The sequence below is a fragment of the Paenibacillus sp. FSL H8-0548 genome, from assembly GCF_038630985.1.
Taxonomy (GTDB): domain Bacteria; phylum Bacillota; class Bacilli; order Paenibacillales; family Paenibacillaceae; genus Pristimantibacillus.
In genome coordinates this window covers 5,676,884-5,734,554 of sequence record NZ_CP152049.1, presented here as the reverse complement: position 1 = coordinate 5,734,554, position 57,671 = coordinate 5,676,884, and the positions used below count along the sequence as shown (strand labels likewise).

Below are 57,671 nucleotides of genomic sequence, written 5' to 3'. Positions count from 1 at the left end.
AACAGTCAATGGTCGGTCGTTCTTGTGTTAGCAGCAGGGCTGTCCATGCCCGTATTTCTGCTCACCACATTTTTCGAGAAGCTGCCCAAGGATTTATATGAATCAGCCAAAATAGACGGTGCAAATGAATGGACGACCTTCTATCGCATTATGTTTCCGCTGGCAAGCCCGGTAACCTTCAGCGTATGTATTATTATGTCGGTTCAAATCTGGAACCAGTTTTTTGTGCCGATTATATTTCTGCAAAGCGAGTCGAATAAAACTATTCCACTCATGATCGTGAAATTTACGAATAACATGATGTTTAACTTTGATTTAGCGATGAGCGGCTCTGTTATGGCTACCGTGCCGTTATTAATTCTTTTCTTTTTCTTCTCTGGCAAAGTCATGGACGGGGTAGCTTCGGGCGGGATTAAGGGCTAATCGGTTAATCCACACTAATGGAATAATGGAGGAATACGGAGCATGCGTACATTAAATGTTCAACGACTGCGAGTAGAATATTTGGATCGACCCTTAGGGATTGATATTCGTGAACCGCGACTCGGTTGGATGATTCATGCAGAGGACAGACGCGGCATAGCGCAAACGGCTTACCAAATTGTTGCAGCCAGCTCGATTGACCAGCTCAGTCAAGATCAAGGCGATCTTTGGGATACGGGAATCATAGCTTCGGATGAATCTCAGCATATTGTATATGCGGGAGTGGCGCATGGCTCGGGGCAGCAAGTTTACTGGAAGGTGCGCGTATGGGATGAAGCAGGTGCAGCCAGTCCTTGGAGCGAGATTTCAAGCTGGTCTATGGGGCTGTTAAGCCGTGACGAATGGGAAGGCTGCTGGATTGGATTGAAAAGCGGGCTGCGCCCTACGAGGGAAAAGCCTAATCCTGTCGTTTATTTGAGACGCGAGCTTGAAGCGGGGAGCCGTATTCGTCGAGCTACCATCTATTCGACGGCACTAGGCGTGTATCGTCTTTACGTGAATGGGGCTAAGGCAGGGAAGGAGCTCTTCGCTCCGGAATGGACAGACTATCATGTGCGAACGCAGTATCAGACGTATGATGTCACCAACTTGCTGCAGGAAGGCACGAATACCTTGTCCGTTATGCTCGGTCATGGCTGGTATACGGGTTATCTAGGCATGTATGGCTTCCAGAAGTATGGCATGGAGCCATCATTTTTCCTGCAGTGCAATATGGAGTATGAGGATGGTACGATCCAAACATTAAGCAGCGATGAGAGCTGGATCGCCTCCTTTGGCCCAATTACAGCTTCTGATCTGCAAATGGGCGAGATATATGATGCTAGGCTGGAAATGCCAGGCTGGCAAGGAGCAAATTTCAATGCCGATGGCTGGAAGCCGGTTCACAGAATGTACGACTACAGAGGCAGCCTCGTCTCACAATTAGTACCTCCTGTAGCTGTAACGCGCGAACAGCCTATTGCCGCTGTTAGACTATTGGAGAGCGGGAAGACGCTTGTCGATGTTGGACAAAACCTAACGGGCTGGCTGCGCTTCTCTGTGCAGGCAGAGACTGGAACTGAAATTACGCTTCGGTATGCGGAGGCTTTGGATGCAGAGGGGAATCTGTATACCGAAAATCTGAGATTAGCTCTGCAGACGGATGTGTTTATTTGCGGCGGCTCTGAGCTGGAAACATTCGAGACCGTATTTACCTGCCATGGCTTTCAATACGTGGAGATCAGTGGATTAGCCTCTCCGCTGTTAGCTGAAGATATGACCTGCGTTGTCGTTCATTCTGCTCTGCCAGAGACAGGATTGCTTGAAACGTCAGATCCGCTCGTAAATAAGCTTGTAGAAAATATTCGCTGGTCGCAGCGGAACAACTATATGAGTGTTCCGACGGATTGCCCGCAGCGTGATGAACGCCATGGCTGGACCGGTGATGCGCAAATTTTTGCTAGAACAGCTGCATACAATATGGATATTTCATCGTTTATGTCGAAGTGGATGACTGATTTGTCCGATGGCCAGCAGCCTACAGGCGCGTTTAGCGATTTTGCACCGTTCGTCTTCGGACCGAAAACGGCATACAATAATGACTTTACGTATACTCACATTGCTTCTGCAGGGTGGGCAGATGCACCGCTCATTATCGGCTGGATGCTCTATGAAATTTATGGTGATAAAGAAGTATTGCGTAAGCATTATAGTGCGATGAAGCGATGGATGGACTATAACGAGCGCTTGTATCCGCGAGGCATTCGTAGAGATGCTCCTCAATATGGAGATTGGCTGTCTGTTCATGAGCGGCCTGTTGAAGAACTGAAGGCTGAATTCGGATGGCTGGTTGCAGATAACTCAACCACGCCATACGATGTTTTCTCGACAACATATTGGGCTTATGATACGAAGCTTATGACTAATATTGCACAGGTGCTAGGTGAAGCAGAGGATGAAGCATACTATGGAGAACTTCATCGCTCTGTAAGCGAAGCGTTCGTAACGGAATTTGTAGGACAGGATGGAAGGATTAAAGGAGACACGCAGACGGTATATGCAATGGCCCTGGATTTTGATCTTCTGCAAGATCCGGCAATCCGTCAGGCAGCACTGGCAAGACTAGTTGAAAAGGTAGAATCGAAAGGCAAGATGGCGACGACTGGCTTCCACGGCACCCGTTCACTAATGCGAGTGCTCTCCGATAATGGGTATGAAGAGCTTGCATTCGATCTCTTATTGCGTAAGGAATATCCTTCCTGGTTATATTCCGTCCTCCAAGGAGCATCCACGATTTGGGAGCGTTGGGACGGCTGGACGGTGGAGAAGGGCTTTCAGCGAGCAGGCATGAACTCGTTATGCCACTATGCCTTCGGCTCAGTTGGTGAGTGGATGTATGAGCATTTGGGAGGCATTAGTCTCGATCCATCCTCGAAGGGCTATCGGGTAGCGCGTATTCGTCCGCGTCCATTAGGCGGGTTTAACTTTGCCAAATCGGAGTACGACACCTTGTACGGAACGATTCGGACGGAGTGGAGTGTTGAAGGCAATCAGTTCAAGCTGAAGGTTGAAGTACCGGCAAATGCCAAGGCGTATGTCCATGTACCTGCTGTGCCTGGCTCACAAGTATTTGAAGGGGATCAGCAGGTCTCCGAGGTCGAAGGGATTATAGCAAAAGGAAACGGCACTGGAAATACAGAAGTATTTCTTGTCGGCTCAGGCTGCTACAGCTTCCGTTCGCAGTTGATATAAATAGAGAAAAAGCGTGAATCAGATTACTGATCACGCTTTTTTGTCTTTCATTTGCTTCCGATATTGACCGGGGGGAAGACCGGTAACCGCCTTGAATTGTTGATTGAAGAAGCTTAAGTCCTCGAATCCAACCTCTTGAGCGATTTGCGATACCTTGTCGGTTGTTTCCGCAAGCTTATCTTGGGCTGCTTTAATTCGAATGTCATTACGGAATTCAATGAACGTGTGGCCCTTATATTCTTTGAATTTCACAGAGAAGGTCGTTTGACTCATTCCACACATTCGGCTGACCTGCAGGAGGGTAAGCGGCTGATCGAAATGCTGTGCAATAAAATCAGCAATCCGACGTATTCGAAGCTCATCAGAATCAGCGGAAAGGAGCGGCTCATTGGTCATATGCTCATAGCAGCGGCTTAGGAAAACGAATATTTCAATTAAATGTGTTTTACATAGAATACGATAGCCAAGCTTTTTTTCTTTATATTCCAAGATCAAACGATTAATCTGGGATTTCATTTCTATCTGCTCGCCGCTCTGAAGCTTGAGATGAGCCTGAAATCGAACCGTATTTCGAAGGAATGGCTCCACATAATAAAAATCAACGAAGGGAGTAACGCCTCCGAGCAGCTCCCACTCTGCCTTTAATAATGAGGGCTGAAACAAAATATTATATACGAGCAATTGACTGTTCGGAGGACAGCGATAGCTATGGATTTGATCGGGTTCAATAATAAAGACATCACCTTCAGCAATGGGATACTCATTGCCATTGTAGCTATGAACCCCCCGTCCTTCGGCAATGTAGGCCATTTCCACAAAATCATGCAAATGCGGTTCAATGGTTTCTGATGATTGAAAACGGTAGGCGGCGGCATGGAAAGGGAAATCATGGCTTTCTAGAAATTGAACAGCTTCTAACCGCAGCATGGACACGCCTCCTTTTGTTTCATTGTACAGCAATTTTTGTACGATATAAGTTGAACTAAATATTTGCGTTTTGGTCGCTGCGCGAGCAGATTGTTCTTACGATCGCGGTTGCAGCCAGATTCTTTGATTTTATAAGACATTTAAAGGTAAGAATAAGGCTGCAAAGGCGAACACTTCGTTTCTCCAGAACGATCTTCTCGCATCGCTAAATCTTCATTTTCTAAGTTCATCTTATATAGAATAAATAGCTAATCCCATTTAAGCAACAAAAAAAAGAGGAGACTGATCCATTAAGGACCAAGTCTCCTGCATAGGGGGTATAATGGGGGATTTAAGGAAATAAGATTAGTGCTTTGCAAGGAGCGGGAATGCTCCGCCAACGATCGGGTCATCTTTTTCTAAACCTTGACCGTCAGTGACCAGATGCGCTTTTCCGTTAAACGTGGTTCCGTCAGGCATGAAGATAATGGCAAGCACTCGGCGAGGCTTATCTGTTTTGTTCGCGTGAGCGTAGTGAAACGTCAACCCATTGTGAAAGGTACAGCTTCCTGCTTTCAGAGGCACTTTGACAGGTCTTGCAGTCGCAACCTCGGTTCCCTTCACGTACTCATAAATATCCTGTGGATCAGCTAGATCAATAGGATTCAGTTTACCCACGCGGTGTGATCCTGGTACGAACATCATACAGCCATTATCCTCATCCACATCATCAAGAGGAATCCATACCGACAATGCGCCTGTTTCATTCATCGGCCAGTAAGGGAAATCTTGATGCCAAGGCGTTTCCTTCGAATCGTTCGGCATTTTCCATAGCCCGTGATCGTGGAACAGCCTGATGCCTTCTGCACCGCTAAGCTCAAGAGCGAGCTGAGCCAGCTTCTTATGGGCAGAATAACGAGCTACACCAAGATGATCTTTCCACACATTGACCTTTTGATTAAGGACGCGGTAGTAGCTGCTTCCTTTTTGTGAAGTTGTCGTAGAGCGGCTGTCCTCAGCAGACATAGCTTCAGTCAAATATTCGGTTAGCTCACGAACCTCCTCAGCAGTCAGTACATTATCGACTTGGACAAAACCATTCTCTGTGTAGAATTCTTTTTTGAATTGCGGCAATAAAGCCATATCGATCTTCCTCTCAAGTTAGGTGATGGTTTGTTTCTGATAGTTCTAATTTACCAAAATGTAAGCGTTATTTTCTTGGCTTATTTTACGAAAAATGTTGTGGATCTTACATAATAAGAATAGATGGCGAAAATCATCTCTTGTACGATTAAAAGGAGTTGGATATACTTTTTATATCCAATAAAGCTATGGCCCGAGATCGGAGTGATTTGAAATGAAAAGCAAACCCGTTCTTCCGTTATACGCTCAGATTCGCCAATATATTGTGGAACAAATTATAGAGGGAGCATGGCAGCCTCATCAACAAATTCCTCCTGAACGAGAGCTGGCTGAGCAATTTTCGGTCAGCAGAATTACAGCCAAAAATGCAGTGTTACAGCTCGTAAACGAAGGGATATTATATCGTCATCGTGGGAGAGGGACCTTTGTCTCAAGCCATTCCAGTGAATTAACGATTCAGCGAGCGACACGTGTGAAGCCTACTGAACTGGGGAAGAGTAGAAAATTCGTGAAATTAATAGGGTTCGTCATTCCGTGGGTGGAACGTCAATACGCGACCTATCTTTTAGGCGGACTAGAGTCATTTTTGAGTCAGAGGGGCTATCATCTTGTGTTTCGCCGGATATCTTCACCTGAAGAAGAAAGAGCGGCTGTGCAATCGCTATTGGAGCTGCCTGTTGATGGGATAGTCATTGCGACAAGCAGAGGAGAATATTTCGATGACGGATTGGTCCAGCTCGTTATTAATCGATTTCCGCTCGTATTTATCGAGAAAACCATGCGTGATCTTAAAGTGAATGGCGTTTTTTGCGATACGGAGAAGGCGGGCAAGCTTATGGCGGGCTATCTAATTGAGAAAGCAGTGAAGGAAATTGGACTTATTTCATATCCGGCATCGTTTAGCTCTGGCGTGAAGGAGCGGCGCTATGGATTTCAATCTGAATTGCTTCGTGGAGGAATGGCTCCATTATCAGATGAACGGATCTTGACACTCCCAGGGGAGCTGCTCGGAGTCGCAGGTCAAATGGGCGGTATCATGAAGGTGCCCGAAGCGATATATGATTTTCTAGACAAATATCCAGAGCTGCAAGCCATTGCAGTGGCAGATGCGTGGCTTGGACGATTGGTCGGACAAGCTTGTTATGAACGAGGTTTGAAAGAAATGATTATTGTTGGATTTGATGAACCCTCCTACCCTCCCAATATTGTGGGTCCAGCTGCCTATATTGATCAATCGCCTTTTCGGATGGGTCAGACGGCAGCAGAATTAATTATAGGCGCGATTGAAGGCGGAATGAGTGAAAAGCAGGTCATGATTGAACCACGATTAGTTGAGCTATAGAGAGACAATCGATATCTGAAATTCACTCGGAAAATAAAAGATGATTCCTCGTATTGAACGAGGGATCATCTTTTTTTATACATTGGATATATTGGTTATATTGACATGTTGCATATACGTATTAAGCTTAATGTAAGCGGTTAAATGAAGGAGGAGTATCAGGCATGAATCGTAAATTAATCGATTTGTCGATGGATATTTACCACGGGGCGCCAACCTTCGCATTGGATCCCAAATGCGCGGTTATCGTTCACCATACGGTAGACTCAATGGGCTATAACATGACGCAATTATCAATGAGTACTCATCAAGGAACACATTTAGATGCGCCGTTTCATTTTCTAGATGAGGGCAAGACCGTGGACGAGCTTGATCTTCATCGGTGCATTGGAGAAGCGATGCTGGTAGATTTAACTCATAAGAAGGCAGGGGAGCCGATCATCATCTCTGATTTTGGGGCCTATAAAGATCGGATAGGCGAAGGAACCAGGCTCATCTTTCGGACAGATTGGTATAAGCAATACCCGCATAAACACTATTTCACTGATTTTCCATATATGACGCTTGAATTGGCGCAGTGGTTAGCGGATCGCAAGATCGCCATGATTGGGATGGATATTCCTACCCCAAATCCTACAGACTTTGATCCTGTTCATAAAATATTGCTTGGTGCAGAAATCGTCATTGTTGAAGCCTTAGCAAATCTTGGCGATATCGGTCAGGAGCAATTTTTCTTTATGGCGGCACCGCTCAAAATTTTGGGGCGCGATGGTTCGCCAGTAAGAGCCATAGCCATGGTGGAGTAGAGAGGAGTACGGAACAGAATGGATAAACCGATGAAGGTTGTTGTTACGGATTATGGTTTCCCTGATTTAGAGCATGAACGGCAGATTCTTGAACCTATCGGAGCAAAGCTGCACGCTTTTCAGTGCCGCAATGAATTGGAGGTCGCTGACCATTGTAAGGATGCGGATGCGGTTTTAACGCAATGGGCGCCCGTGACAGCTGCTGCAATAGAACAAATGGAGAAGTGTAAAGTGATTGTACGCTATGGAATCGGAGTAGATAATGTTGATCTGGAGGCAGCACGCAACAAAGGTATTCCTGTGGTGAATGTACCGGATTATGCTATAGCGGAAGTAGCCGATCACACATTCGGACTGCTGCTCTCATCTGTACGGAAAATTCCGCAAGTGGTTAATAAGGTACGAAGAGGCGAGTGGGAGATTGCGCCATGCCGTCCAATTGAAGGGCTGCAAGGGAAGCGGCTAGGACTTGCTGGCTTCGGTAATATTGCGCGTGCGGTAGCAAGAAGAGCTCAAATTTTTGGCATGGAGATATGTGCTTATGATCCTTATTTGAGTAAAGAACAAATAAGTGAGTTTGGGGCAACGAAGGTGGAATGGAAAGAACTATTGCAGCAGAGCGACCTGCTTTCCGTACATCTTCCCTTAACGGAACAGACTAGACATATTTTTGGCGAGGAGGCTTTTGGCATGATGAAGTCTTCTGCCCACTTCATTAATACTTCACGTGGCGGAGTCGTCGATACGCTTGCTTTGGAACAAGCGCTGGTGAAAGGTGAAATTGCGGCTGCGGCGCTGGATGTATTAGAAGTGGAGCCTATTGATGCTAATCATCCTTTACTTCAGCTGGAGCAATGCTTGGTGACTAGTCATTGTGCTTGGTATTCAGAAAGCTCGCTTATTAAACTTCAAGCCTATGCAGCAGAGGAAGTGAAGCGAGTGCTGGAGGGGAATTCGCCCAAACATATCGTGAATGGGGTGAAGGGATGAAATCAATCGTGTACGAAGGACCAGAGATTCTCTCGATCCATGAAGTGGAAATCCCTCTTCCAGAAGCAGATGAGGTCGTTATTAAGGTGAAAGCAGTGGGCATTTGCGGCAGTGAGCTGGAAGGATATTTGGGTCACAGCAGCATACGCGTTCCTCCGCTAGTTATGGGTCATGAATTCGCGGGAGAAATTACGGCGCAAGGCTCTAATGTTAAAGAAATAAGTTTGAATAGTAAGGTGGTTGTTAATCCGCTGCTGTCCTGCGGAGAATGTACTCGTTGCCGGGAGGGACGGCCGAATATATGTTTGCAGCGCAGAATTGTAGGGATCCATCTTCCCGGCGGCTTTGCAGAGTATGTCGCTGTGCCAGCTTCTAGTGTAACCACATTACCAGTGACAATAGATTTGGCTTTAGCTTCACTTGCTGAACCATTGGCAGTTTGTATTCATGCTTTAAAGCTGGGGATGACCATGCTCTCGGATATTATGATTTATGGTGCAGGTCCAATTGGTCTTCTAACTCTTCAGGCAGCTCGAAACATGGGAGCTCGGAAAATTCTAGTCGTTGATCGTCAACCGGTAAGGCTTGCCTATGCCGAGCAATTAGGCGCAACCGTTAGTACACCGGAGCAGCTCGATTCGGTTTTTGATAAGGTTTTTCCATCAGGAGTAGATACAATCGTAGATTGTGTTGGCGTTGGTCAGACAAGGGAGCAAGCGATCCTCCGTATTAATCCAGGCGGCAAAGTGATTCTAATCGGACTAGGGCAGGATGTTTCGACACTAACGATGAATCATGTGGTTAGGCAAGAGATAACATTAATGGGTTCCTACACGTATAGTAATCAGGATTTTGCTCAGGCGGTGGAGCTTCTTGTATCCGGCCAAATTATCCATGAAGGATGGACGGCCTCTCGCAAGTTGGAGGAGGGACCAGAGGCTTTCGCAAAATTAGCGGCAGGAACAGAATTAGCTGGGAAAATTATTCTTCATCCTTAGTGAGGCTAGAGGGGGAATTATATGCGCGGTTTAAAGGGGAAAATTGCACTTGTAACTGGCGGAGCGCAAGGCTTAGGTGAAGCAATCGTCAGAAGGCTGAGTGAAGAAGGCTGTACCGTATGGCTGGGCGATCGGAATGAAGCAGGCAGGGAAGTGGCAAGCCAGATTACGAGCGTGACGGGAAATCCAGTAAAGTATGTCCAAATCGATATATCTAAGAAGCAACAGGTTGAAGCGTTGGCACAGCAAATGACGGATGCGGGAGATGGCCTTCATATTCTTGTGAACAATGCTGCATCATTTGTTTTCAAAGGAGTAGAGGCAGAATGTGAGGATTGGGATACAATCCTTGACGTTAATTTAAAGGGTACGTCCTTATTGACTGGAGCGATGGTTCCATTATTAAAGCAGGCTCAAGGAGCTTCTATTATTAATCTGTCCTCTGTGAGCGGCTTCGTAGGTCAAGCCCAATTCGCAACCTATAATGCGACAAAGTTTGCTCTGAGAGGATTAACGAAATGTTGGGCTGTGGATTTGGCTTCGCATGGGATTAGGGTGAATGCATTATGCCCGGGCTATATACGAACTGAAGCTTTTGAACAATCGTGCCGTCTGCTTGGAAAAGATATTGATGAGGAAGATCGCAGAGTGTCTGCCCTTCATATTCTTGGCAGGCAAGGGGTGCCAAGCGAGGTAGCTTCTGCAGCAGCATTTCTAGCTTCTGATGATGCTTCATTTATTACAGGCAGTGATTTGTTAGTTGACGGCGGCTTTACGGCCATCTAAATAGGGATTAAGGGAGAGAAGAACAGTGAAGCTACTTGTTTTTGTTGAAGATGGAGTCGAAAAGATAGGTGTGCATACAGAAGCGGGCATCCTTGATCTTGCAGCAGCGGCCAGAGCAAACGACGTGACGGTTCCGAGTACTATTCATGAGGTAATTGAAGGTGGACAGAAGGCTTTAGCCATCATTTCTAAGCTTATGGATGAAGCAGCGAACGGCGGTGAAGATGAAAAGGCATTATTTTACCTGGAGGAAACAGCACTGACGCTAGGCCCCTGTGTAACCAGACCAGAGAAAATCATCTGTATCGGTTTGAACTATCGGAAGCACGCCGAAGAAACAAATGCGGCCATACCTGCTTCTCCAGTGGTGTTCAGTAAATTTGCGAATGCATTGACGGGGCATCAGTCTGAAGTGCCGATACCAAAAGGAGCATCGGCGGTTGATTATGAAGTAGAACTAGCCATCGTTATCGGAAGCACCACACGCGATGTGGAGAAGGAGGCAGCACTGGAGCACGTATTTGGCTATTGCTGTGCGAACGACCTGTCTGAAAGAGAGTGGCAAATGCGTAGCTCTCAGTGGATACTGGGTAAAGCATGTGATGGCTTTGCGCCAATGGGGCCATATTTGGTTACTGCTGATGAGATCAGTGATCCCAATGAGCTTAATCTTCGGTGCACGGTAAATGGTGAAATTAGACAAAATTCCAATACATCAGATATGATTTTCCGGTGTGATGAGATTGTAAGCTACTTGTCCAAGCATATGACGCTGCAGCCCGGAGATGTAATCTTAACGGGAACACCTGAAGGGGTGGTGCTGGGACTGCCTGAGGCAGAGCGTGTATATTTGAAATCAGGTGATCACATCGTCATCGAAATCGAAAAGCTAGGCAGATTGGAAAATACGATGGTATAAGAGGCTACACAGAAAAGTTGCTGCTCGCGTGAAAGTCATATCCAACAGAAAAACTTGTTGTCACTTGTAATACGGTTCAGCGTAATGTATCTAAACAGAAAGTACAGTTTGACCATAAAATATACATCAGCATATAAAAAAGAAACCACTCCGATGGAGTGGTCTTCTATTTATTAGCCAAAATTGTAAATTCCCATGGAATGTTTTCATTTTCCCAACCACGATGCTCATCAAAATTCATTAAATTAAAACCTGATGTAATAACGGAATTTATTATTTCGCTAAGGGTGTAAAGTCTAATCGAAACATCTGGAAAGTCTTGTTGCTCATGTTCATCGAAATAATGTTTATATGCTAAATCCCCATTATGTAATTCTTCGTCAAAGTAACTTTGTTGGATTTGATATTGGATTTTAGAATTAGAAACGATACACCTTCTTAACGGATGAAAGTCACTTAGAACCATCACCCCATCTTCTTTAAGTAATGAAAAAAGAATAGACATCAATTTTTCAATGTCATTGAAGTAGTGTAGTATCCCACCTTCTAAGTAAAGCATATCAAAATAACCACTATACTTTTCTAAGTTTATATCATAAATATCAGTAACAACATAATGTATAGATACATTGGCGGAATCCGCCAGTTCTAGGGCATACTTTCTATTTTCTTCCGATATATCGAATACGGTTACATTTGCGCCTAACAGTGCTAATGGGACTGCTTTTCTTCCATTTGAACCACAAAGATTAGCAATCTTTTTTCCTTCAATCTGTTCGAAATAATGCTTATGTTTTTTTAGCTGTGCTTTGGGATTATCTAATATTTGTTTTGCTTTATCCTCAGGTGAACCATCTCGTCTGTTCCAAAATTCATATGCTCGATGTTCCCAAGCTAACTTATTTTTAGCACTTTGTTCATTCATACTTGTCAAATCTCCCTTCTATTGAAATATCACTCCTAGTCGGTCGACGGAAGTGCCTACAGCTTATCTGAAAACAATAAATACTAAAATGATGTAGACCATCCCTTATGTCCAGCCGAGCCTTGCGGAAGACGATTACTTGCCCGCTTTGGCCGATACGGAAAAATAACTCATCTCAACGGTTGAGACAGTTTTTCGTTTCGGTTCTCCCATCGATTTCACTGACACGTCGACCTGACTTTCATCCGAGCAGTCCCGTCGGTATTTCCCCTCCTCCAACTTCATGTCAATAAAATCGACGACCTGCTGCAACGAGGCTATTTGGCTGATGATATCTTCCCGGTGGCTCCTTAAGTGTTCCACCAGTTCGGGATATTCCGCGGGATCGGTATCGGCGGAAACCGCCAAAAACGGCCGGATTTCCTCTAGCGGCATTCCCGTTTTCTTCAGGCAAGATATCAGCTGAATCGTATTGATGTTCTCCTGCCGATAGATGCGATGCCCGTTATCCTTCCGGTCAGCACGGGGCAACAGCGCGATTTTTTCGTAATAACGGATCGTATCCTCGGAAATTCCGGTTTGCACAGCGGCTTGCTTTATCGTAAAAGTTTGCTCTTCCTTCATCCTGTTCCCTCCCGGAAATTGCTTTTTGTGCATTATACATCGTGGTACTGGCTTCAAGTCAAGTCACTTATTCTTACAAGTAGAACTTTTTTTTCGACCCTTGACTTGGAGTCGACTCCAAGTTATAGAATATGCGCTATCAGGTATATATACCGATATTAGGAGGAGATGTACTATGAACAAGAACCAACGTGAAAATATAGCATTGATTACGGGCGCAAGCGCCGGGATTGGGTTGGAGTTAACCCGCAAATTGCTGTCGGAGGACTGGCAGGTGGTTGCTTTGAACCGTTCCGACTTTCCGACGGATGATATGAAGATCCAAGAAGCCGTCAAGAGTGGATGGCTTCGAATTTATAAAACGGCTGATCTTGCCGATTATGTCAGCCTGAGAGGGGCTTTGGAACAGATAAAAGAAAAGGAACAGCGGATCGATATTTTGTTCAACAACGCCGGCGGGTCCTTTTCTGAGCTAAGCTATTCGAAACAAGGACGCGAAAAGCATTATGAGCTATTGACGGTCGTTCCATATATCATTCTGATGGAATTGAAGGAACTCATCATAAGCGGTCGCTTAAAAACGGTGATCAATACCTCATCTTCAGCGCTAAAATTTACGAAAGAGTTTAATATCGAAATTTTAGAGCACCCCAAAACGTTCCGCAAGCTGCTTGGTCCTTACGCCACTTCAAAGCTAGCGCTTTCGCTGTGGACGCAGGCCATCGCGTCGCAACTTGCCAAGGACGACATCAAGATTCGCAGTGTTGACCCGGGTGGCAATAATACGCTAAGAAAAGGAAAAAAATCCGGACTGCCCATATTGGTTAATCTGTTGATGAAGTTGTTTTTCTCACCTCCTACCCATGGCGCTGCTAAGCTGTATGAGGGTGCTCTTGGGGAACACGGTAATGAGACCGGCGTATTTTTATTGAAAGGTCAGGTTACGGAAATAAAGTTTAAAGATCAAGCGCAGAACGTTTTGGAGAGGATTCATATGATTTACGAGCACGAATTTTTACAGCGTAATTTTTAACCTTACGGCTCTGTATTGCATAATAACGTTAATCCATCTCCAAAGTGAAGAACGCTTGCAACGACCCCGCTAAATAAAAAGCCGCTAGCAGCGGCTATCCCTTCTTATGATACTTCTTGCCCCACTCGCCCATACTCTCCAGTATGGGAATAAAGTTTTGCCCAGCACTCGTCAGGGAATATTCCACTTTCGGCGGAACCTCCCGATAAACTTTTCGATGCACCATTTGATCCCTTTCCAGCTCCCTCAGTTGACTGGTCAGGATGCCTTTTGAAATTCCCGGCACCAGCCGCTGCAGTTCACCGAATCGCCGTGTCTCTCTTAAATGCCACAGAATAATGATCTTCCATTTACCGGCGATGATGTTTTGCGTATCCGTTACAGGGCAAACCTCAATTTGTTCGACTGGAATTTCACCCTGAAATGATGATCTTGCCACATCTAGCCCTCTCCCTTCCTATGGTCATATTTATAAGACTATATCACAAAATAATGACTACTACCAAAAGTAGAACCCATACTATAGTATATGACTATAATCAATATCAATCACATCCAATGGAGGAATAGACAATGAACATCGGGATTATTGGCGCAAATGGGAAAACTGGAAGCCTTATAATGGAGGAAGCTTTGAATAGAGGACATGCCGTCACCGCAATAGTAAGAAATGCTTCAAAAATTACCGAACTCAACGTCCGAATGATTGAAAAAGATGCTTTTGCTCTTACGGCATCCGATCTTAAAGACTTTGACGTTGTGGTAAGCACTTATAAAGCGCCGTTTGGGGAAGAACATCTGTACATTGAATCGGGGAAAGTCTTGATCCAGGCGCTTACAGAAGCCTCCGATACAAAATTATTCATTGTGGGAGGTGCCGGCAGCCTCTTTGTGGATGAAGAAAGTACTACAAAGCTGATGGACACAGCGGATTTCCCTGCTGCCATTTTTCCGACGGCCGTCAATGCGGCGAAGCAGCTTGAGGAATTGCAGCATACCCACTCAATCACATGGACTTATCTCAGTCCTGCTGCTTATTTTGACCCGGACGGAAAAAGAACAGGTTCTTACAAAACAGGAAAAGATCATCTTGTTTCAAACAGCAGCGGTCAAAGCTACATCAGCTACGCCGACCTTGCCATTGCGGTGCTAGATGAAATCGAACAGCCGCGTCATATCAATGAACGCTTTACCCTTGCCGGGGAAGCCGAATAAAGTAAGCTAGGCCGGCATTGCTTGAAAACATCAGCCTAACAATAAGTGCTAAGATAGCGGTAGTCCATGTATTTGTTTTTTAATATTTGTGGGGTGGAAGGATACTAATGAAAAATAGCGATGCAGGGATAGTTCCCTGATCGCTATTTTTTCGTTATTTATTTGATTCCGCCATCCATTGAATTGCACGATCTCGTCCCCAGCTGCAGACATCCCACAGATCAGCAAGCGGTTGGCGAGTATAGGGGAGCGTGTGCATATAGCCAGGAGGTCCATACTCTGGTGTGAAGGTGAATCGCTCTGCACCAGCTTGAAGACGATGCTTATAGATTTGGCTCCACCATGCTTCATGTACCCGAACATCTTCAGCATATTCAGGAGCTCTTGGGTCCGGTACTTGAGGCCCGTGAACGAAGCCCACTCTGCCATGCACATGAAGCGTGCGAGATAACGCTAGATCCACATCGTCTGCATAAAGAGAAAGATGAGACTCTGTCACACATACCCAGTGGCTAAAGTCGGCGCTTAGCTGAATTTCAGGAAATGCCCGCAGTATTTTGGCTGTAGTCCACGGGGTGAACATACAGCGGCTGCGGTGCGTTTCATGAGCAACGGGTACACCGATAATGCTTTCAGATTTCAAAGCTTGTTCGAACATTAGTTGCTGCTCCGACCACTCCATGCTGTCTCGGCCAGTATGGCAGTTTACAAAGAGAGGCCCGTATTCAGCTGCGCGTGAGAGCCGCTCATGGAATGAGGCTGCATGTTCAGCAGCCTCATTGCCGCCTGCAGTAATCATTTGTGCGATGTAGTGCAGATTATACTGTTCGACAAGTGCGCGAAACTCACTAGGAGATACAGCTTCCGGCACTGGACCTTCAATAGCGTTATATCCAGCCTGTGCAATTTTTTCGATTTTTTCCTGTAATGAGCCCGTCATACCCCATATTGCTTTACCAATAATAATGTCCATTTTGGAGTTCCTCCGTAGTATGATTTATGTCGTAATCATTAGCATTCAGCATCCGTCATCTCATTAGTGTAAATTCGTTTGTATTCATCTGGCCTAATTTTTTTGGAAGATTTGCAAGCATAATGCAGCTGCAAGGCACGGCGTCTCTTTCCAGATCCATTCGGCGGTGTCCCATGGTGAAGCATGCCGTGGAAAAATAATGCGCCTCCAGACGGAAGCGGGACGGCAACATCACGTTCAACCTGTACATTTGTATCGCATATTTGCCAGTCGCGTACAGCATAATGAGGCACGCCGCCATCCATGTGGGATCTTGGGATGACATGCATACATCCATTATCAAGAGCAGCCTCGTCTAATGCAATCCATACTCCAATTACAGGCTTATCGTACGAAAGAGGGCCGTAGGCCATATCCTGATGCCAGGGCTTTTCGCCTCCGACATGAGGAGGCTTCAACAAGGCCATATCTTGAACAAGTACGGGCTCCTCGCCTAATATTTCGGTTATTTTCTCGATTAGTTTTGGATGATAGGCAATCTGTGTCAGGGCATCATCATGATCCACATAGTCATATACTTTGCGTACGGCCAGTTCTCTTTCTTCTGGTGTCAAACATTGATCACGTGGCTTCGAAAATTGAATTTTTGCTTTCGTTTGATCTGAATGAATGATGTTCATAAGCGAATTAATAGATTTTTGTACTTCATCAGAGGATAGAACCTCATTCACAGCCAAAAAGCCTAACGATTTATACGTGTGGATTGCCCCATTGTCAATATGATCCAGTGTATCAAGCGTAGTGGCGAGCTGATCAAATTTGTACAGTTTAGAAAGGTCTAAATTTGTACTCATCTACTAAACACTCCTTTTAAATGAACTTGTTATGATATAATAAATTATAAGATAACCATTCAGATTGTAGAATGTTAGCAGATGCTCAATATTTGTACTGAAATACGAAATCTATTTGAATAGGATGAATGACTATGGAAGACACGGATTACTTGAATCTTCTTTCCCAGCTTCATCATTGTGCTTTAGCTAGAAGCTATCATTCAGGCAAGGCAAAGTGTGAGAAGGACTGGAGCTGGCGGCCGCAGGCGTTAATCGATTATGATCTTTGGTATGTTGCAGCAGGCAAAGGTGAGGTTTGGCTTAATGACGAGCATCATACGATTGCAGCGGGCTCATGCTTTTTGCTGCGTCCCGGAGATCGGGTAGCTGCTGATCAAGATCCGGATCATCGTCTCACCGTCATTTTCATTCATTTTCAGTCATCCCGCTCTAAGCTGGATAAAGAGGCTTCATTAGAACAAGGGCCCCTGCATCTCTTTCCCTCTGCATTCGTCATTCAAGATACGGTCTGGATGGAGACTTTGCTTAATCGACTGCTTGTACTTGATGACGCTTCTCCAAATGAGCTTGAGCATACTGAGTTCGCTGCTGTTTTGCGAGCGGCTTTATGTGTGATGCTGAAGACATATGAAGAGACGCATCAGCAGACTAGCAAGCATCATGCGATCATTCGCCGGTTGATACGACATATTAAAGAGAATCCCTCTTCTTCGTTTACGCACGAGCAGTTGGCTGATTATGCTGGACTTTCTTCACGTTATTTGAACACACTCTTTAAGAAGCAGACGGGTGTTTCTTTAAAAACCTTCATGGCCCGTACACGAATTGAACGTGCTTGTCATTTGCTTTCAGAATGCAGGATGAACGTAACTCAAATTGCTGATACGCTCGGTTATTCAGATATTTATTTCTTTAGCAAGCAATTCAAGCATTTTGTAGGTGAGTCGCCTCTACAATATCGCAGTCGTGTAGAGGCGACTCATATGCATACGTTCAACTCAGCTTCATCCCGCTAATTTTGCCCTAGTATCGTTCGTATTCCAGATCCATCGTTGCGAATCCACAAAACTCAGGAAAGTTGTTGAGTGCGCCATTAATTTCTTCTTGGGAATAGCCCATTTTTTGCAGATGAAGCTCCTTTGCTCTTTCTGCAACAGATACAGCGGTGACAAAATCATTAATATTTTCAAATAACTTTGCACCCCATTTTTTTCCGAAGTTAACGTGCAGTCTCTCGTCGGCAATATCATACTCGGATTGAAGTGCAGACAGATCATCTCCGAAATGCTTGAAGGCATCGATTGATTTTCTTTTCTTAATGAAAGAGCAAGGTTCCATGACCATGGTTAAGGTCGAGTAGAATTCTGGGAAGGTCCGCTCTAAGTTATCTGGCGTGAGCGCATTGGACGGATGCCATGGGAAGTCTTCGGTTTGGTAGCCCATTTGCTTCAGACGGCGAACCCCCATTTGGCTATGTCTGGCTTCATCCCAGGTATGACGAGCGATATCATAGTAGAAGTCCATCGGCATTTTTTGAACACCGTAGTATAAATAAGTTAGACTTTCAGTTGCAGACATTTCGCTGGCATTAATGTATACCATATGCTTCACGCTGTCATAGGTTGGGGAATTCGGATCGAACATGGCGCTTTTGTATTTGCTGAGGTCAACGTGTGGGTATCTGACGTCATGAGCAGGTGTCGCAGGCACAGGTCCTTGCGGCGGATATTTCAAGCGGTCTGTCCATTCCTCCACTGGCTGATTAGAAAATAGTGTTCCCCAGAGACGATCGATATAACGAGACCAGCTTTCAAAGCGCACACGGTTCTCCGGGCTTTCGGAATAAGCAAATCTAACGTGAGCATCTCCCCAAGAACAGAGCTGTTTATTATCCATTTCGATAAAACGCAGTACATCGAGTGTTGGCCAATCTAAAATAGGATCAAGAGAATCAGCTAACCGAGCATAATGAGCATATAGTTTCGTCACCATACTGCGATATGCAGCTGCGAACTCGGGAAATGCTGGTGCTAGCGCAGCATTGACGAATACATTCGATATATGTTCAGGTGTCCATGAACGATCACTAATGGCTCCTCCCGGTAGCTCTGCAATACGTACTTCAAGCCGCTTCATATGCTCGGTGTGGAGATAACCCATCCGAACAAGCTCACCCTTCCAATCCCAGCTCGGTGCGCCTGATGTCCACCCTATGCTCATACGAGATAGTTCAAATTCAATCCAAAAGCACTCTTTTAATAGAGTGGCTGTATCGACAGGACGCAGGAGTGTACCGGTAGGATTGTTTTCATTATCTAAAAATCGGAGATCATTGACGTCCACGATAATCTTCTTATCTGCTGACACTAAAATCACCTCTTCTAATCTTCTTACTTTTACTTTAAAGCAAGAAGAATGAAAACGCTTGCTGTAAATTCTCCGTTTGTTGGAGAATTGTCTAAAGCGTCTTAGATTAGAGGTGATGAGATTGTTCTTAGGAACGTGATTGTGTGCGGAAGGAGCTAGGTGTAATGCCTGTAATCTCTTTAAAACAGCGGCTAAAATGTGCCATCTCTCTGAATCCTACAATGATGGAAATAGCTGTAATTGACTCATTGCTATCGCTAAGCAATGATTTGGCTTGATTGATTCTTTGAAGCATTTGATATTGATGTGGAGAAAAATCGGTGTGTTGTTTAAAGAGCTTGTGCAAATAAGAACGGGATAAATGAAAATGTGCTGCTAATTCGGTCGTAGATATCGGGTCTGCGAGATGATTAGAAATATAGTCCGCTACCTTATTCATCAACTGTTGATGATGAATCGAAAGGGGGGGATGCAGAGCGAATTGTTGTTGTGCTTTTCTGCCGAGTATTACAAATAGCTCAATAAGCCGCGCTTTAACAATGAGCTCGAAATAGGGCTTTTTTTGTTCCAGCTCTTTCTCTAATGTACGCAGCAGGTGTAGGACAGTCTCGGCTTCCTCGCGAATACCGAGTAGAAGCTGTATGGATTCAACTTGATCGTTAGGGAACCAAGCAGTGATGGTGTCATCAATCATAGGAGCTTGCTCAGCTAACGAGGCGAGAAAGCTCTCTTCTATAGACAAAATAACGCGCAAATATTCAGAGGTTTGTGTGGTTTGAATGCGATGATAAGCTTGTGGACGAATAATAGTTAGCTTGCCGGGAACAAACTCATACTCGTTGTTCTCTATCCTTGCCACGCCTACAGAGGATAAGGAAAAGTGAAACTCATAGCCATCATGAGCATGCATGGAGTCCATAACTTCAATTTCTCTTTTGGTTTGACAGAAGACAGGAAAGTCGTTTAACGATCGATTGAATGCAAAGTCTATAAACCGGTTAAGATCGTTGTTCATCATAAGTACTCTCCCTCTTGAATGCTCTTAATTCCATCCTAATTACATTAGATGGGGGTGTCAATTCGCAGCATTAAAAACAATGACCAAGGAGTTCTGCTATAAGAAGGTTGCTGAGCGCTTACGATGAGGAGTATGATCAATTTAATGAGATTCTGTTTATGTGGAGAGGGGTATGAAATGAAAAAAATTAGGGTAACGAATACAGATCTGGAGTGCTCGGCAATCGTTCTTGGCAGCGTGGATATCGGTTCGAAGCTTGATGAAAAAGAATCATTTCGTTTGATGGACGATTATCTAGATGGCGGCGGGAATATGATTGATACGGCAGAGGTGTATGGTAATTGGGTACCTGCTATTGAAAAGAGTATTAGTGAAGCCATCATTGGAAAATGGATGAAAGCAAGGAAAAATAGCTCGAACTTGATCGTCACTACGAAAGGCGCCCATCCGGATATTAATGAAATGCAGAGGATGAGAGTGAGTCCGCAGCATATTAAGACTGATTTGGAGGGCAGCATGAAACGGCTGCAAGTAGAAGCGATTGACTTATACTGGCTGCATCGGGATGATCCGAGTCGTCCCGTTGGAGAACTCATTGAGGCATTAAATGAACATGTGAAAGCCGGGAAAATCCGTTATTTTGGTTGTTCAAATTGGCAGACAGAGCGAATTATTGAGGCGCAATCGTATGCCAAAGAACATTCACTGCAAGCTTTTTCAGCCAGTCAAGTATGTTGGAGCCTTGCTCTAATTGAACCTGCAAATGTGACAGATCCCAGTCTTGTATTTATGGACGATATCATGCACAGCTATCATAGGGAATCTCGGTTATCATTATTTAGCTATTCTTCGCAGGCAAGAGGACTTTTTACAAAATTAGATAAAGGACTAAAGGATGAAGAAATTCCAGCTCTTTATCAAGTTCCTGAGAATAGGCTTCGATACGAGAAAATCAAAAAGCTGTCTGCAGAGCTGTCAGTTTCAATTAATCAAATTGTATTGTCCTATTTGCTTTCGCAGTCGTTTCCCTCCTTCTCGGTTATTGGGACTCGCACAATAGAACAATTGCAGGATAGTATGGGAGCTGCGCAAATCAGCTTAACAGCTGAACAGCTGGAATATTTGGAGAGCTGAGAGAAGACATGCAGCGCTGTCTCTTGTACTGATCTCTATATAAAAAATAAACGGTAGTTGACGAGTCGTCGGCTACCGTTTGTTTTGGTGGGCTGTACACTTGTAGCTCGCCATCTCATGTCCACCATCATTATAATTTCTTTTTTATACTTACAAACTATTATGTAGATACTTTCTTTAAACATTAATTAAAATTATAATATTATGGTGTGATGAAAATGTGTTTTGGAAAAAACGAGAAAATTGGAGAGTGATACGTATGACATCATTTGAAGAACTAGTAAAAGAAAGACGTTCAGCTAGCAATTTTCTACCCGATCATCCGATTTCAAAAAAAGAATTAGATGAAATTTTTACATTAGTTAAATTTGGACCGACGGCATTTAATTTGCAGCATCCAAACTATATAGTTGTTACAAATCCTGATGTAAAAGAGAAGTTGAAAGTAGCCGCCAACAATCAGCATAAAGTTTCTTCTTCCTCAGCCGTTATTATTGTAACTGGTAATAAATTAGCCTATCAAGATGCAGCGAAAATATATGAAGGACTGTTAATGCTGGGAATTGTCAATAAACAAGAATACGATGCTCAAGTTGAGGACACGACTTTATTTTATAAAAAAAACGGAGAAGGTTTTCAGCGCGATGAAGCTATTCGAAACGGATCGCTTTCAGCTATGATGTTCATGCTAGCAGCTAAGGATAAGGGCTGGGATACTTGCCCAATGATCGGATTCGATAACGAGGCCGTTAAGGGGATTCTAGAAATAGATGATCAATATGAAGTGGTAATGATGATTACGTTAGGCAAAGAAAAAGTATCAAGCAGAAAACCGAGAGGATATCGTAAGCCAGTTAGTGAATTTATTTCCTATGTTGAATAAGGCGTTCATGATATGAACTGAACATAGAAGGAGATGAGCAGAGTGAAGATTGGTATTTTAGATCAAGGACCCATTACGACCTCGCATACAGCAGTACAGGCGCTGAAGTTTGTAGAAGAATTAGCCATACTGGCAGATGAGCTTGGATATTCACGTATGTGGATGGCAGAGCATCATAATACCCCTTTCTTTGTAAGCACAGCTCCAGAAATTTTAGCAACACATTTAGCTGCAAAAACGAAGCAAATACGCATTGGTACCGGTGGCATCATGATGATGCACTATTCACCAATGAAGCTCGCTGAGGTGTTTAAAACACTTGCTGGATTGAATCCTGGACGCATTGATTTTGGTGTTGGACGAGCTCCAGGCGGCGACCCTACAGCAACTCGTGCTTTAGCAGAAGGGCGTTCACAATATAATTCTGATCTATATGCTAAATTAGCAACGACGCTGAAGCTGATGAGTGAACGAAAACCAGATGATGAATTGTACAGATCGATTATTGCTTCACCCACGCATATTCAATTGCCGGAAGCATTTTTACTTGGCTCTACGGGCAACAGTGCAAGAGAAGCAGGCCAGCTAGGTGTAGGGTATTCGTATGCTCATTTCTTCTCGGGTGAGATGAGCAAGGAAACCTTTGACGCGTATAAAAGTTACTTTGAACCCTCCTATTTCATGGAGAAGCCGCTTATAAATGTGACGTATTCAACTACCGTTGCTGAAACGGAGGATGAGGCAGAATTTTATGCTAAGCCATTAGATATTTGGAGATTAAATTTCTCAAGAGGACAGATTGGACAGATTATGTCGCCGGAGCAGGCTGCCGAGATTTCATTCACCGAAATGGAAAAGGCGATCGTGAAGCAGCAGCGCAATATTCATTTGGTGGGAACAGCTAAGAAGGTTGCTGAGCGATTGCTGGCAGATCAGGAGTATTATCAATTTGATGAGGTAATGTTTAATCTCAATCAGCATGGACAAGAGTCTCGACTGCAATGTGTGCGTTTATTAGCAAGAGAGCTGTTGTAGCTTAATTATCGAAGGTATGACCGCAGGTGGCTTTAAAGGATAACGAAGCTCATGACCATAAAACTTTTTACGACGGAAAAGTGATCTCATGACACTTAAAGCTAAAATGACACTCGAAAAAGATTTTGTGGATATTTATACGTTTGAGGATGCGCTGTTTGTCTGAAGTATGCTTATTACGCTCTTGAAGCATGATGACCGGGCCAAAATCGCTTGCCTAGCCCAGCTTGTAAATGTTATTGCGTCGATCATGACGGAAAATGGCGGCGGATCATGGACACAATCGATCTATTATCCGTATATGCACGTTTCTGTTTATGGCAGAGGAATTAACGGTATTTGCGATTAATCGAAGCTTGGAGCAAACGCTAAGTCTGGAATGTGATATTAGAAGCTTCCCGGATTACGCGATAATTGAGCATATTGTACTGGAAAATGAAGATTTAAAAGCTAAAAACTCGATGACTAAGCAAAATGTGAAGCCGCATAATGATGGGCAATCGTCATTGAAGGACAGCTTGCTGGAGGCTCGCCTAACTAAGCATTCATGGCATGTAATTCGGTTAGCGAAACGGAAGGAAGATTAGTGTCCAAGCCTGTATTTCATAGAAGAGGTGCTTTGCAAGAGCAATTCGCTTGCGAGGCATCTCTTCTTTTTGTTGTAATTTATGGATATACTGATTGTTTTTAGAAATAATAAGGCTGCAAAGACGAACAATTCGTTTCTCCAGAGCGATCTTCTCGCTTCGTAAATCTTCATTTTTTTAAGTTCAAGTTATATCGTGGTCCATTAGTTATATAGTTTTTAATAACTCACCTATCCTGCACTTTAGCAGGATAGAAGTTAGTTTTTCGTGCTCCTACTTGTCTATGTTGCACACGAGCAATATAGACAGCCTTTAAAGGATCGTTTTGAGCAGAAACGGCTAATCTTAATGCTAATGTGCAGGATAGGCCATTCGGTGAGGGCATAAAACGTAAAGTTAATGCGAAAGTACAGGATAGCCTATGTAAGGAGCTACGCATTCTTCGAAAACCACGTTAGAGGATGCATAGCTATACGTGTCAGCTAGCTATAAGCTATTCACATGCTAAGTATCGAATCATAATATTCTTTTTACTTTTATTATATTTATGTGAACTATGTTTACATCACCTGCTGTTGCACTGTAAAATGAACCATCAACTGAAAAAAAGGTGACGGCTATGAAATTACGAATAGGCTTCCGAACTTTAAAGACAGCAGTCGGAGTTAGTGTTGCAATTATGCTAGCACAATTTCTACAATTGGAAAACTTTACGGCAGCCGGGGTGTTGACGCTGCTCTGTATTCAAAAATCACGCAGGCAGTCTTCAAAAGCAGTCATCAGCCGTTTTATTGCTTGTCTGGCATGTATGTTTTTGGCTAGCGGCTTATTTTGGCTTATTGGCTATTATCCTTATTCGTTTCTAATTTTGTTATTGTTTTTTATTCCTCTTTGTGTACGTTTTGGAATTCAAGAGGGCATCGCGAGCAGCGTCGTTATTGTGATGCATGTGTATAATCATGGGAAGATAGAGGCTTCTTTTTTCTGGAATGAATTTTTAGTGATCATCATCGGTCTCGGGGTGGCGCTGCTGGTGAATTGGTATATGCCGAGTATCGACAAAGAACTTATTCGCTGCAAAGAAAAAGTAGATGGGCTTATTAGTGTGATATTAAATGAGATCGCGGCTTATTTAAAGGATGGTTATACGCTGTGGGATGGAGCGGAACTGCTGGAATTATCGGCCGCGCTGCAGAAGGCGAAGGGGCTTGTCGCCTTGGATGCGGAAAACAACATGACTCGGAAGGAAAGCTCCTTCTCTTCCTACTTTGATAAGAAGCGGAATCAGTACGATTTGCTGGAGCGAATGCTTCCTGCTATATCTCGGATATCTGTTCAGATGGACCAAAGTATTCGAATTGGTTCTTTCATTAAAGAGCTAAGCTCAAATTTGGATAACAAGGGTCAAACAGCAGAATATCGTGAGACCCTTCGCCATATCAGAGAATATCATAAGCTTCTTCCTTTGCCCGCAACGAGAGAGGAATTCGAAAACAGGGCGAGCCTGTATACGATGGCAAATGAGCTGGAGCTGTTTATTAATACGATTTAAGAGTGCTAACACCACTTAGCCACAGGTATCAACTACTATAATTTCGATCATCATTAGGCCGCTCAGGGTGCATCCCTGAGTGGTTTTTTTATTATATAGGAAACTATGCATTTTCGGAACCTGTTGATAACGATGCTGCGAAAGCAGTCGGAGAGGGGATAACGAAAGCTAACGGAAACCAGAGACGCTAAAGTGCGATTTTTGGTTAGCGTCACATTTTAACGGAAGTGGGAGACGCTATTACGCAGAAATGAAGCGAAATCGGGCATGTAGGGTACAAATAGAGGCCTGTGTTTCCGTTACAATCATGAAACGACATATATAGGCGATTTAGCGTCTCTGGTTTCCGTTAGAGGTCCGAGCTGACGCGTCTGCGATGTGCAATCACCTGTAAGGGTGATTTTGTTCCGTTGCAGGACATTCCCGCTAATGATTATGGTAACCCGTTGAATTATTAGTAATAGATTTCATAGGAATCCCCCCCTTTAGAATAGTTTTGTCCCGTTATGCTCCCAACACGTATCTATTATGATTAAACCAATCGTTTACATAGCAAATGCTAATGTGAAATTTGACTACACGAAGAACAAGGCCGCCGAATAACTAAAAAAGTTACGAAGGAGGTGATTGATTGTAAAGTGTGTCTATGGAAATATTTTTTCGACCAAAATTGTATGCGCTTCATAAAGAATTTATTTGTGAAAATGAACACTGTTCGAACTCAATAAAGAACGAATAGGAACTTTACTATGGGAGGAACCGCCATCATGGGACGGAAATTATTTTTGCTCAGCTTATCATTATTAATATGTTTTGTATGTTTGCCTCCTTTCAATGCGTATGCCGATGGGGGGCCTTCCTTTGCTTTGACCTCAACTAAAAATGAAGTAACGCTAGGCAGTGAAATTCAAATTACCGTTGCTGGAAATAATCTAACAGATGTTTATGGATATGAGATCAGTCTCGATTTTGATCAGGCTATGCTGGAATATAAAGGGGTTAAAGGAGGCCTTTCAGATGGGTTTTCAATCACTCCTCTAATTGAAGGCAATCATCTGCGATTCGCAAGTACTAAGCTGCACAAAGTAGCGGGCGAGAGTGGTGCTTTAAATCTAGCTACGATAACGTTCAAAGCGATCAAAACAGGAAGCGCTGCACTCCAGCTGAATAACATTCAGCTTGTGGACAGCCAATTAGCTGGTAATAAATATACACCAAGTATGAAAGCAACTGTAACGATTAGTACTGAAAGCTCAGGCGGTTCTAACCCTGGAGGTACGGGGACGGTTGTTAATCCTCCTGATCAATCAGTTCAAGGAATCATTACGCTGGACGCGAAGCTGGATTCTACAACGAAAACGGCAACTGCAGTCGTAAATCAAGCCTTATTGGATAAGGCAATTGAACAAGTGGCTTCCAATGAAAAAGGAGTAAAGAAAATACAAGTCAGGATCAAGGAAGTGCCAGGTGCAACAGCCTATGAATTGGAATTGCCGACAGCAGCTTTCGCGGGTAATGGGGATAACGTTCAAGTTGAAGTAATTTCACCGCTTGGGACGGTACTCATTTCGAATAAAATGTTTAAGGCCGGTGAAATAGCTGGTGGCAGCGTTCGATTAAGAATTGCAAAAGCCGATATGAGCGGGCTGGACAAAGCGATACAGAACCAAATTGGGGATCATCCTATTTTGGATATAAGCCTTTATACGGGTGATAAAAAAATCTCTTGGAGTAATCCGCTTGCCCCAGTGACGGTTAGCATACCTTATGCGCCAAATGCAGAGGAATTAAAAAACACTGAGCATATCGTTATATGGTATGTATCCGAAGAGGGTCAAGTAATTCCTGTTCCAAACGGCAGGTATGATGCGAAAACGGGTACAGTCGTTTTTACAACTACTCACCTTAGCAAGTATGCAGTAGCCTATATCCAAAAAACGTTTGACGATATTGCTTCTTTAGATTGGGCCAAAAAAAAAATTGAGGTGCTGGCATCCAAAGGGATTATAAACGGTATCTCGGACAAGCTATTTGCCCCGCGTAAGTCCGTTACACGCGCCGACTTTTTAGTGTTGTTAATGCGGACGTTGGAGCTCGACGCAAGTCAAGGAATGGGAAATCAATTCGCGGACGTAAAAGAGAGCGATTATTACAGTGATGCGTTGAGAATTGCCAGGGGACTCGGCATCGCAGAAGGCAAAGGCAATAATTTATTTATGCCTCATGAGTCAATCACAAGAGAAGACATGATGGTGTTAACCGAGCGTACGCTTCGGATCGCCAAACAGCTTTCAATGGATTCTAATCAAGAACAGTTAAGTAAGTTTAATGATCGTGCCAAAATAGCTGATTATGCAGTTGAAAGTGTGGCTGCTTTGGTTCAGCTAGGACTGGTTCAAGGCGATGGAAACGCAATTCAGCCTAAAGGGACGACGAATAGAGCTCAAGCAGCTGTTTTGATGTATAACATTTATAACTATTTGCATGAGTAATAGAAAATTCGCTTTCTATGATCCCAAGTAAGCGGTGCGCTAGAAAGCTGTATTTGGAGGAATGAGGAAACCCTTATCACATCTGCCAAGGCATAAGCCTTGAGGCGAAATTACTATGAGGAGTGATTGATTTGAAATCGGTATCATATTATTCGAAAAAAATTGCATTAGCATTTCTTGTTGTATCTATGAGCTTGTCACTCGCTGTCGGCGCTGCCAGCGCTGATACAGCACAGCCGGATACATTGCCTTGGATGAACACCTCACTTACGCCCGAGGTACGTTCTGACCTGCTTATCGACGCGATGAGCCTCGATCAGAAGATTCAGCAGATTGCCATGAAGCCGGTGGCAAACACCAACATCCCCGGCTGCGGTTTTTCCTCGCAGGGGCGCCACGTTGAAGGGATCCCTGAGCTTGCCATCCCCACTCTCCGGATGACCAACGGTCCCTTTGGCGGTGGTGACTGCGCTGTGGCACCGACTTCAACGGGTCTGACCAGTGCTCTGACTGTCGCCTCATCGTTCGACCCGGCCGTCTCATGGGCGTGGGGCGACATCATCGGGGAGGAAACCCGTGCTAGCGCGCACAACGTGTTGCTCACTCCAGGCATCAACCTGGGCCGGGTTGCGAACGCCGGACGCAATTTTGAGTACTTTGGTGAAGATCCTTACCTCGCGGGAGTTATGGCTGTCGCCCAGGTCAACGCCGTGCAGGCACACGGGGTACAGTCCGTCGCCAAGCACTTTGCGGCCAACGAGCAGGAGACCAGCCGCCAGACCATGGACACCATCGTCGACGACCGAACCATGCATGAGCTATACCTGCTGCCGTTCGAAATGACGATTCAAGAAGCCAACCTCGCATCAGTCATGTGTTCCTACCCGCACTTGAACGGCGTGTACGCCTGCGAAAGCTCTGAGCTGCTGAACGATTGGCTGCGCGATGACCTGGGATTCAAGGGCTATGTCATGTCCGACCGTGGGGCAACACACAGCACGGCACCGGCTATCAAGGCTGGCCTCGACCTCGAGTTCGCCAGCCCCCGCTGGTTTACCCCTGAGCTGATCAACGCAGCTTTGGATACGGGTGTGCTGACTGTCGCCGATATCGACAAGCAGCTCGACCGGAGGTTCACCGTGATGTTCGAGCTGGGGCAGTTCGACGACCCTATCAACAGCCTGAGCCCAATCGACTTCGAGACCAACGGGCGGCGGATCCAGGAAATCGGGGAACAGGGCAGCGTCCTATTGAAGAATGACCACAGCACACTGCCGTTGAAGGCTGCCTCACTCAAATCGGTCGCACTCATCGGGACCCCGACGTTCGCCGGCGCGGCGAAGTTCAACTCGCAGGGACCCTCGAATGCGATCGTCGTGACCGCGCCCTATACCGTGACGCCCGAGCAGGGCCTGAACAACGCGCTCCAGGCGCTGGGCTCCGACGCCACGGTCACGTATAACAACGCCAGCAACATCGCGGAGGCCGCGGCGCTGGCTGCGCAGTCTGATGTTGCCGTGGTAATGGTCGGCGATATCTCCCGTGAGGGAGTCGACCGCTCTTCACTCGCGCTGCCGGTTACGGACGGAGTGAACCAGGATGCACTGGTGGCGGCCGTGGCTGCAGCCAACCCGAACACCGTCGTCGTCCTCAAGAACGGCGGCCCGGTGCTGCTTCCGTGGCTCGACAAGGTGCCGGCGGTTCTTGAGGCCTGGTATCCAGGGCAGGAGGACGGCAACATTGTCGCCAATCTGCTGCTGGGGATCGTCAATCCCTCCGGCAAGCTACCAATCTCGTTCCCGACCCAGGAGCGGGAAGCCGCAACCGCCACGCCTGCGCAGTGGCCGGGGATTGACCCCGACGGAGCAGGTCCCCTGCCGTTGACAGCGACGTACAGCGAAGGTCTTGAAATGGGCTACCGCTGGTACGACGCCCAAGGCATCGACCCGGTGTTTGCTTTCGGTTATGGCCTGTCCTATACTAATTTCGAAATTTCTAAACTCGCCATTTCGCAGACGATTTCCGATGGGATCAAGCCGTTCGACGTATCATTCTCCGTGAAGAATACTGGAAACGTTGCAGGTGCCGAGGTGCCTCAAGTTTACTTAGGTTTGCCTGAATCAGCGAATCAGCCTCCGAAACGTCTGGTAGGTTTCAAGAAGGTAATGCTTGCTCCAGGCGAGGAGAAGCAGGTTACGGTTACGATTGATCCATCAGCGTCGAACCATCCGATCTCTGTCTGGGATGCGGATGCAGACAAGTGGACGACACCAGAAGGGAAGTACGATGTGTATGTAGGAAATGCATCAAACAATATTACGATGACGGGCGCGATCACCGTGACGGATGCAAGTGCACCGACATTAAGCGCTACTTTGACCGGGGCAGCAGCCGTACCGGCTGGCAAAGCATTCACCTTGAATTTTGGTTTGCAAAATGTAACCCAAAATGTTTTTGCACAGGAGGTTACGCTTAATTTTGATCCAACTCAAGTAGAATTTATGGATGCAAAGTCATTAAAAACAGGCCTGCAAGTGGTTAGTAAAGAGGTAAAGGCGCCAGGCAAAGTACGGATTATACTCGCAAGCCTAGGTGCAGGAAATGAGATAAAAACGGATGGCGATCTATTAAGCGTGGAGCTTAAAGCGAAGGCTAATCCACAAACCGTATCTGCAAATGTTACGCTTACCAACATTGTTTTAGCTGATGGAAATGGTGTTGAAACACCGATAGCGAACGTCTCTCAAAGTGTAGCTATTGGTTATACTAAAGGTGATCTAAATGGTGATGGCAAGATATCCATTGGTGATCTAGGCATCGTTGCTGCAGCCTATGGCAAAACCGACCAAAGCGCAGACTGGGCGGAGTTTAAGCTGGCAGACGTGAATAACGATAATAAAATTGATATTTTTGACCTTTCGACTGTAGCACAATTGATAAATTAATTATTAAAAATACGTCTCGATGCTAGTTAAGATCGAGGCGTATTTTGTATACTATATAAGTAATAGTTAGCAACGATATATTTTTTAGAGAGAGAGCACCAAAAACATGGGGGGATAAATATTTGAATTTCAGGAACTGGTTGCATCAATTATCTTATAAGAAGCGGATTTGGCTCTCGTTTGTCATTTTAATTACGTTAGCGATAAGCGTCACGGGGACGATGACTTATGTTATTGCAGCAGCGGTACTGAAGAGAAACGCTTCAGAATTAAGCCAAAACAGCTTGAATAAATCAGCTCAAGTATTTGATGAGAAGCTGCGGCAAATTATTGTTTCGGTCATGACCTTGACGATCAGCGATTCCTTTAAAGAGATTGTGAAAAATGTATCCTCTGGAGATTCGCAAAGCTATTATCAGCTGCTGTCTTCGATCCAATCGCCATTTTCCCAAATTCAAGCCTTGGAGCCTGCAGTCCAGTCTATTCTGATCACAACTGCTATAGGTGAGTTTTATCCGACTAATTATGTGCGTTTAAAAGAGAACTCTTTTTTTGATACCGAAATGTATACCCTCATTAAAGAATATCAGCATGCCATTTGGATAGAAGGACATGAGGATCTTTTTTTTCGTGGAAAGGATAAAGTGATTACGTTAGTCATGCAACCGCTTATGGAGGATCATCAGAATAGCGATATTTACATTATTGTAAATATTAAAGAAAGTACGCTGATTGATATGATTATGAAAAATATAGAAGAAACAACTCAACAATTTTATCTCATGACCGATAAGGGGATTCCTGTATTTTCATCGATGTCCAGGCCGTCTGACATTGTCAATCAGCAGCAGTTTATTACCCAGATTAATCAGGATTTAAAGGGTCGTTTTGAATACAAAGTAAATAAGAGCGACTATTTGGTCAATTATGCAAGCTTGTCTTTGGCTGAGGATTGGAATTTGCTCAATATTCAATCCAAAGCAGATCTGCTGAAGCAAATTCGTTTAATCAAGTGGGTATCCATTTTAATTATGATTGCTTGTCTGCTGCTTGCCATGATTTATTCGAATATACTGACAGGCTTTTTGCTGCGCCCCTTGATAACGCTCCGAAATCTAATGATAAGGGTTGAGCATACGAATGATTTAACTGTTCGTTTTGAAAGTGAATTTCAGGACGAGGTTGCTCAGGTCGGAAGAAAATTCAATAGTATGCTGGAGGAATTAGCACTCTCCATCAAGGAAACAGAAGAGATCGAGATCAGGAAGCGAAAGGCGGAGATTAAAGCACTGCAAGCGCAAATCGATCCGCACTTTCTATATAACACATTAAATACAATTTATTGGAAAGCACAACTTAATCAATCGGAGGATGTCAAGGAAATGGTGCTTTCTTTATCCCGTATGTTCCAGCTTGGTTTAAATAATGGATTTGAATTCACTACATTGGAGAAAGAAATCGAGCATGTGAAGCAATACTTATTTATTCAAAAAAAATGCTATACGAATCTATTTGACTATGATGTGGTGGTGGATGTAGGCGATGATTTCATTGTTGACATTACCATTCTTAAAATAATTCTTCAGCCATTGGTTGAAAACTCTATTTTACATGGTTTTAAAAATCGAAGATCAGGCGGGAAAATTGATATATCGATCAGGAAAATGATGGATCTGCTCATTATTGTCGTAGCGGATAATGGGGTTGGCATGAATGTAGACGAGATTAAGAGCAACTTACAGTTCCCTACTCAGAAGACAGGGTATGCGCTGCGCAATATTTATCATCGGTTGCAGCTTTATTATGGCGAGGATTCAGAGATGTTCTTTGAAAGTATTCCAGATCAGAAAACGACGATAAAGTTAATCATCAGCATGAAAGGGAGAGATGGGTATGGAGAAACGGATTAGCATGATTGTATTGGACGATATCGTAACGGTTATTGATGGTATATCTCTTGGGATTCCGTGGTCTGATTATGGTATTGAAATTGTAGGTACGGCTCTGGACGGTGAAGAAGGGCTAACGATGGCTCAGGAGCTTCAGCCGGATATTATATTAACAGATATTCGGATGCCGGTAATGGACGGGCTCGAATTAACGCGCAGCATCATAGAAACGCATCCGTCATGCAAGGTCATTCTCTTAAGCGGCTTTACCGAATTTACATATGCCCAGCAAGCTATTCGATTAGGAGCCTTTGACTTTATATCGAAGCCTTTTTCATTGGAGGATATTGTAGAGGTTGTACTTAAGGCAGTCAAAGAAATCGAGATTGAGCGGAGCAAGCATAAACGGATTTATGAAATGGAAGCTAGAGTGAGAGAGAGCAAGCCGCTTTTAAGACAAGAGTATTTTAACCTGCTTATTCGCCATTCATCAAGTGAAGAAAGTGCAAGAGAAAAATGGGGATTTCTTGAGATTTCTATGAGAAGAGAAGGGTTTATCATTATGGTCGTCGAGATCGATCGGTTTTCCAAATCTACTCAGGCCTTGCCCATTAGTGAAATAGAGTTAACCCGTTTTGCCCTGCAAAATATTTTGGAGGAGACGATTGCTGCTTATACAGAAGGTGTCGTATTTAGAGAAAGCATGAACCGCCTTGTCGTCATCTATAATTCAACAGGACTTATGGACCCAGGCATGTTAGCTGAGATTTGCTGCAATCATTGTGCACAATTTTCCCGTTATACCGTATCCATCGGGATTAGTCTTGAGATCAGCCTCATCTCAGAAATCCATCATGGCTACCAGCAGGCGGTTAGTGCCTTGTCCTATAACTTTTATACAGGCGGCAATGGGGTTTTTCGATATGGTGATTTTGAACAAATGGGTCAGCATATGCGTACGTATTCCTTGGATCAGGAGAAGGAGCTTCTTTTTGCCCTTCGTTCCGGAAATCAAGAGCTGGCACTAGGCGTATTACAGCAAATTTATGAGAATTGCGCCAAGCTGGAGCCCCTGCCACAGCCTCAGCACCTCATTATGATGTATGATGAGCTCGTTTTTATCATTTTCAGAGTGCTAGAGGAAAAGCTGCATGCAGATGAATTGAATGGACTTAAGGCTGACATCGAGGACAATAAAAAGAAAAATCGCATTTCGCTGTCGGAATTGCAAAAGTCTCTTGAGCAGCTTTGTTTAAAAGGCTGTGATCTACAGGACAAGTATAGAACAACCGAGGCAGAGCGAGTTATACATAAAGCAATTAAATACGTGAACAGTCATCTTCATTTGGACTTGTCTGTGAATGAATGTGCCAAGCTAGTACATCTTAGCAGCAGCTATTTCAGTAACTTATTCAAGAAGGTTACGGGCCAAACATTTCTGCAATTTGTAACGAATGAACGTATTGATCGTGCTAAGCAAATGCTGATGAAAGGACATCAGGTGCAGGAGGTCGCTGCTCAGATTGGTTATGAGGATCGTCGATACTTTAGTGAAATTTTTAAGAAAAATACCGGTTTGACTCCTTCAGAATTTAAGCAATCCTATCAAAAATAGAAAGGAAGATCGTCGGAATCCCCCCCTTCTCAGTCGGTTTATCCCATTATGTCTTTGGTGCCTGTTCATTATAATTACTACTATAACCAGCTATACAAAAGCCGAAGGGGTTGAAGCATTCATGTTTAATAAAATGAACAAAACAAGTATGTTGACGGTAAGCACCATTCTCGCTCTGACGTTGAGCGCATGCTCCTCAGGTGGCGGTAATACGACGAATTCACCTAAGGGGACAAACGAAACATCGCCACAGTCCACCAATGCAGCCGTTAACGAGGGAACCAGTGATGCACCGAAGGTGAAGCTAAACTATTGGACAGAGGATCGACATGATTTGGCCTATATTCAGGAGGTCGTCCAAAGGTTTAACGAGACAAATAAAAACAACATCGAAGTAGAAGTGAAAGGGCTGTCTGAAAACTATAACCAGTCCGTGGACATTGCCTTCTCGAGCAAGCAAGCACCTGACATTATTAGAACCACACCAAGCAACTTTATTCCTTTCGTCAAGAAAGGGTATCTGGAACCGTTGAATGGTTACATGAATGCGGAGATGGACGCTAAGTTTGGAGGGGCGCTGATCGATAAATCCAATATGATGGATGGTCAAATTTATTCCCTTCCAAACTACGGGTATTCAAGCAGACTCATTTATAATGTGGATTTATTTGAGAAAGCGGGCATTGCAGGCCCTCCTACGACGTTGGATGAAATGGTAGAAACGGCTAAAAAGTTGACTGAAGCTGGCCAGGATACCGGAGCCTACGGCTTTGCCATTAACTTTAAAGGAGCAGACAACTCATTTGAGAAAGCGCCACGTTCGATCGCTGAGCTCAGTGGGGTTGGCGGCTATGGCTACGATTTTAAAACAGGCAAATATGATTTTTCCGGCTTTGCAGACATTATGACCGCATTCAAACAAATGAAGGACGATGGCAGCATGCTGCCGGGCGTGGAGGCGATGGATATTGATCCGCTTCGTGCTCAATTTGCCGAAGGAAAGATTGGCATGTACCTCTCTATTTCTGCTGAGACGAATGTGTATCTAGAACAGTTCCCGGCGAAGATTAACTGGGCCGCAGCGCTGCCACCAACGATTAACGGCGAGATTAAGGGCGTAGCGGGCTACTGGAAAACAGGTCCATGGCTTTCGATTAGCAGTCAGACCAAACACAAAGAAGAAGCTTGGCAGTTCTTAGATTATATGTACAGCGATGAAGTGCTGCAAAAGTATTATGAGGGTGGTTACGGATTATCCCTTCTTCCTGACATTATTGCGAAGTCCAAAACACCAGAAGTTCCGGGCATTGAAGGCTTCCTTCCGACAGAAAATGATGGCATTTGGCCGATCTCCCCGAAAGTAACCGTGGATGGAACGGACTTTTCAAACCTATTTATTAAATACACGATCAGCGGCGGCGACTTGGATAAGATGATCGAGGATGTCAATGCGCGATATAATGTGGCGCTGGATAAAGCGAGAGCAAGCGGAGACGTAACGACGGAAGCGATGCCGGACTTTGATGCGAAAAGCATGCAAGGGATGTTAACGAAATAATACTGCTATGATATGAATCCTGCACAGAAGGATAGGGGGGCATCTCGCAAACCCTATCCTTGTTATTTAAGGAGATGAAATTGAACATGACGAGCCTACGTAAATTAGGAGAATCCTACTCATTTATTATACCCAGTCTTATCTTCACCGTGGTGCTAGGTATTTATCCGATTCTATGGGCGATTAGATATATGTTCTATAGCTATCCCGGATATGGGGAAGAAGTCTTTATCGGTTTTGGTAATTTTGCTGCTTTAATGCGAGATGAAGCCTACTGGAACTCGGTGGTTAATACGGCAATCTATGCTTCGGGCAAAATCATCATCACGATTCCTCTTTCGTTAGTTTTAGCGGTTATTCTGAATAAAGGGCTAAAAGGTAAAAACTTTTTAAGAGCGATTTATTTTATGCCTACTGTACTGAGTACGGCGGTCATTTCCATCGTCTTTTTTAACATCTTCAATTCGTACAACGGAATCATCAATCAGTTTCTCATGAAATATCACATCGTTTCCAAAGGGATTGATTGGCTTGGCCCGGATATGGCCATGTTTACTTCGATTATCGTTGCGATCTGGGGAGCTATTGGAAACTACATGCTGCTGTTTCTAGCGGGTCTGCAAAGCATTCCAGATGATGTCTATGAGAGTGCTTCACTAGATGGGGCGAACGCTAGACAAAAGTTTGTCTATATTACCGTTCCGATGCTGGGGCCTGTGCTGCAAATGATTATTATGCTGGCGATCACCATCTCTTTAAAGGGCTACGAGAGTATTATGGTCTTAACCGAGGGCGGTCCAATCGGACGAACCGAAGTCATGTATCTTTATGTCTATCGGATGTTCTTCCCGATTTCGTCTAGCTCCACGATGATCCAGCAGATCGGCTATGGTAGCGCTGTAGGCTTTATGTCTGCCGTCATTGTTGGACTCATTACGATCGGTTATTTCTGGATCTCGAAACGTTTGAATCGTATTTTCTAGCTTAGGGGGTTAGCTGTAATGAACACTGCACCAGCAACTAAAATCGCTCCATTGACAAAAACCGGCAGGAGAGCGAAACGTTTATTTTCCAGATTGATCGTATGGGGATTTCTAGCCATGATCGCGATATTTACTGTATTTCCAGTGCTGGTTACGCTATTTGGCTCCTTCAAAACGAATGCAGAGCTAACCTCGGGTGCGACTATTCTTCCAAGTGTATGGCATTTCTCGAATTACCTGGAGGCTTGGAAACAAGCAGACTTTGCAAAATTCACTTGGAATAGCCTTTTTATTAGTACATTCACAACGATTGGCACACTGCTCCTCGCTTCTATGGCAGCCTATGCCGTGGACCGCCGAAATTTTTTCGGCAAAAGCTTCTATGTTGGCCTGCAAGCGGCGACGATGTTCATATCGATTGGCGCTGTTGTGATCCGTCCTCAATTTGAGCTGATGGTGAAGTTAAATCTAAATTCCTCGTTATGGGGAATCATATTTATCCTCATCAGTGCGCATGCGACAACCTTCTTTATTCTGATTGGGTTCTTCAAAGGAATTCCTCGGGATTTGGATGAGGCTGCTTACATTGATGGATGTAATTTCTTCTCGGTGTATTGGCGAATTATCCTTCCGTTATTGAAGCCGGGCTTAGGGGTAGCTGCCTTGTTCGCTTTCCGCAACGCTTGGAATGAATACATTCTGCCGCTGGTTTTTACGATGACGAACCCTAAACTACAAACGTTGACGGTGGGTTTAGCAGATTTGCGATATGGGACTACAGCAGCAACCCAAACCCATCTCATTATGGCGGGTGCCTGCTTGTCCATATTACCGATTCTGATCGTTTATGTTTTGGCGAACAAGTCCTTTATGCAGGTGACAGGCGGCTCTGTTAAAGGTTAGTTGGTTGGGATAGGGAGAAGGGAAGAGCTTGGCTGCGTATTCGCGGCCAAGCTCTTTTTGTGTGTGCGATGCGCCTTTACGTTGGCTTTGTCGGTCAGGAGTACGCCCATACTCGCGTCTCGAGATTCTCCGACAAACAGCTGATTTAATCATTGGTGGTCTAGTGTAACCTAATATTGAGCCATGTTTAAATACGCTCCTCTGGAATGGTCTGGTTAACTCTTCTAGTTGAGTATTTGAACGCTGCCGCGAATCGGATGGACAGATACGATCTTTAACGCCGCCTACCCAGGTGGCGGACTAGATAGCTATCACCCGAAAATGCTAACTAAAGTCATCATTTACTCCTACACCCAGCGCATTTGCTCTTCTCGCTACTTTTATTAACTCCTTCGAAATGATTCCTAATCAGCCCCCATTCGCTAAGCAACGCTAAGTACGGTCTTATCACTGATACCTAGCTTTAAATTGGGATGGAGACAACCCCATCACATTTCGAAAGATCCTTGAGAAGTAATGGATGGAAGAGAAATTGTATTTGTGAGCGATCTCAGTCACGGTCAAATTGGTTGTACATAAATCTTCTGCCGACTGATAGAGTCTTCGCAGCTGAACATATTCTTTTGGTGTGTATCCTGTTTCATTTTTAAATAACTGATGAAATCGACTCTTCCCCATTTTAAGTTCTTTTGCCCATTGATAAAAATCGATGTCCACTTGCTCTAATGGGATGCTTTCGATCTTTTCAAGAATTTGAGCGATTCGAGGTTCATACCACGAATCGTTTTTTGCAGCAAAAGACAAATATTGAAATAGGAACGTCTGGAAAGCAGAGTTATATTGCAGAAATTCGATCGGACTCCTTGCTCCGAGAATAGCTGGAGGTTGAGTAAAGGCATTGTAATGAGATAACCAGATTGAAATATTACTGACTTTCATAACAGTATGAAGCTTTAGGTTCGGAAAAAAACTCGTCCATTCTTCTCTAAACGGTTGCTCGATTGGTGTAAAGTAATCCTTCTGGTAATTAAATTCGGGTCTGCTAGTATATTTCCAGTCAAAATAAGCACAGCGATGAATCATTAATTGTTCTTTATGGGATATCCATTGATGAGGGACTCCAGCTGCAATAAACACAATTAAACCTGCTTTCATAGGGTACTCTATTCCATTTAGTAACAGCGCACCACTGCCTTCTTCGACGAAAATAATCGCATTAGCATAACATCTTCTCAAGGGAGATTGTTCAGTTTGTATAAATTCGTATTTTTGTGCAAATAGAAGCATTGGATTAAAATCCGAATAGCGTGTCAAGTAATCGACCCTGTAACGATAGAGAGGAATTCTCATAGTGTCGTATATCCCACCGAATCTAGATTTTTTATATAAACATACTATAACGCAGTGCTATGTGTGATTCAAGAGCATAAATAACGAGCCTCAGATGTTTGTTAATTTAAAGATATTGCAACAAAAAAACTAGTGTATTTAAATTGGAAAAAAGGACAAATCGTTTGTTATTATGCAAAGACAGCTGCTATATAACCAAGTATTATTAAGTTAATTTCAATTGAAGAGGAGACTCAATAAATGACAAATAGTGAAGTTAGCAAAAATAAACTTAATTTAAAATATCCAGCTTCCTGGTGGAGAAACATGTGGAGAGAAGGCCTACCATCTGGAAATGGAAAGATTGGAGCTTCCGTGTATGGTGGTGTAAGAGAAGAGACAATTTTGCTCAATCATAATAAGTTATGGCATCTAGGCCACAAGGATACATTGCCTGACGTGGGTCATACTTTAGCAGAAACGAGAAAGCTGATGCTCGAAGGAAAGTATTTGGATGCTAGTTGGCATTTAACAAATAAGGTTAAAGAGTCAGGTTATGCAACCACGTTAGCCTCAAGACTTCCACTTGGTGATATTAAGCTATCGATGCCATGTTCTGGGGCATTTCGTAAGTATAATAGATGTGTAGACATGGAAACAGGCGAAGTAACAGTCCGTTGGGAAGATTCTGAAATAATGTATGAAAGAAGACTGTTTGTTTCCCGTGAAAATGACGTAGTCGTCTATGAAGTTAGCAGTCCGGAGGGAGCAGTAGAAGGGGAGTTTTGGTTTAATTTACATCAGACTGATGACCCTGATTCCTTGGCTGTATATAAAGAATTGGAGAAAACGCTCGAAGTTAGAACGGATGGCTCATATTTGTATTATGCAGCGACAAATGATGATGGAAAAGACTTTGGTGCTGTGCTTCGAGTTATAGAATCGGATGGACGAATCACTGCTCAGAATGGAAGCATTCAGTTTGCAGAGGTAAATAAAGTTCTAGCATTGGTGAAAGTGTTCACCAATGGAGACAGAGAACAAGAATGGATACGCCTGCAAAATGAGCTTTCGAGCATGGATCAGACCTATGAACAGCTACTTGCTTCTCACCTTATTGAGCATCAGCGGTTATTTTTTTCCGCTACATTAAACTTATACGGTGAGCAGGATCATCTTTCAAATGAAGAGTTGCTGCTGCATGCTTATGATGGTGAGGCACCTACTAGCCTAGTAGAAAAAATGTGGGCATACGGGAGGTATTTGTTTATATCGGGAACAGCTTCAGACGGCATGCCGTTCGAAATGTATGGACTATGGGCAGGGGATTATAAGCTTACATGGTGCCATAATATGGCTAATGAAAACGTTCAGATGATGTATTGGCACGCCATGGCTGGGGGCTTAAGTGAGATGGTGCCGGCGTTGGTTCATTACTATGAAAGTATGATGGATGATTTCAAGGACAATGCGAAAAAACTTTTTGGTTGTCGTGGAATTTATATTCCTGCTGGCACTACTCCTGGAAACGGAGTTCCAAACCAGATTGTTCCGGTCATAATGAACTGGACCAGTGCTGCAGGCTGGTTGGCTAGACATTATTATGAATATTACTTATACACGGGAGACAAGGAATTTCTACTGGAGAAAGTATTGCCTTTTATGAGGCAGGTTGCAAAGTTCTATGAAGATTTCCTTGATACGGACGAAAATGGCCAAATTCGTTACTATCCATCCGTATCTCCAGAAAATACGCCACTTAATTTCATGCCAGAAGATCGCAAACCGCTTGCACATCCAATGCCTACGACGATCAATGCGACCATGGATTTGGCTATTCTAAAAGAACTTTTGACACATCTTATTCGAGGCAGTCAAGAAGTTGGCGCATATGCAGATGAAATTGGAAAATGGACAAATCTGCTCGAACGTATACCAGCCTATCAGATTAATGAAGATGGTGCACTTCGAGAGTGGATGCATCCAGATTTTGATGATCGCTATGAACACCGCCATCTGTCGCATATTTATCCAATTTTCCCAGGTCAGGAATTCACTAGAGAGCTTTCGCCTGAATTGTTTGATGCATTTGAGACGGCAGTAAAGAAAAGACTGATTGGCGCGCAGAGCGGTTGGTCTCTTGCTCATATGGCAGCCGTTTATGCACGCTTGGGGGACGGAAGCAGAGCTGTTGAATGTCTTGATATTCTATCTAGATCATGCCTTTTGAATAATTTCTTTACACTGCATAATGACTGGAGAAACATGGGGGTCTGCATGGACATGATCGAGGCTCCAATTCAATTGGATGCTTCAATGGGATGGGTTAACGCGGTACAGGAAATGCTTCTTTATGTATCTTCTTGGCTAGTCAAATTGTTGCCTGCGGTGCCAGACAAATGGAAGAAAGGCGAATTCACCGGACTATGCTTCACTACAGGTACAATTTCACTTTCATGGGATAAACAGATTGGAAAGTTCCAAGCAAATCTTGTAGCCACTAGAGAGACGAAGCTAACTTTGAAGTTGCCGGAGTGGTTTAACAAGTATAGTTTCTCAGGTTCCGGCGTTTCGATTGTTTCATCCACTTTCGGTAAAGGTTATTACGATTTGAATATGAAGGCGGGGCAATCGTTGGTAATAACAGCAACGGATGCCGATATGTTCGAATAGTACGGAAATAATATAACGAATAATATATTGAACTGACACCCCCATCCTTGCGATGGGGGTGTTTGTTTCATTGATATTTGGCAGGGATGCCTAGAATCGTTAAGTAGAGGTTTGAAAAATCACTTGGTTCCAGATCGTAACTATTCTATAATAGTGTTTACGCAGTTTGTTTGAATTTTTGGGGAAGAGTTGTAAGCGTTTCCCGTTGATGGAATATGGCTAGGTTTGAACCGTGAAAGGAAGTTTTCTATGAAACGATTCCCAATGATGCTACAGCTAACACTGATCATGTTTTTTGTTATGGCAATTCCGATTTCAATATTAACATGGTACAGCGAAACACAGATTCTCCAATACTCAGAAAATGCCATTGCAGGATCAACGCTAGACGGTCTAAATGCAAATCGCAAACTCAATGAAAATGCACTAAACAATTTATCCCAAAATGTTGTGCGGCTAGCGACAACCAGAATTTTGGATCGTATCCGCGATTTCAAAACATTGGATGAAATTAACGCCAATTATAACAATTTAAACGAAGCTCTGGTTATATTAAAAGAACTGATGAACTTAAATAACAGAGTAGAAGGTGTATATTCATCTTATTTTTATTTGAAAGATTCTGATTATGTTGTTTCTACTGATAAGGGAATTACTATGTTGGAGAAGTATGAAGCCATGGATTGGATGGATGAAGTATTCTCAAAGAGCTCAGGCGTTAGCGGGGTTTGGCAAGCTCGGACACTTAGCTCGGGGCGTAATGTGCTATCCTACGTACTCCCTCTTAGTCACCTTTCTACTACAACACAAGGAACGATTGTAGTCAATTTACTGGAGAGTCAGGTTCGTGATTACCTTCACAACTCGAAATCCGGAAAGCATAGTTATCTTATGTTGGAGTCTGACGGAACAATACTATCACATAGTGACGAGAATTTATTTTTAACAGACGGGGAGCAATTGCCTTTCATTGAAGACATCTTGCAAAGAGGAATTCAAGAAGGTTATAGCATCCATCAGATTGACGGCGAGCGATTAATATATGCGTGGCATCAATCTAGTTTATCTAAGTGGTGGAATATTAATATTTATTCCATGGATGAACTGATGGGCAAGGCTCATTCCTTACAAAATAGAATTTTCATTCTGACAGGTATTTTTATTCTACTTGGAGCTTTCCTTACAGTTTTCCTGGCGACATGGTTGTCTAAACCTTTACGTCAACTGGCGCAAGCTGTCCGTTCTCGTAGTAACGGTTATGGTTTTTCTAATAAAAATGAGCTTGTATTCCTTGACGCGGCTTTTAAGCGAATGCAAGAAGAGGAAGAAGGACTTTATAAATTAATAAAAGAAAGCGAGCAGGATGCTCGTAATTTAGCAACTTATAATTTGTTAAGAGGTGAGGTTTCCAAGCAAATAGAGGACATGTTTCTATTGCCAGCGTTTCGTATCGCGGTTGTTTCGATTGACCGTTATAGAAAATATGTAAATCACACGAATCCGGAAACACGAAATTACCATAGACTTGTTCTTATAGCTAAATGTGAAGGATTATTTCCGGAAAACTTTCATAGCAGAAGTGTATATCATGGTGATGGGAATTTTGTTATTGTTTTTAATTACAATCGAGAAGATATGAATAAGGACTTTGATGAATTCAAGCAATCGTTCATTGCGATAAGGGAAGCCGCAGTGGAGTTGCTTGGTCATACTGTTACTATTGGAATCAGCAGCCAATCAGATGAATATTCAACTGTTCCCGAACAACTGGTGGAAGCCATGGAAGTCATTAAGCATCGGATGATAGAGGGGACCGGTGGAATTACCTTCTGGAAAGAGGAAAGCGATCAATCCGATAAATATATTTACCCTGCAAATAGCGAGAGACGTATCTTAAATTATCTAGATTCAGGTGATCTAGAGAGTATCATAAAAGAGCTAGAGCTTATTAGAAATGAAATCCATTCAGCTGTTTATATTTCCTACTATAACATTTTGTTTATTTATAATCAGTTAGTTGGGGTAACGATTAAGCATCTTAGAGAAAAGAATATCAACACAGCCCGAATTTTTTCAGGAAGCGGCAACCTTTATTCAACCATTGCCTCTATAGATACACTGGATGAATTAGAAGAATATTTTCATGAGTTTTTTAAGGAGATTATTCAGTACCAAGTACGAAATTCGGGGGAAAATTACGGAGAGCGGATTATACAGTACCTTGAAGAGCATTTTACTGAAGAAATCATGTTTGAAGAAATGGCAAAAGAGATTGGTATTAGCTATTCTTATATGCGAAAAATCACGTTTGAGCTTACAGGCAAAAGTCTTAGCGATTACATGAATATGCTTCGTATTGAAAAGGCTAAACAGATGCTGCTTGAAACTAATATGAATGTGGCTCAAATATCGTCCGAAGTGGGTTATTATAATGTCCAAAGTTTTTATCGTTTCTTCCGTAAGTATGAGGGAATGCCGCCAAGCAGTTTTAAAGCACTGAAGCAGGAGTCGACGGAGTGAACAGGATTAATCTGAGCTGCCTTGTGGGCCTAAGTCCCCACAAGGCAGTTTTACTTTTGCTAATTAAAATCAAATTTGATTATTGTTCCAGGCAATCGTTAAGAAAGGAATCAAAACTGACATTCGAAATCAATACTCACGATTTACCGAATAGAAAAACAGAGGTTATGATACAGACATCGCGAATCGCGCGACTCATTGTATCCGCTATCATTCGTGGATGGGTAAACGAAAAATGAAGGAGTAGATGAAACCAATGAAAATAGAGACGGATCAAGCTCATATCGGGCAAGTCATTCATCAAGTTGTCGACTACACATTAAGAATGGACCTAACCTGGGATTGGTCTTGCGGTGTTGCCTATTATGGCGTTAGTCGCGCCTTTGAGGTCACGGGAGAGAAAGAATATCTAGAAAGAATGGCCGTCTGGTGTGATGAATATATTGAAGCGGGGCTTCCGGATTGGAACGTGAATACATGTGCTATGGGACATATGTTGATAACCCTATATGAACAAACTAAAGATCAAAAATATTTGGATTTAATTCTCAGTAAAATAGATTATCTTGAAAACAAAGCAGAACGTTTCGGAGATCGTGTGTTACAGCATACGGTTTCTTCCAAAAACGATTTTCCAGAGCAATGTTGGGCGGATACGTTGTTTATGGCCGCTTATTTCTTATTACGTACCGGCGTTATGTTGAATGAAAAACCATTTATTGATGACGCTTTGCATCAGTTCTACTGGCATATCAACTATTTGCAGGATGAACAAACAAGTCTCTGGTACCATGGCTATAACCATATTAATAAGGATCATATTTCTGGTATTTATTGGGGACGCGCGAATGCTTGGGCGGCGTATACGATGTCAAGAGTATCGAAGGTTCTTCCGGAAGGTTATCTCTATCCGCCTTTCATGCACATTAACAGTTCATTGCGTGATCAACTTGCCTCAATTAAAAATCTCCAGAAAGAGGATGGGCTTTGGGGAACTGTACTGGATTATTCTGATTCATATAGCGAAGTTTCAGCAAGTGCCGGTATTGCCGCAGCGATGATAACCAATAACAATCCGCTGCATGGTAAGTACGTACAACGAGCATTAAATGGCGTATTGACGAATATCTCCGAAAACGGTCGTGTACTGAACGTCTCAGGGGGCACAGCAGTAATGAATGATAGGGACGGCTATCTTCGAGTGGACAAGAAATGGGCTCAAGGTTGGGGACAGGGACTTTCATTAGCCCTGTTGGCTGTCGTGATGGAAAATAATAAATAGCATAGCGCTGAATCATTCCGAGCTACGAGAGGTGAGATCAGATGATCTATGTAGGTACGAATATCAGGAGAAGCAGTGGATGGGAATTTAAGTATGTCGCAAAAAATTACCGTATTTTGAGATAATATATGATGTGAGGCGCAACCTGTTGAAATAACAAGGTCTGTGCCTTTTACTTCATGTAACAATGCTACACGTTTCGGCAAGCGCTTACAAAAATATTGACGATTTTCGCTGACTTTGTATACACTTAATGGTGAGATAAATTTCGACAGGACTGTCAGAAAGCTAGTGTTAGAAATAAAGGGGGAAACATCATGCGAGTAAAAAAGATAACGATTTTGTTTGTAATAGGTTTAGAAATGATGCTCCTTATATTAACGGGGTGTAGAGATCAGAACGATACTGTGGATACGGATAGCCGTAACCGCATCGAAAGCCAAGAAGGCTTTTATAAAGATTATTCGAAGGGATTCCTTGAAAAATTCACGTTAGAAATCCCTGTTTACGAACGTGCTTCAGAGGGATGGAATACGACAGACAACTTCTATACACGCTGGATTCAGAGAGAATTTGGCGATAAGTACAATATAAATATAAAGTTTGTGTCAATTAATAGAAGCAGTGAAGTGACGGATTATTATCAGTTGCTTGCTTCGCATAAAGCTCCCGACATTATTTATCATTATGATATGCCGCAAGCACTGGCCTATTACAGTCAACATGTTATACAAGATTTAGATCTGCAGGAAATTGCTCACTATGCTCCAACCTATTGGGAGGAAATGGGGGCTATTATTAAAGAGTATGGTGAAGTGGAAGGGGGAAATGCGTTTTTCTTTGCGGCACGTCCAGAAGCGGATATTCATGCAACGCTTATTAGGAAAGATTGGGTTGAAAAGGTAGGTATGAAGATGGAGGATCTGACTTCGCTTGAGACTTATAATGAAATGCTTCTAAAGTGGAAGCAATCCGGACTAGGTGTCGGCGCAGAAAGTTTGAAAAAAAACAATTATATTTTTAATTATTCGTTCCGAGATTGGCCCATTCATGAAACAGAAAATGCACTCTACTCTGACATAGGAATAGCTGATCTAACGACCCCGGCAACGGAACGTTATCTTCGTAATTTAAATTACCAGTACAACAACGGATTGATTGACAAGGAATTTATCCTTCGAGATGATGATAACAAAACAAAAGCCGAGTTTGTTGCTGGAAAGACAGGAACCTTTAGTCTTCACCTTACGAGCAATACCGACGTGATAAAAGCAACTTTACAGAATAACCCTGAAGCAAAGTTTGCAATATTAGATCCACAAGCTTTAACCCCGGAAGGCTATAAACCACAGTCACGGGCTTATTGGCCGTTTGGACTCGTTATGGGAATTAACGCTGAATCCTCTGATGTAGAGCGTATCGCTGTTTGGATGTATCTGGAGTGGATGATCCAACCTGAGAACTTATTGTTGCTTCAGAATGGTGTTGAAGGAGAGAACTATACAGTTGATTCTGACGGCCTTCCTGTAAGCAATCCCAATTTTGATGGGGAGTCAATGATGTCTTCCAATAACAACAAAGATTATTGGGCGCTGGTAACGGAATTACCGGAGTATTCGAATCCTGAAACTACCCGACAAGGATTTATTCGAAGTATCGCACCTGTTGGATACGAGTACTTGGGGGAGGAGATGTTGCGTATATACGAAAAAAATGCAGAGTTCAGAACGCCTGATGCCTTTTATTCGGTTGTGTTGCATAAGGTCAATGAATATAAAGCTGATCTTGATGCCATATTTCAAGAACTGTATGTGAAAATAGCTACGGCACCGCCAGAGGAATTCGACAAGGTATACGAGGCTGCAAAAAACACCTACCTTCATGCTGGATATCAAGACGTATTAAATGAAAAGGAAGCCGCGATTCGTGCAGGCTATATAAGATAACTAATATATACAAGCTTTGATTTGGAACTGTCTTTACGGCGAACATATGCCGTCCAAAGATAGTTCCATTTTTGCTTTCATTATCATATTTGATTATGCGAGAGGGGTTCATCCCGCATAAATACACGAAGTAATCAAAAGTGACATTTATCATCAATATCAAAATATTTACGAATGCGAAGCGGTGGCGTTATGATGGGCACAACCTCGCCGATGATGACAGTGTATGCATCACTTGGGAGGAAATCATTCTGCGAGGAGGTGAAGTACTTGAGCTTTGAAAACGCTTCATCAGAATTACAAACACAATCTGCAATGAACAATCGTACCAAAAGACAAAAAGGGGGAATGGGTCTTTACCTCAGGCGGGACTGGCAGCTTTATGTTTTGCTTTTAATACCGTTATCCTTCGTGCTGGTTTTCAAATACGCGCCGATGACGGGTCTCGTATTGGCCTTCAAAAATTATAAAATCGCGAAGGGCTTCTGGGGAAGCGAATGGGTCGGCTTCGACGTATTCATGGATCTCTTCAGCAAGCACGACTTTCTACGCGCCATTCGCAACACGCTTCTATTGAATGGACTCGATCTGGTCTTCAGCTTCTCGCTGCCGATCGTGCTGGCGCTCCTGCTGAACGAAATCAAAAACGTAAGGTTCAAGCGGGTCAATCAGACGGTGCTGTACCTGCCGCACTTTCTATCGTGGGTCATCATCGGCGCGATTGCCTATCAGCTGCTAAGCGAAGGCAACGGAGTAGTCAACAACATTATCTTCATGCTGGGCGGCGAACGCATTCCGTTCCTACAGCAAGACAATCATTGGCTGTTCTCTTACCTCGCGATTGGGGTATGGCAAAGCATGGGCTGGGGCACGATTATTTATTTGGCGTCCATCAGCAGTATTAACCCGGAGATGTACGAGGCGGCCACCGTAGACGGAGCTGGTCGCTGGAGGCAAGCATGGAATGTGACGATTCCGTCCATTCGAGTGACGATTGTTACGCTGCTTATTTTGAATTTGGGAAAAATAATGGAAGGCTCATTCGAACGAATCTTCGCCCTGATGAATAAAGCGACAACCGAATTTACCACGACGATTCCGGTATTGGTTTATCGCTGGGGCATCGAGAGCGGCAATTTCAGCAGAGCGACGGCGCTGGGACTGTTCCAGGCCGTGATCGGGCTGATTCTGGTATTGGCTGCGGATCGCATCGCCAAGAAGCTTGGCGAGGACGGATTGATCTAGAAGGGAGGCGAAACGCCATGAAAGAAAGCACCCGCGCCGGAGGCGCATCGGGCAGAAAACAATTTGACATTTGGGGCGTGCTGATCGGCCTCTTCTTGATCATGACCTCGCTCGCTTGTTTACTGCCGTTTGTTCACGTTGTTGCCAAATCGTTTAGCGCTGATGCCTATGTTATCGCCAATAAAATCATTTTGTGGCCCAAAGGCTTCACCGTAGAGGCATACGGTAAAATTTTCGCCGACGCCAGCATTATGCGTTCGCTTTACGTCTCCATTGTTGTGACGGTGCTGTTCACGATTATCGGCATGATCGTGACGATTTGCGCAGCGTATCCGCTGTCGCGCAAGCAGCTTAAAGGACGTTCGGTAATAACATTTATATTCCTGTTCACGATGTATTTCCACGGCGGTATTATTCCCGATTACATGCTCATTAGCAGTCTGGGAATGCTGGATACGATGTGGTCGCTCGTGCTCCCGCTGGCCTTCAGCGCATTCAATCTGCTGATAATGAAGACGGCGCTTACCAGCACAATTCCAGACAGTCTGGAGGAGTCAGCGCGGATTGACGGCGCGGATCACTTCCGAATTCTGTGGAGCATCGTGCTGCCGTTATCGAAGCCGATTATCGCGACGCTGTCGCTGTTCTACGCAGTTGGTCGCTGGAACGCTTATCAGGATGCGTTGTTCTACATTAAACAAAATGTCGATATGCGGCCGTTGCAGCTCAAGCTGTATTACCTGATTATTCAGGCGACGGAAAGCTTTCAGCTGGAGGCTACGCAAGTGCAGATCAGCAATCCGGAGGTGTTGAAGGCTTCCGTCGTTGTATTCGCCACACTGCCGATTCTGTGTATTTTTCCGTTTATTCAGAAATATTTTGTTCAAGGCGCCATGATCGGCGCGGTTAAAGGATAGCAAAAGCAATACTTCAGAAGTGAAAATTCGAAATGGGGGAATTACCTTGGTAAGAAAAAAAATGCTCTCTACCGTGCTAGCTGTCATTATGGGATTAAGTGTATTGTCCGCATGTACCAAAGATAACGGCGGCAACAACAAGCCGTCCGCTACGAACGGGGCCAGCGCCGCGCCTACTGAAAACGCTTCCGCTTATCCGGATTATTCCGGCGGCTTCCCGGAGCGCGTAACGCTGGAAATACCGATATATGAGCGCGCATTCGAAGGCTGGAACGTCACCGACAACTATTATACGCGCTGGGTTCAGAAGGAATTTGGCGACAAATACAACATCGATGTCAAATATAGACCTATTACGCGTTCAAGCGAAGTAACTGATTACGGTCAGTTGCTGGCTTCGCACAAGGCGCCGGATATTATTTTCCATTACGATATGCCGCAAGCGCTTACCTATTATGGCGAAGACGTGATGCAGGAGCTCGATTATAAAGAGATCGCCAACTATGCACCGTCATATTGGAGCAATTTAAGCTCGACGATCGAGCAATACGGCAGTGTGGACGGCAAGAAGGTGTTCTTCTTCGCCGACCGTCCGGTCGCCGACAACCAAACGACCCTCATCCGCAAGGACTGGGTAGAGAAGGTTGGCATGAAGGTCGAGGATCTGACATCGCTGGAGAAATACAACGAAATGCTGGCGAAGTGGAAGGAAGCGGGACTCGGCGTAGCCGGTGAGAAGCTGCTGCTGAATAACTATACGTACAGCTATGCGTTCCGCGATTGGCCGATCAATGAGAAGGAGCGCGCGTTGTACTCCGACTTGAGCGTTGCCGACCTGACGTCCGCAGCCAGTGAGAAATATTTGCGCAATCTGAACTATCAATTCAATAATGGCCTGATCGACAAGGAGTTCTATTTGCGCAGCGACGACGAAAAAGCTAAAGCTGAATTCGTTGCCGGCAAAACGGGCACTTTTGCTCTCTACCTCGCCAGCAATAGCGACGTCTTCGCCGCAACGCTGGCGAACAACCCGGATGCCCATTTCGATATTCTTCCTCCGGGAGCGCTCGTGCCGCAAGGAAACCAGCCGCAAGGCCGTGCCTACTGGCCGTTCGGCTTCATCATGGGCATCAATTATGAGTCCACGCCAGAAGAGCGGACTGCCGTATGGATGTATCTGGAGTGGCTGAGCCAGCCGGAGAACCTGTTCTTCTTCCAGAATGGCGTCGAGGGCCAGAACTACAATCTAGACGCAGACGGCATTGCCGCAAAGGTGCCGGATTTCGCCGGAGAATCGAAGCTGTCGAACAACAATAACAAAGATTACTGGGCGCTCGTTACGGAGATGGCGCAATATCCGGATCCGGCCGTGACGCGCAAGTCCTACCTGCAGAACTGGGCGCCTCCGGGCTATGAGTCGCTGGCGGAAACGGTGCTGAAGAATTATGAATCGAATACGGAATACCGTACGCCGGATGCGTTGTTCTCGGTTGTGCTGGGCACAGTAGGCGAATACAAAGCCGATCTAAATTCCATGTTCCAGGAGTTGTACGTGAAGATTGTGACCGCATCGGAGGCCGATTTTGATTCGGTCTACCAAGCGGCCAAGGTTACGTATTTGAAATCTGGGTACCAGGAAATTCTCGACGAAAAGCAAAAAGCGATTGACGCAGGCCAATACAGATAAGCGAATCGCAGCAAAAATCCGTATTCCGAATGTAGATCAATTAAATTCTTTCCGTAAGTAAACGAAATCGAGATATCCTCATGAATAAGTTCATGGGGATATCTAATTTAGATAATAGGAAAGGCGGCTAAAAACATGTTAAGAAAAGGTAAAATGATTTTATTATTATTTTCATTTATTTTTTTGATTGTTTTATGGACAAAGGATTTGCAAATCCAGGCGGCGCCAATTACAACACTCGTTCAAGACGACTTCGAACAATTTTCACCAGACTCTGTAATTCCAACAAGCAGCTCGGACTACTGGAGGTCAGTTTCACCTACAAGCACATTAAACGTAATGGCTCGCGAAGAAAGTGGGACAGACAATACCTATGCGTCGATCAGTAACACTCATGCATCGACAGGTGCATATTTTGGCAAACCCTTTGCCGCTGCTCAAAGTACGCTATTCGTTTCAGAATTTGATCTTAACATTCCTTCATCTTCCTCTACGGGTCGTTTGTTTTATTATGATTCATCAAGTTTAAACTCTGGCAATTTGACTTTTCGCATGGATATTGTTGGAGGCACGATGAGAGTCTATGACGGTGGTACAGCAACTACCGTAGTGTCCGGCTACTCTACCTCGACCTGGTATCATTTCAAAATTGTTTTCGATCCGGAGAATAAAAGATTTAATTTTACTATTTCGGATGGCTCAACAACGATCTATACATCGCCCTCTTTTTTTGGTTTTACTAATGTCAATGCAACAAAAGTGGGATCGCTTTCATTTATGCCTGGATATAACGGAATAGAGATGAACGTTGATAATGTTAATGTGTATGTTCCTAATTACGAGTTGGAATTATCGGGCCCATTAACACTCAATGTGCAATCTACCCAAACCGTACAGTTCACTGCGGCAGCCAATGATATCTTAGGCAGGCCCGTTTCAAATCCTAATTTAGTTTGGAGCTTATATGATGCCAGCAATCAAAATCTGTTGGACTCAAGCTCTGGCATCACAATCTCCAATAATGGGTTATTGACTGTTCAAGGGGGCAGTTCGCCTATCTCTGTGAATGTCAGGGCAACGAATGCGGCTGATCCAACTGTGTATGCGAGCCAAGCGCTTAAAATTGACAGCGCTTACTTATTGGGTTTGTCTGCGACAAATATAACATTCAGTGAATCCTTTGAGATGAATAAATTCCAGTATAGCTCAGTTGTAGGGACTTCTGTAACCTCTACTCAAATTACAGCTACTTCCTCTTTCCCTGCTAATACAGATATAACCGTAAATGACGAAGCTGCTGCAAGCGGAGTTCTTTCATCGCAAGCAGGCCTTGAGTCGGGAATTAATGAAATAAAGGTTAAAGTAGCCTCCAAGGCGTTTCCGGAGATTAGCAGCACCTACACATTATTGGTAAGCCAAACGGATACATTAAGCGATGACGCTACTTTATCGGAATTGACGCTAAGCAATGGTGCACTAGCATTCAGCAGTGAAACGACAAGCTATGCGACAAGCGTCGCCAACACGGTTACTAGTGTCACTGTTACGCTAAAAACATCGGATATTTTTGCGAAGGCAACGGTTAATGACGTGGAGATGAGCAGCCCAACCTCGGCTCCAATTCCACTTCAAGTTGGCGACAATAGGATAGCCGTTCATGTAACAGCCCAGGACGGTACACCGAAAGACTATATAATAACTGTGAACCGAGCAGAGTCAGACAATGCAAATTTGTCTAACTTGACTTTAAGCGGCGGTGTACTAAATCCGACGTTTGCAAGCAGCACAACAGAGTATACAGCCAATGCAGCCAATGGTGCTGTCAGCTTGACGGTTACACCAACAACAGAGAATGAAGATGCGACAATTACGATTCAAGGGGATCCGGTGGATAGCGGCCAAGCATCTGCTCCGATTTCTCTGCAACCTGGAAGTAATGTAATTGAGGTTTTCGTCACAGCACAGGATGGTACAACAAAGACCTATACGGTTGATGTGAATAACAGAGAATCAGTAACTTCCTACCTGTTTGATTTTGGACCTGGCGAGATAGAAACAGGGTATACAGGGGTTAGTTGCAGCGCTTCATCCTTGTATAATGCGGATATAGGCTACGGATGGGCTAGCGTGAACGGGCTCGATGGTCGCGACCGCGGCGCACCGACCGATGCGCTAAGACGAGACTTCTGCGTAGGCAATGCGTACTCCTTTACAGTGGATCTTCCTAATGGGTTATATAAAGTAAGAGCCATTGCAGGAGATGCGACTGCCGGACTTTCAGGGATGAATATCGTGACGGAAGGTCAGACAGAGAGCCTTTCCGCAGCTTTGGGAACATTTAGCAGTAAAACCTTTTTCGTACAATTGCTTGACGGACAACTGAATATGGGGATAAGCGGTTCGAGCGCAAGAATAAATGCACTTGAAATTAGTGCAGCTTCTCCTGAAGATATTTGGGGGTCTACAGCGCTTGCGTTAACGGATAACGGAGACGGAACCGTCACGTTGCAGAATTCCAAAGTTTCGCTGGTCATTGCTAAATCAACGGCCAATATTACAAGTATAAGGCTTAACGGGAGTAAACCAACACTTAACTTGGGAACTGGCGGTTATCTTGCGAATTACAAAATAAATGGAGTCAGTGGACAAAAGGCACTGACTGGCGCGACGTTCTCCATTGTGTCGCAAAGCGACGAAAGAATTGAGTTATCGTTTCTTGTACATGATCCGAATCAGCTTCCTTATCAATTAGATGCTCGTATGGTTCTGGAAGCCGACTCCCCTGGACTGTACTATTATTCAATTTATAAATATACGTCAGATATGCCGGCAGGATTAAACCTAGAACAATTGCGCTATTCGTTTAGTCCTCCAGATTCCGTATTTAAAGACTACGCCATTGATGATCTACGCAAGGGCACCTTTGACACAACTTCAGATTTGACAAGTGGGCCGGTGCTGCAGGATGCTACTAATTTGCTCGCAGATGGCTCGGTATATACCAAATACCAGCAAATCAGTTCTTTGGAAGGCGATAATCATGTGTTTGGTGTTTACGGAGACAAGATCGGTATGTCTATAATCCAAGCCAGTAAGGAATATTATGTTGGCGGTCCTACTAAACAGGAGCTGACTACGCATCAAACCGGTGCGGGGCCCAGATTGTTATGGCATGAAATTACTGCCCATTATGGCAACACTAACTTGAATCCTCCGGTAGGGTGGGAGAAAGTGTACGGTCCCTTCTATTTATATTTGAATGAAGGCGACAGTACCGATGCTATGTGGGATGATGCTAAGGCTCGCGCTGAAGAAGAAATATCCAAATGGCCTTACGCTTGGGTGGCTGACCCTTTATATGCGGCCAATTCCAGAGGGAATGCAACCGGGAAGCTAACGATTGCCGATGGCTCTTCAGCGAATAATGCATGGGTCATTCTAGCTGCAGGCGATAAGGATTGGCAGCTCCAAAATGAAGATTATGTGTATTATGCTCGTGCTGCAAGCGACGGCAGTTTCAGCATTCCTGCAGTTCGTCCCGGTGAGTACACCTTATATGCTTTTGTAGACGGTGTATTCGATGAATTCCGAAAAGATCATGTTGTTATTCATTCAAATGTGACAACGGATCTGGGGGGCCTGTCATGGGTTCCGAAGATGAATGGTGAACTACTCTGGCAAATTGGAACGCCGGACCGTTCAGCTGCCGAGTTTTTTGTAACTCCCAATGCCTATGCCTCTTCGATTCCAAACTTGGACAAGTATCGTCAATTCGGCACTTGGTTGGAGTATCCATTGGAATTCCCTAATGGTGTGGATTTCAAGGTAGGTGTGGATGATCCAAGTGAAAAATGGAATTTCTTTCAGCCGGTTTCGAAGACGCCAGGTGATCCTGCAATGCTAAAAGTTCCTAAGGATTCTTCACCAGCAATTTGGAAAATTCGGTTCGATTCTGACGGTTACCAGTCAGGGTTGGGAACTGGAACGATGACTTTCGGATTGGCAGGAAGTGTATACGGTTCTTTGCTAGTAAAATTGAATGGTGTAGAAATCGGTAGATGGGAATCTCCAGGAAATGGTGAAAGCGCATTCGGTGAAGGTCCTGAAAATGATGCGTCGTTATACCGGCAAGGAGCCGCCAGGGGGATATACTATCAAGTTCAAGCACAGTTTGACGCTGGACTGATACATCAAGGTGAGAATATCGTGGAGTTATCACTGCCTACACCTGATGGGAATGCCTCTTGGAATAATGTATTTACGAGCATTATGTATGATGCTATCCGTTTGGAAGTAGATGTTGCAACAGATGAACCTCAATTATCGGCGCTTGAGCTGGACAGCACATCGTATAACTTAAGTCTCGGTGGGACGCATCAAACCGTAGTTACAGCTATATACGAAGATAATACAAGAAAAGATGTCACCTCACAGGTCAACTTTAGTTCTAATAATACGAATATAGCAACAGTTAGCGCGCAAGGATTAGTAACTGCTGTTGGTACTGGTACGGTGAAATTGACCACAAGTTATGGTGGTATATCAGTTGAGGTTACCGTATCGGTAGCTCCATCAAGTGTAACATCACCGGGGCCAGTGGCAGGTAATACAGACAGTTTTGAAGATAAGAAAATCATTGATGAAGAATCACTAAAAAGTATTAATGATAAAGTGTCGATTCTGCTTGGCGAGAAGGAAAAAGAACTTCTTATACCAGCACAAGCGATTGAGACATTGGGAGCAAAGCCGATTGTAGTAACAAAAGGTAGCATTTCAGTAAAAATTCCTTCCTCTATCCTTAGAACTCTAAAGTCCATGCTTCCGGTTAATGAAACATCAGATGCGAAGCTTGTTCTGAAGATAGATCAGGTTGGGGAGGCGGCGTCGAGCGCATTAGTCGAAGCAGCTGCAGCTAAATCCAGCGCGGCCATTAAGGCTGTAAGTGATATATATGACTTGCGACTTGTTGGCGTGACAAAGGATGGCAAAGAAGTGAAGTTGGAGCGTTTTGAGACACCAATCACGCTGACATTCAAAGTTGAAGCCAACACGGATACCAAATTGGCTGGTGTCTACTATATCGATGACCAAGGCCGACTTGAGTATGTCGGAGGAACATGGGTGAATGGTGAACTTAGCGCGGACATTTACCACTTCAGCAAGTATGCAGTTCTGGAGTTCAATAAGACTTTTGCAGATGTTGCGGCTACCCACTGGGCAGCCGAGACGGTGAGAGAATTGGCGGCTAAGCATATCATTAATGGTGTATCCGATAAGTTGTTTGCACCAGAGAAGCCAGTTACTCGTGCGGAGTTTACTGCAATGTTAGTACGTGCGTTAGGAATTACTGCAAGCCATGAAGCTTCGCCCTTCCATGATGTAGCAGCAGAAGCCTGGTATGCAGAAATAATTGGTGATGCATACCAAGTTGGCCTAATAAGCGGCCGTGACAACGTAATATTTGATCCGGACGGATGGATCACGCGTGAGGAAGTGGCAGTTATGATAGTTCGCGCTTATGAATGGAAGAGTGATAAGCAGCTGGACATAAGTGGTAGCCTGTCGACGCGATTCAAAGATGCCGAAAAAATTAGTCAATGGGCTGAAGCGGGAGTTAAAGCTGCCGTCTCGCAAAAGCTTTTACAAGGTCGCAGTGAGCAGGAATTCATCCCTCAGGGCATTGCGAGTCGTGCAGAGAGTGCACAAGTCATCTTAAATTTATTGAAAAATTAAAGGAAGCTATAAGAGCATATTGATTAAGCATTCATAAAACATAACCAACGACCTTGAATGAATGGTCGTTGGTTATATTTTAGTAGACATACATTTTTGGGTATCGTCGAAAACTGGCTGATTGACCTCACTTTTCCTGTTTCCGATAGGCACGGGGGGACAGGCCAGACAGCTTTTTGAACACTCTGCCGAAGTGGGAAAAGTTCTCAAACCCACACTGTTCCGACACCTGAGTAACACTCCAACTTGTTCCGCGCAGGAGATTTTCGGCCTCTTTTACCCGAGTAATATTGATGTACTGGGTAAAGCCGAAGCCGGTGACCTCCTTGAATACGCGGCACAAGTGGCCCTTACTAATAAAAAAATGCTTGGAAATATCGTCCAGATGCAGCGGTTCCCTGTAGTTCAGATTAATGTGGCGGATAATATCCGTCACCTTCTGCTGGACTGGTGTAAGTTCAATATCAGGCAAAGATTTACGCTTCAGAATGTGGCGAGCTGTGAACAGCATTAATTCAATAGCCATGTTCCGGATGTGCAGTTGATAGCCTAGGGGGCATTCGTTAAGTTCGGTAAGCAGAGAGCTAAGCAGCTCTTCCACGTGCATCCTCTCCTGCAGATTAAGTCTGATCAGCGGATGGCCATCGG

Annotated in this window: 41 protein-coding genes and 1 pseudogene (2 of these 42 running past the window's edge); 31 read left to right on the top strand and 11 right to left on the bottom strand. The window is 44.1% G+C overall.

Annotated elements, in window-relative coordinates:
* Both MHI37_RS24670 and MHI37_RS24665 read left to right on the top strand, forming a co-directional pair.
* Window positions 1-423 carry the 3' portion of a carbohydrate ABC transporter permease gene (locus MHI37_RS24670; protein WP_076338261.1) on the top strand. 405 nt of this gene lie to the left of the window's left edge, so 423 of the gene's 828 nt are visible here — the last part of the coding sequence; its start codon lies off the left edge, out of view; its stop codon occupies window positions 421-423.
* Window positions 424-465: 42 nt separating this feature from the next.
* Entirely contained in the window at window positions 466-3,213 is a 2,748-nt protein-coding gene (locus MHI37_RS24665) for an alpha-L-rhamnosidase (protein ID WP_076338262.1), read from the top strand.
* 30 nt (window positions 3,214-3,243) lie between these two features.
* Here the strand turns inward: MHI37_RS24665 and MHI37_RS24660 are convergent, their stop codons facing one another.
* Together MHI37_RS24660 and MHI37_RS24655 are read right to left on the bottom strand one after the other, a co-directional pair.
* The gene (locus MHI37_RS24660) at window positions 3,244-4,140 is read right to left on the bottom strand and encodes an AraC family transcriptional regulator (RefSeq protein ID WP_076338263.1); all 897 of its coding nucleotides are present in this window, start codon (window positions 4,138-4,140) and stop codon (window positions 3,244-3,246) included.
* A gap of 345 nt (window positions 4,141-4,485) precedes the next feature.
* A complete protein-coding gene (locus MHI37_RS24655; RefSeq protein ID WP_076338264.1) occupies window positions 4,486-5,262 on the bottom strand; it encodes a phytanoyl-CoA dioxygenase family protein in 777 nt (258 codons plus the stop codon).
* 214 nt (window positions 5,263-5,476) lie between these two features.
* Here MHI37_RS24655 and MHI37_RS24650 point away from each other — a divergent pair, with 214 nt between their 5' ends.
* From MHI37_RS24650 to MHI37_RS24625, 6 genes are all read left to right on the top strand, one after another.
* On the top strand, window positions 5,477-6,604 hold the full coding sequence (locus tag MHI37_RS24650) for a GntR family transcriptional regulator (RefSeq protein WP_076338265.1): 1,128 nt from the start codon (window positions 5,477-5,479) through the stop codon (window positions 6,602-6,604).
* 164 nt (window positions 6,605-6,768) lie between these two features.
* Window positions 6,769-7,410: a cyclase family protein gene (locus tag MHI37_RS24645; protein ID WP_076338266.1), complete on the top strand. Its 642-nt coding sequence runs from the start codon at window positions 6,769-6,771 to the stop codon at window positions 7,408-7,410.
* Window positions 7,411-7,428: 18 nt separating this feature from the next.
* The gene (locus tag MHI37_RS24640) at window positions 7,429-8,400 is read left to right on the top strand and encodes a C-terminal binding protein (protein ID WP_076338267.1); all 972 of its coding nucleotides are present in this window, start codon (window positions 7,429-7,431) and stop codon (window positions 8,398-8,400) included.
* Window positions 8,397-9,398 carry a galactitol-1-phosphate 5-dehydrogenase gene (locus MHI37_RS24635; protein WP_076338268.1) on the top strand — a complete coding sequence of 334 codons (1,002 nt, stop codon included), beginning with the start codon at window positions 8,397-8,399 and terminating at the stop codon, window positions 9,396-9,398. Before MHI37_RS24640 ends, MHI37_RS24635 begins: the two co-directional genes overlap by 4 nt.
* 21 nt (window positions 9,399-9,419) lie before the next feature.
* The gene (locus MHI37_RS24630; protein ID WP_076338269.1) at window positions 9,420-10,184 is read left to right on the top strand and encodes an SDR family oxidoreductase; all 765 of its coding nucleotides are present in this window, start codon (window positions 9,420-9,422) and stop codon (window positions 10,182-10,184) included.
* Between the two features lie 25 nt (window positions 10,185-10,209).
* Entirely contained in the window at window positions 10,210-11,103 is an 894-nt protein-coding gene (locus MHI37_RS24625) for a fumarylacetoacetate hydrolase family protein (RefSeq protein ID WP_076338270.1), read from the top strand.
* Window positions 11,104-11,269: 166 nt separating this feature from the next.
* Here the strand turns inward: MHI37_RS24625 and MHI37_RS24620 are convergent, their stop codons facing one another.
* Window positions 11,270-12,028, bottom strand: coding sequence for a class I SAM-dependent methyltransferase (locus tag MHI37_RS24620; protein WP_076338271.1), 759 nt, complete (start codon window positions 12,026-12,028; stop codon window positions 11,270-11,272).
* A gap of 135 nt (window positions 12,029-12,163) precedes the next feature.
* Window positions 12,164-12,652, bottom strand: coding sequence for a MerR family transcriptional regulator (locus tag MHI37_RS24615; RefSeq protein ID WP_076338272.1), 489 nt, complete (start codon window positions 12,650-12,652; stop codon window positions 12,164-12,166).
* Window positions 12,653-12,827: 175 nt separating this feature from the next.
* On the opposite strand from MHI37_RS24615, the gene MHI37_RS24610 reads away from it, so the two are divergent.
* The gene (locus MHI37_RS24610) at window positions 12,828-13,685 is read left to right on the top strand and encodes an SDR family NAD(P)-dependent oxidoreductase (protein ID WP_076338273.1); all 858 of its coding nucleotides are present in this window, start codon (window positions 12,828-12,830) and stop codon (window positions 13,683-13,685) included.
* Window positions 13,686-13,779: 94 nt separating this feature from the next.
* Here the strand turns inward: MHI37_RS24610 and MHI37_RS24605 are convergent, their stop codons facing one another.
* On the bottom strand, window positions 13,780-14,124 hold the full coding sequence (locus MHI37_RS24605) for a helix-turn-helix domain-containing protein (protein ID WP_076338274.1): 345 nt from the start codon (window positions 14,122-14,124) through the stop codon (window positions 13,780-13,782).
* Window positions 14,125-14,258: 134 nt separating this feature from the next.
* On the opposite strand from MHI37_RS24605, the gene MHI37_RS24600 reads away from it, so the two are divergent.
* Window positions 14,259-14,900: an NAD(P)-dependent oxidoreductase gene (locus MHI37_RS24600; protein ID WP_076338275.1), complete on the top strand. Its 642-nt coding sequence runs from the start codon at window positions 14,259-14,261 to the stop codon at window positions 14,898-14,900.
* A 154-nt stretch (window positions 14,901-15,054) separates the two neighbouring features.
* On the opposite strand, the gene MHI37_RS24595 is transcribed toward MHI37_RS24600, so the two are convergent.
* The gene (locus MHI37_RS24595; RefSeq protein WP_076338276.1) at window positions 15,055-15,873 is read right to left on the bottom strand and encodes a TIM barrel protein; all 819 of its coding nucleotides are present in this window, start codon (window positions 15,871-15,873) and stop codon (window positions 15,055-15,057) included.
* Between the two features lie 38 nt (window positions 15,874-15,911).
* Entirely contained in the window at window positions 15,912-16,727 is an 816-nt protein-coding gene (locus MHI37_RS24590) for a phytanoyl-CoA dioxygenase family protein (protein ID WP_076338277.1), read from the bottom strand.
* Window positions 16,728-16,861: 134 nt separating this feature from the next.
* On the opposite strand from MHI37_RS24590, the gene MHI37_RS24585 reads away from it, so the two are divergent.
* Window positions 16,862-17,746, top strand: coding sequence for an AraC family transcriptional regulator (locus MHI37_RS24585; RefSeq protein WP_076338278.1), 885 nt, complete (start codon window positions 16,862-16,864; stop codon window positions 17,744-17,746).
* A gap of 7 nt (window positions 17,747-17,753) precedes the next feature.
* Here the strand turns inward: MHI37_RS24585 and MHI37_RS24580 are convergent, their stop codons facing one another.
* Together MHI37_RS24580 and MHI37_RS24575 are read right to left on the bottom strand one after the other, a co-directional pair.
* Complete coding sequence (locus MHI37_RS24580) at window positions 17,754-19,097, bottom strand: DUF455 family protein (RefSeq protein WP_076338279.1); 1,344 nt, start codon at window positions 19,095-19,097, stop codon at window positions 17,754-17,756.
* 127 nt (window positions 19,098-19,224) lie between these two features.
* Window positions 19,225-20,115, bottom strand: coding sequence for an AraC family transcriptional regulator (locus MHI37_RS24575; protein ID WP_076338280.1), 891 nt, complete (start codon window positions 20,113-20,115; stop codon window positions 19,225-19,227).
* A 177-nt stretch (window positions 20,116-20,292) separates the two neighbouring features.
* Between MHI37_RS24575 and MHI37_RS24570 the strand changes: the two genes are divergently transcribed.
* The 12 genes and pseudogenes from MHI37_RS24570 (at window position 20,293) to MHI37_RS24515 (ending at window position 37,691) form a co-directional block, all read left to right on the top strand.
* Entirely contained in the window at window positions 20,293-21,249 is a 957-nt protein-coding gene (locus MHI37_RS24570) for an aldo/keto reductase (protein ID WP_076338281.1), read from the top strand.
* A 259-nt stretch (window positions 21,250-21,508) separates the two neighbouring features.
* On the top strand, window positions 21,509-22,132 hold the full coding sequence (locus MHI37_RS24565; protein WP_076338282.1) for a nitroreductase family protein: 624 nt from the start codon (window positions 21,509-21,511) through the stop codon (window positions 22,130-22,132).
* A gap of 42 nt (window positions 22,133-22,174) precedes the next feature.
* The gene (locus MHI37_RS24560; protein WP_076338283.1) at window positions 22,175-23,167 is read left to right on the top strand and encodes an LLM class flavin-dependent oxidoreductase; all 993 of its coding nucleotides are present in this window, start codon (window positions 22,175-22,177) and stop codon (window positions 23,165-23,167) included.
* 130 nt (window positions 23,168-23,297) lie between these two features.
* Window positions 23,298-23,754, top strand: a pseudogene (locus MHI37_RS24555) (alpha-L-arabinofuranosidase C-terminal domain-containing protein); the annotation flags it as partial.
* A gap of 619 nt (window positions 23,755-24,373) precedes the next feature.
* Complete coding sequence (locus tag MHI37_RS24550; protein ID WP_076338286.1) at window positions 24,374-25,306, top strand: aromatic acid exporter family protein; 933 nt, start codon at window positions 24,374-24,376, stop codon at window positions 25,304-25,306.
* A 767-nt stretch (window positions 25,307-26,073) separates the two neighbouring features.
* A complete protein-coding gene (locus MHI37_RS24545) occupies window positions 26,074-27,798 on the top strand; it encodes an S-layer homology domain-containing protein (protein WP_076338287.1) in 1,725 nt (574 codons plus the stop codon).
* A 131-nt stretch (window positions 27,799-27,929) separates the two neighbouring features.
* Entirely contained in the window at window positions 27,930-30,743 is a 2,814-nt protein-coding gene (locus MHI37_RS24540; RefSeq protein ID WP_076338288.1) for a glycoside hydrolase family 3 C-terminal domain-containing protein, read from the top strand.
* Window positions 30,744-30,865: 122 nt separating this feature from the next.
* Entirely contained in the window at window positions 30,866-32,653 is a 1,788-nt protein-coding gene (locus MHI37_RS24535) for a sensor histidine kinase (RefSeq protein ID WP_076338289.1), read from the top strand.
* Window positions 32,637-34,247, top strand: coding sequence for a response regulator (locus MHI37_RS24530; protein ID WP_179090263.1), 1,611 nt, complete (start codon window positions 32,637-32,639; stop codon window positions 34,245-34,247). Before MHI37_RS24535 ends, MHI37_RS24530 begins: the two co-directional genes overlap by 17 nt.
* Before the next feature lie 121 nt (window positions 34,248-34,368).
* Window positions 34,369-35,805 (top strand): sugar ABC transporter substrate-binding protein, encoded by a 1,437-nt coding sequence (locus MHI37_RS24525; RefSeq protein WP_342556515.1) that lies wholly within the window; start codon window positions 34,369-34,371, stop codon window positions 35,803-35,805.
* 86 nt (window positions 35,806-35,891) lie between these two features.
* Window positions 35,892-36,788 carry a sugar ABC transporter permease gene (locus MHI37_RS24520; protein ID WP_076339123.1) on the top strand — a complete coding sequence of 299 codons (897 nt, stop codon included), beginning with the start codon at window positions 35,892-35,894 and terminating at the stop codon, window positions 36,786-36,788.
* 18 nt (window positions 36,789-36,806) lie between these two features.
* Entirely contained in the window at window positions 36,807-37,691 is an 885-nt protein-coding gene (locus MHI37_RS24515; RefSeq protein WP_256710671.1) for a carbohydrate ABC transporter permease, read from the top strand.
* A 447-nt stretch (window positions 37,692-38,138) separates the two neighbouring features.
* On the opposite strand, the gene MHI37_RS24510 is transcribed toward MHI37_RS24515, so the two are convergent.
* On the bottom strand, window positions 38,139-39,041 hold the full coding sequence (locus MHI37_RS24510) for an AraC family transcriptional regulator (RefSeq protein ID WP_076339124.1): 903 nt from the start codon (window positions 39,039-39,041) through the stop codon (window positions 38,139-38,141).
* Window positions 39,042-39,281: 240 nt separating this feature from the next.
* Between MHI37_RS24510 and MHI37_RS24505 the strand changes: the two genes are divergently transcribed.
* The 8 genes from MHI37_RS24505 (at window position 39,282) to MHI37_RS24470 (ending at window position 57,023) form a co-directional block, all read left to right on the top strand.
* Window positions 39,282-41,693 carry a glycoside hydrolase N-terminal domain-containing protein gene (locus MHI37_RS24505; protein ID WP_076339125.1) on the top strand — a complete coding sequence of 804 codons (2,412 nt, stop codon included), beginning with the start codon at window positions 39,282-39,284 and terminating at the stop codon, window positions 41,691-41,693.
* Between the two features lie 249 nt (window positions 41,694-41,942).
* Window positions 41,943-44,213 (top strand): helix-turn-helix domain-containing protein, encoded by a 2,271-nt coding sequence (locus MHI37_RS24500; protein WP_076339126.1) that lies wholly within the window; start codon window positions 41,943-41,945, stop codon window positions 44,211-44,213.
* Window positions 44,214-44,469: 256 nt separating this feature from the next.
* Entirely contained in the window at window positions 44,470-45,495 is a 1,026-nt protein-coding gene (locus tag MHI37_RS24495) for a glycoside hydrolase family 88 protein (protein WP_076339128.1), read from the top strand.
* Window positions 45,496-45,812: 317 nt separating this feature from the next.
* A complete protein-coding gene (locus MHI37_RS24490; RefSeq protein WP_076339129.1) occupies window positions 45,813-47,441 on the top strand; it encodes an extracellular solute-binding protein in 1,629 nt (542 codons plus the stop codon).
* A gap of 315 nt (window positions 47,442-47,756) precedes the next feature.
* Window positions 47,757-48,686, top strand: coding sequence for an ABC transporter permease subunit (locus MHI37_RS24485; protein WP_076339151.1), 930 nt, complete (start codon window positions 47,757-47,759; stop codon window positions 48,684-48,686).
* A gap of 17 nt (window positions 48,687-48,703) precedes the next feature.
* Window positions 48,704-49,603, top strand: coding sequence for a carbohydrate ABC transporter permease (locus MHI37_RS24480; RefSeq protein WP_076339130.1), 900 nt, complete (start codon window positions 48,704-48,706; stop codon window positions 49,601-49,603).
* Window positions 49,604-49,649: 46 nt separating this feature from the next.
* Window positions 49,650-51,290: an ABC transporter substrate-binding protein gene (locus MHI37_RS24475; RefSeq protein ID WP_076339131.1), complete on the top strand. Its 1,641-nt coding sequence runs from the start codon at window positions 49,650-49,652 to the stop codon at window positions 51,288-51,290.
* Between the two features lie 135 nt (window positions 51,291-51,425).
* Complete coding sequence (locus MHI37_RS24470) at window positions 51,426-57,023, top strand: cadherin-like beta sandwich domain-containing protein (RefSeq protein ID WP_076339132.1); 5,598 nt, start codon at window positions 51,426-51,428, stop codon at window positions 57,021-57,023.
* 127 nt (window positions 57,024-57,150) lie between these two features.
* Here the strand turns inward: MHI37_RS24470 and MHI37_RS24465 are convergent, their stop codons facing one another.
* Window positions 57,151-57,671, bottom strand: partial view of an AraC family transcriptional regulator gene (locus tag MHI37_RS24465; protein WP_076339133.1) — the 3' portion only. It continues 340 nt past the right edge of the window; 521 of the gene's 861 nt are visible here — the last part of the coding sequence; its start codon lies off the right edge, out of view — the gene reads right to left on this strand; it ends in the stop codon at window positions 57,151-57,153.

Bases quoted from the DNA above. Each gene is read 5' to 3' on its own strand.
- MHI37_RS24665 (WP_076338262.1), top strand. From the start codon at position 466: ATGCGTACATTAAATGTTCAACGACTGCGAGTAGAATATTTGGATCGA.
- MHI37_RS24660 (WP_076338263.1), bottom strand. From the start codon at position 4,140: ATGCTGCGGTTAGAAGCTGTTCAATTTCTAGAAAGCCATGATTTCCCT.
- MHI37_RS24655 (WP_076338264.1), bottom strand. From the start codon at position 5,262: ATGGCTTTATTGCCGCAATTCAAAAAAGAATTCTACACAGAGAATGGT.
- MHI37_RS24650 (WP_076338265.1), top strand. From the start codon at position 5,477: ATGAAAAGCAAACCCGTTCTTCCGTTATACGCTCAGATTCGCCAATAT.
- MHI37_RS24645 (WP_076338266.1), top strand. From the start codon at position 6,769: ATGAATCGTAAATTAATCGATTTGTCGATGGATATTTACCACGGGGCG.
- MHI37_RS24640 (WP_076338267.1), top strand. From the start codon at position 7,429: ATGGATAAACCGATGAAGGTTGTTGTTACGGATTATGGTTTCCCTGAT.
- MHI37_RS24635 (WP_076338268.1), top strand. From the start codon at position 8,397: ATGAAATCAATCGTGTACGAAGGACCAGAGATTCTCTCGATCCATGAA.
- MHI37_RS24630 (WP_076338269.1), top strand. From the start codon at position 9,420: ATGCGCGGTTTAAAGGGGAAAATTGCACTTGTAACTGGCGGAGCGCAA.
- MHI37_RS24620 (WP_076338271.1), bottom strand. From the start codon at position 12,028: ATGAATGAACAAAGTGCTAAAAATAAGTTAGCTTGGGAACATCGAGCA.
- MHI37_RS24615 (WP_076338272.1), bottom strand. From the start codon at position 12,652: ATGAAGGAAGAGCAAACTTTTACGATAAAGCAAGCCGCTGTGCAAACC.
- MHI37_RS24610 (WP_076338273.1), top strand. From the start codon at position 12,828: ATGAACAAGAACCAACGTGAAAATATAGCATTGATTACGGGCGCAAGC.
- MHI37_RS24600 (WP_076338275.1), top strand. From the start codon at position 14,259: ATGAACATCGGGATTATTGGCGCAAATGGGAAAACTGGAAGCCTTATA.
- MHI37_RS24595 (WP_076338276.1), bottom strand. From the start codon at position 15,873: ATGGACATTATTATTGGTAAAGCAATATGGGGTATGACGGGCTCATTA.
- MHI37_RS24590 (WP_076338277.1), bottom strand. From the start codon at position 16,727: ATGAGTACAAATTTAGACCTTTCTAAACTGTACAAATTTGATCAGCTC.
- MHI37_RS24585 (WP_076338278.1), top strand. From the start codon at position 16,862: ATGGAAGACACGGATTACTTGAATCTTCTTTCCCAGCTTCATCATTGT.
- MHI37_RS24575 (WP_076338280.1), bottom strand. From the start codon at position 20,115: ATGATGAACAACGATCTTAACCGGTTTATAGACTTTGCATTCAATCGA.
- MHI37_RS24570 (WP_076338281.1), top strand. From the start codon at position 20,293: ATGAAAAAAATTAGGGTAACGAATACAGATCTGGAGTGCTCGGCAATC.
- MHI37_RS24565 (WP_076338282.1), top strand. From the start codon at position 21,509: ATGACATCATTTGAAGAACTAGTAAAAGAAAGACGTTCAGCTAGCAAT.
- MHI37_RS24550 (WP_076338286.1), top strand. From the start codon at position 24,374: ATGAAATTACGAATAGGCTTCCGAACTTTAAAGACAGCAGTCGGAGTT.
- MHI37_RS24545 (WP_076338287.1), top strand. From the start codon at position 26,074: ATGGGACGGAAATTATTTTTGCTCAGCTTATCATTATTAATATGTTTT.
- MHI37_RS24530 (WP_179090263.1), top strand. From the start codon at position 32,637: ATGGAGAAACGGATTAGCATGATTGTATTGGACGATATCGTAACGGTT.
- MHI37_RS24525 (WP_342556515.1), top strand. From the start codon at position 34,369: ATGTTTAATAAAATGAACAAAACAAGTATGTTGACGGTAAGCACCATT.
- MHI37_RS24520 (WP_076339123.1), top strand. From the start codon at position 35,892: ATGACGAGCCTACGTAAATTAGGAGAATCCTACTCATTTATTATACCC.
- MHI37_RS24515 (WP_256710671.1), top strand. From the start codon at position 36,807: ATGAACACTGCACCAGCAACTAAAATCGCTCCATTGACAAAAACCGGC.
- MHI37_RS24510 (WP_076339124.1), bottom strand. From the start codon at position 39,041: ATGAGAATTCCTCTCTATCGTTACAGGGTCGATTACTTGACACGCTAT.
- MHI37_RS24505 (WP_076339125.1), top strand. From the start codon at position 39,282: ATGACAAATAGTGAAGTTAGCAAAAATAAACTTAATTTAAAATATCCA.
- MHI37_RS24500 (WP_076339126.1), top strand. From the start codon at position 41,943: ATGAAACGATTCCCAATGATGCTACAGCTAACACTGATCATGTTTTTT.
- MHI37_RS24495 (WP_076339128.1), top strand. From the start codon at position 44,470: ATGAAAATAGAGACGGATCAAGCTCATATCGGGCAAGTCATTCATCAA.
- MHI37_RS24490 (WP_076339129.1), top strand. From the start codon at position 45,813: ATGCGAGTAAAAAAGATAACGATTTTGTTTGTAATAGGTTTAGAAATG.
- MHI37_RS24485 (WP_076339151.1), top strand. From the start codon at position 47,757: ATGAACAATCGTACCAAAAGACAAAAAGGGGGAATGGGTCTTTACCTC.
- MHI37_RS24480 (WP_076339130.1), top strand. From the start codon at position 48,704: ATGAAAGAAAGCACCCGCGCCGGAGGCGCATCGGGCAGAAAACAATTT.
- MHI37_RS24470 (WP_076339132.1), top strand. From the start codon at position 51,426: ATGTTAAGAAAAGGTAAAATGATTTTATTATTATTTTCATTTATTTTT.